Origin of the sequence: Streptomyces sp. Act143 (assembly GCF_003143935.1) — a bacterium.
Taxonomy (GTDB): domain Bacteria; phylum Actinomycetota; class Actinomycetes; order Streptomycetales; family Streptomycetaceae; genus Streptomyces.
On sequence record NZ_QFRX01000001.1, the window covers coordinates 4350708 to 4407702 of the forward strand.

Here is a 56995-nt window from a genome sequence, read left to right on the forward strand (position 1 = left end):
GTGGAGGCGAGGAAGTAGTTCGGCAGGTCCGGGTCCTCGACGAGCCTGCGGTAGGCGGCGTGGGCGGCGTCGGAGACGACGTCCATGGCGGCGTCCCAGCGGGCCAGGGCCTCGTCGGACTGGCGGGGGGCGGTGTGCAGGGCGGAGGCCTGGAGGGTGGCCGCGACGGTCAGCTCCAGGTTCTCGCGGGCCAGCGACGGCACCAGGTACTTGTCGCTGATGACCTCGCCCTGCTCGGTGACCTTGATCTCGCCCTCCAGGGTGCCCCAGGGCTGGGCGAGGATCGCGTCGTGGGAGGGGCCGCCGCCGCGGCCGACAGTGCCGCCGCGGCCGTGGAAGAGCCGCAGCCGCACGCCGTAGCGGTGCGCGACGTCACGCAGGCGGCGCTGGGCGCGGTGGATCTCCCACTGGCTGGTGGTGATGCCGCCGAACTTGGAGGAGTCGGAGTAGCCGAGCATGACCTCCTGGACGTCCCCGTTGAGCGCGACCAGGCGCCGGTAGGACGGGTCGGAGAGCATGTCCTCCAGGATCGTGTCGGCGGCCTTGAGCTCGTCGGTGGTCTCCAGGAGCGGCACGATGCCGATCTTGGCCCAGCCGGCGTGCAGGTCGATCAGGCCCGCCTCGCGTGCCAGCACGGTCGCGGCGAAGACGTCGTCGGCGCCCTGGCACATGGAGATGATGTACGACTCGATGACCTCGGGCCCGAAGACGTCGAGGGCGCGCTTGACGGTGTGGAAGACGCCGAGGGTCTTCTCGCCGGCGGCGTCCAGCGGGGCCGGGGTGGGGGCCAGGGGCCGGCGCGAGCGCAGCTCCTTGGCGAGGAGCTTGGTCCGGTAGTCGCGGGGCATGTCGGCGTAGCGCCAGGACTCCTCGCCGAGCCGGTCGAAGAGCTGGCCGAGGGCGTGGTGGTGGGCGTCGGCGTGTTCGCGGACGTCCATGGTGGCGAGCTGGAGGCCGAAGGCGGCGAGGGTGCGGATGGTGCGGTTCATCCGGCCCTCGGCGAAGAGGCCGCCGCGGTGTTCGCGCAGGGAGGTCTGGATGAGGGTGAGGTCCTGGAGCAGCTCGGACGTGCCCAGGTAGTCGCGGCCGTCCTCGTGCGGGGTGTTCTTCGCCAGCCGGAGCTTGGTGTTCTCCAGCTTCTGACGGATCGCGGTGGCCTTGAGCCGGTAGGGCTCCTCGGCGTTGAGGCGCTTGTAGCGGGGGCTGATCTCGGGGAGACGCTCCAGGTCGGTCTGGAGCGAGGCGAGCAGTTCCTCGGTGGCGCCGGTGTAGCGGATGGAGTTGGAGAGGAAGCCGCGCAGTTCGTCGATCATGTCGAGCGCGTCGTTGATGCCGTGCTCGTGCTGGAGGATCAGGACGTCCCAGGTGACCTGGGGGGTGACGTTGGGGTTGCCGTCGCGGTCGCCGCCGATCCAGGTGCCGAAGGTGAGCGGGCGGGTGTCCTTGGGGAGGGTGACGCCGACGCGCTCCAGTTCGGCGGTGAGGTCCTCCAGGACGTCGCCGACGGCGCCGGCGTGCAGTTCGTCGAGGTAGTAGATGGCGTTGCGGGACTCGTCGGTGACCTCGGGGCGTACGACGCGCAGCTCGTCGGTCTGCCAGACCAGGTCGATGTTCTCGGCCAGGCGGGTGTCGTAGCGGCGGCGGTCGGTCTCCAGGACCGGGGTCTCCAGCAGCTCGGCGATGCGGCGGAGCTTGTTGAGGACGGAGCGGCGGGCGGCCTCGGTGGGGTGTGCGGTGAAGACGGGACGCACGTTGAGGTTCTGCACGGTGGCGCGCAGGTGCTCGGGGTCGGCGTCCTTGAGGCGGTCGGCCGTACGGGCGAGGAGGCCGCCCTCGGCGGCGCGCTTGGCCCTGAGTTCGCGGCCTCGGTGCACCTGCTCGGTGACGTTGGCCAGGTGGAAGTAGGTGGAGAAGGCGCGCACCAGCTTGGCGGCGGTCTCCAGTTCTGTGCCCCGCAGCAGCTCGGCGGCGGCGTCACCGTCCTCGCGGGTGAGGCGGCGGACCTTCTCGACGAGTTCCAGCAGTTCGGGGCCCTCTTGTCGGACGAGGGTCTCGCCGAGGAGGTCACCGAGTCGCCTGATGTCGGCGCGCAGCTCACTGGAGGTCGTCGTCGTGGTCTGGTCGTCGGCACTGCTCACAGGTGCGGCTCCTTGCAGTGTTGAAGCTCGTCCGGGAGGGAACCCGGTTGCCGGTCGCGCGGCGGCTGCCGCATACGGGCCGGTCATCCGGGAAGAAATGAGAGCGGACCGCGCTGTCCGAACGACTCCAGGATAGGTGCCGGTGCGGACGCGCAGGCTCTCGGGCTCTTGCCGTCGGGCGACGCGCTGCCATACTTACGACGCCGTAGGTTACGGAACCGTAGGGAAGTCCCGCTCGGCTCCCTCGTGGTTACCGGTACCACGACTCTTCTCCAACCCTCGACCCCACAGGGGACGCCCCAATGACCACAAGCCCCGATGTGATCGAAGACGCCCCGAAGGGGACCGACGGCTCACCCATGCCCTCCGCCACCCTCGGCGGGGAGCAGAAGCGCGGGATCGAACAGATCACGCTGCTGCTCTTCATCATCGTCCCGTTCCTCGCGCTGCTGGCGGCGGTGCCGCTGGCGTGGGGATGGGGGGTGAGCTGGCTGGACCTCGGCCTGATGGTCTTCTTCTACTACCTCGGCTGCCACGGCATCACGATCGGCTTCCACCGCTACTTCACGCACGGCTCCTTCAAGGCCAGGCGTCCCTTGCGCATCGCGCTGGCGATCGCGGGGTCGATGGCGGTCGAGGGTCCCCTGGTCCGCTGGGTGGCCGACCACCGCAAGCACCACAAGTTCTCCGACGCCGAGGGCGACCCGCACTCCCCCTGGCGGTTCGGCGAGACGGTTCCGGCGCTGATGAAGGGCCTGTGGTGGGCGCACATCGGCTGGATGTTCGACGAGGAGCAGACGCCGCAGGAGAAGTACGCCCCGGATCTGATCAAGGACCCGGCGATCCGTGCGATCTCCCGGCACTTCATCTACTGGACGATGCTGTCCCTCGCCCTGCCGGCCGTGATCGGCGGTCTGGTGACGATGTCCTGGTGGGGCGCGTTCACCGGCTTCTTCTGGGGCTCGCTGGTGCGGGTCTGCCTGCTGCACCACGTCACCTGGTCGATCAACTCGATCTGTCACGCGGTGGGCAAGCGGCCGTTCAAGTCGCGGGACCGTTCGGGCAACGTGTGGTGGCTGGCGGTGCTGTCCTGCGGTGAGTCCTGGCACAACCTGCACCACGCCGACCCGACGTCCGCGCGGCACGGTGTGATGCGCGGCCAGGTCGACTCCTCGGCGCGGCTGATCCGCTGGTTCGAGCTGGCGGGCTGGGCGTACGACGTCCGCTGGCCGTCACGCTCGCGTATCGATTCGCGCCGCAACACCGGCGAAGACGGCTCCCGGCGCCGGAAGGACAGCGTCGAGGCGGCATGATTGACGCCGTGGCGACCGACTCCAGCAGCACCCCGGGCAATGAGAAGCAGCGCCGAACCCGTCGTACGCGGATGACGGGCGCCGAGCGCCGCGCGCAGCTGCTGGAGATCGGCCGCACCCTGTTCGCCGCGAAGGGCTTCGAGGGCACGTCGGTGGAGGAGATCGCGGCGAAGGCCGGGGTCTCCAAGCCGGTGGTGTACGAGCACTTCGGCGGCAAGGAGGGGCTGTACGCGGTGGTCGTCGACCGTGAGATGCGGCGGCTGCTGGACATGGTGACCGGCTCCCTGACGGCCGGCCATCCGCGTGAGCTGTGCGAGCAGGCCGCGTTCGCGCTGCTCGACTACATCGAGGAGTACACGGACGGTTTCCGCATCCTGGTCCGTGACTCCCCCATCCCGCAGTCGACGGGTTCCTTCGCCTCGCTGATCTCGGACATCGCCACCCAGGTGGAGGACATCCTGGGCCGGGAGTTCAAGAGCCGCGGCTTCGACCCCAAGCTGGCCCCGCTGTACGCGCAGGCGCTGGTCGGGATGGTCGCGCTGACCGGGCAGTGGTGGCTGGACGTGCGCCGCCCGAAGAAGGCGGAGGTGGCGGCGCACCTGGTGAACCTGGCGTGGCACGGCCTGGACGGCCTGGAGGCGAAGCCGCACCTGATAGGGCGCCGGAAGAACTGAGGCCCGGCGGTACCTGGCCCCGTCCTCAGTGCTTGAAGACGTCCTTCTCCTTCTCCTTCGCCTGGCGCGCGTCACCCTTCATCTGTTCGGCACGGCCCTTGGCGGTCATCCGCTCGTTGCCGACCGCTCGGCCCAGGGTCTCCTCGGCCTTGCCCTTGGCCTGTTCCTTCTTGGCCTTGGCCTTCTGGTCCTTCGACACGTCGCTCACTCCCGGTTTCGTCGGTCTCGTTGGTTTCCGGCTGCCGGGTGCACCGTGGCCCGGTGGCTCAAACACCCGGCTCCAGGAACTCCAGGCGGTTGCCGACGGGGTCGTAGGAGTAGAAGCGGCGGTGGCCCGGCAGGTCGGTGTCCCAGGTGACGGTGGCGCCGCGGGCTGCGAGGCGGGCGGCGCAGGTGTCGATGTCGATGACGCGCAGGCCCGGGTGGGCCTTGATCGCGGGGCGGAAGGCGGCTTCGATGCCGAGGTGGAGCTGGACGGTCCCGGCCTGGAACCAGCAGCCTCCGCGGGCCGCGAGCACCGGTGGCTTGGGGATCTCGGTCATGCCGAGGACACCGGTGTAGTAGGCCCGCAGCCGGTCCTCGGAGCCGGGCGGGGCGGCGAGCTGGACGTGGTCGACGGCGGTGATCACGGGCGTACTCCCTTGAGTGGCGCGGCGGGGTTCATGCTCAGCCCTCCTTGCGGGCGACCGCGAAGATGCGGCGGAACGGGAACGGGGTGCCGTGCGGCCCCGCCGGATAGGCATCCCGCAGAGCGGCGCGATAGGCGCTCAGGAACGTCTCGCGGGCGGCCGGGTCGTCGGCGAGGGCGGTGAGGACGGGCCGCAGTCCCGTGCCCTTCACCCAGTCGAGCACCGGGTCCTCGCCGGTGAGGAGGTGGATGTACGTCGTCTCCCAGACGTCGGCGGTGCAGCCGAGGGCGGTGAGGTGGACGAGGTAGGCCTCGGGGGTGAGGACGGCGTCGTCGTGGCGCAGGGCGACGGGGAGGCCGGCGGCCTCGGCGAGTTCGCGCATCAGGCGGTGGCTGGGGGCGTCGAAGTTGCCGGGCACCTGGAAGGCGAAGGTGCCGCCGGGCGCGAGGGCCCCGATCCACTCCGCGAAGCGCTCCACGTGCCCGGGGACCCATTGCAGCGTGGCGTTGCTGATGATGAGGTCGTACGTCCCCGTGGGCGCCCAGGTGCGGACGTCCGCGTGGGCGAAGTCGAGGCGACCGCCGCCCGGGGTGGGGCCGGCGTGCTCGGTGTGGGCCTTGTCGAGCATCTCGGGCGAGTTGTCGTAGCCGGTGATGCGGGCGGTGGGCCAGCGGTCGGCGAGGAGGGCGGTGACGTTGCCGGGCCCGCAGCCGAGGTCGGCGACCCGGGCCGGGGCCGACGGCGGGTCGGGGACGCGGGCGAGGAGGTCGGCGAAGGGGCGGGCGCGGTGGTCGGCGTGGCGGAGGTACTGGGCGGGGTCCCAAGTCGTCATGAGATCCACTGTCCCCCGCGATATCTCTCGACGTCAAGAGACTCGACATCAAGAGACTTCACATCGACACAACCACTACACTGATCGTCATGGAGGACGAGGTCGATCGACTGGTCGCTGCGTGGCGCCGGGAGCGCCCGGACCTCGACGTGGAACCGCTCGAGGTGCTCAGCCGGGTGAGCAGACTGGCCCGGCACCTGGATCGCGCACGCCGTCTTGCCTTCTCCGAGCACAGCCTGGAGCCGTGGGAGTTCGACGTCCTGACGGCGCTCAGGCGCGCGGGCACGCCGTATCAGCTCTCCCCGGGACAGCTGCTGACGCAGACCCTGGTGACGTCCGGGACGATGACCAACCGCATCGACCGGCTCGCGAAGAAGGGCCTGGTGGAGCGGCTGCCGGACCCCTCGGACCGGCGCGGCGTCCTGGTCCGGCTGACCGACGAGGGCCGGGACCGCGCGGACCAGGCCCTGGCCGGACTGCTCGACCAGGAGCGGGCGATCCTCGCGGAGCTCTCGCGCGCCCAGCGGGGCGAACTGGCGGGCCTGCTGCGCCAGTTGACCGCCCCGTTCGACAACATCCCCGGCTGAGGAAGCACGCCCTTCAGGCGGTGTGCGTCTCCTCCGCCCGGATGCGTCCGGACGGCTCCAGGTCCACCGGCCCGACACCGGCCCGGCGGGCGAGCGCGACGGCCGCGAGGGTGGAGTGCACGCCCAGCTTGCCGAGGACGTTCTGCATATGGGTGCGCACGGTGTGCGGGGACAGGAACAGCCGCTCGGCCACGGCCTTGCGCCCCAGCCCGGCGACCATGCAGCGCAGCACTTCCCGCTCCCGCGGCGTGAGCGACTCCACCAGCCGCTCGCTCTCGGTGCGGTGCTTGCGCGCGGCGGTCAGCTCCCGCAGCACCCCGGTGAGCAGGGCGGGCGGCAGATGGGTCTCGTCGCGCAGCACCCCGCGTATGACGGTCAGCAGCCGGGACAGCGAACAGTCCTTGGCCACCCAGCCGGACGCACCGGCCTGAAGGGCGAGCGCGGCGCGCCGCGGATCGTCCTTCTCGGCGAGTACGACGATCCGGACGCCGGGCTGTGCGGAACGCACCCCGGCCACCAGTGATATGCCGTCGACGAGACCGTCCTCGCCCGCCTCCTGGACGGGCACGGCGGGCCGGATGCCCTGGACGTTGCCGCCCAGGTCCGCGTCGACGAGCAGTACGTCGAAACGGCGCCCCTCGGCCGCCGCCCGATCCAGACTGCGCAGCGCGGCGGGACCGCTGCCGGCCGCGGAGACGTCGACGTCGGGCTCGGCCGCCAGAGCGGCGGCGAGCGACTCGGCGAAGATGCGGTGGTCGTCGACGACCAGGACTCGGATGCGAACCACGAAACCCCCTTCCCCAAGCTCCTGAAGAGCAGGGGATACCCCAGCGTCGGGAGACGGAAGACCAGGCGCAGGTACGACGCCCGAAGCGCGATGGCGCTGCGCACGGCCGCCGCCGTGCCCGAACTGCTACCCCCACTTCGGGTGTCGTACCCGACTGTCTCGCCCCCTGATGAGCACCGGCCCCCACCGGTGCTGTTCATCAGGGTACGGCCGGGGGGCAGGAGCGGAAGGTAATTTGCAGAACTGGCTGTCCAGCGCGTTTATGGTGAGCCGCATGTTTCGTATGGAGACAGAAGTCGACAGAGACCGGCGCGATCTGCTGCGAACCCGGCTGCGGGACACCAACACCGCGGCCTCCCCCGTGCTGCGCGCGCTGCGCGGAACCCCGGGTGAACGGGAACTTCCGCTCCACGTCTGGGTGTTGGACGCGTCGGGGGAACTCGCCGGCGGACTGGTGGGCCACACCTGGACGAGCTGGCTCCATGTGACGTACCTGTGGGTCGACGAGCGCCACCGGGGGGCGGGTCTGGGTTCGCGGTTGCTCACGGAAGCGGAGCGGGTCGCGCGCGAGGAGCGGGGGTGTTCGGCGTCCCGGGTGGAGACCTGGGACTTCCAGGCGCCGGACTTCTACCGGAAGCAGGGCTACGACGTGGTGTGCGTGATCCCTGACTATCCGCCGGGGATCACGGAGTTCACGCTGACCAAGCGGTGGGGCTAGCCCCGCGCTCCACGGGGAGCGCGGGGCCGGTGCGGGGTACTCAGGCGAGCCTGCGCGCCCCCGGCGACGGGACCGCCTCGAACACGCGCGGGGCCGTGAAGCCCGCCGTGGCGAAGGCCTCCTCGACCGCCTTGGTGACGGTGTCCACGTCGGCCACGTCCGCCAGGACGATCGCCGAGCCGCCGAAGCCGCCGCCGGTCATCCGGGAGCCCAGGGCGCCCGCCTTCATCGCCGTGTCGACGACGAGGTCCAGCTCGGGGCAGGAGATGCGGAAGTCGTCGCGCAGGGAGGCGTGCCCGGCCACCAGGACCGGGCCGATGCCGCGGGTGTCGCCCGCCTCCAGCAGGGCGACGACCTTCTCCACCCGCTCGTCCTCGGTGACGACGTGCCGGACCAGGCGGACCGCCTCCTCGTCGTCACCCAGGCGTTCGAGGGCCGCGTCCAGGTCGGCGTAGGGGATGTCCCGCAGCGCGTCCACGCCCAGCAGGGCCGCGCCCCGCTCGCAGCCGGCCCGGCGCTTGCCGTATTCGCCCTCGCTGTGGGAGTGCTTGACCTGGGTGTCGACGACCAGCAGCCGCATGCCCTCGGCCGCCAGGTCGAAGGGGATCTGCTTCTGCGACAGGTCGCGGGTGTCGAGGAACAGCGCGTGGCCGTCCTCGCAGCACGCCGACGCCGTCTGGTCCATGATGCCGGTGGGGGCACCGACGTAGACGTTCTCGGCGCGCTGGCACAGGCGGGCCAACTGCCAGCGCTGCAGGCCCAGTTCGTACAGGTCGTTGAGGGCCAGGGCCACCACGACCTCCAGCGCCGCCGAGGACGACAGGCCCGCGCCCGACGGGACGGTGGAGGTGAGGTGGACGTCGGCGCCGGTCACCGCGTGGCCGGCCTCCCGCAGCGCCCAGACGACGCCCGCCGGGTACGCCGTCCAGGCGCGGTCCGACTCCGGGGCGAGGTCGTCCAGGCGCAGCTCCACGACGCCGCCCTCGACGTCCGCCGAGTGCAGGCGCAGGACACCGTCCGTGCGCCGGGACACCGCGGCGACCGCGGTGTGCGGCAGCGCGAAGGGCATCACGAAGCCGTCGTTGTAGTCGGTGTGCTCACCGATGAGGTTGACGCGCCCCGGCGCCGACCAGACACCCTCGGGCTCGGCGCCGTAGAGCTCCACGAAACCGGCCCGCACCTGCTGTGCCTGCACTACTGCTCCCTAGAGATGTTCTGCGCGAACTCCCACGCGTCCGCGACGATCCCCGCGAGGTCCGCGCGGGTCGGGTTCCAGCCCAGCTTCTCGCGGGCCGTGGCGGCCGAGGCCACCAGGGTCGCCGGGTCGCCGCCGCGGCGGGGGGCCACGACCTCCGGGACCGGGTGGCCGGTGACCTGGCGGACGGTCTCGATGACCTGCCGGACGGAGAAGCCCTCGCCGTTGCCGAGGTTGCAGATCAGGTGCTCGCCGGGGGTGGCGGCCTCGACGGCGAGCAGATGGGCCTCGGCCAGGTCGGCGACGTGGATGTAGTCGCGGATGCAGGTGCCGTCCGGCGTCGGGTAGTCCTCGCCGAAGACGGAGATGGCGTCCCGCTTGCCCTGGGCGACCTGGAGGACCAGCGGGATGAGGTGCGACTCGGGGTCGTGCCGCTCGCCGTACGCGCCGTACGCGCCCGCGACGTTGAAGTAGCGCAGGGAGACCGCGCCCAGGCCGTGGGCCGCCGCCTCGCCGGTGATCATGTGGTCGACGGCGAGCTTGGAGGCGCCGTAGGGGTTGGTCGGCTTCGTCGGGGCGGTCTCGACGATCGGGACCTGCTCGGGCTCGCCGTAGGTGGCGGCCGTGGAGGAGAAGACGAGCTTGCGCACGCCCGCCTCGCGCATCGCGCCGAGCAGCGCCATGGTGCCGGCGACGTTGTTGTCCCAGTACTTCTCGGGCTTCACGACCGACTCGCCGACCTGGGAGAAGGCGGCGAAGTGCAGCACGCCGTCGAAGGAGGCGTCGAGCCACTTGGCGGCGTCGCGGATGTCGCCCTCGATGAAGGCCGCGCCCGCGGGGACACCCTCGCGGAAGCCGGTGGAGAGGTTGTCGAGGACGACGACCTCGTGGCCCGCCTCCAGCAGGTGCTGGGCGACCACGCTGCCGACGTAACCCGCGCCACCCGTCACCAGGTACTTACCGCTCATGAACTCGCTACCTCTCGCAGTCGCTCGGCCGCGGCCTCCGGCCGGATGTCGTTGATGAACACGCTCATGCCGGACTCGGAACCCGCGAGGAACTTCAGCTTGCCGGAGGTGCGGCGGATGGTGAAAAGCTCGAGGTGGAGCGCGAAGTCGTCACGGCTGACGCCTTCGAACTCCTCCAGCTGGCCGAACGGCGCCTGGTGCCAGGCGGCGATGTACGGCGTCGCCGGTTCGCCCTCGCCGAAGATCCGGTCGAAGCGCCTCAAGAGTTCCAGATAAACCTTGGGGAACTCTGAGCGCGCGTCCTCGTCGAGCCCGAGGAGGTCCGGGACCCGGCGCTTCGGGTACAGGTGGACCTCGTAGGGCCAGTGCGCGGCGTACGGCACGAACGCGACCCAGTGTTCACTCTCCAGGACGACCCGCTCACCGGCGAGTTCGGTCTCCAGCACACTGTCGAAGAGGTTCTCGCCGCCGGTGGCCTCCTTGTGCTGGGCCACCTGGCGCAGCATCAGGGCGGTGCGGGGCGTGGTGAACGGGTACGCGTAGATCTGCCCGTGCGGGTGTCCGAGGGTCACACCGATCTCGGCCCCGCGGTTCTCGAAGCAGAACACCTGCTCAACGGAGGGCAGATGCGACAGCTCCGACGTCCGGTCCGTCCACGCCTCCAGGACCAGACGCGCCTGCTCCTCCGTGAGGTCGGCGAAGGACGCGTTGTGGTCCGAGGTGAAGCAGACGACCTCGCAGCGCCCGGAGTCACCGGCCAGGGAGGGGAAACGATTCTCGAAGACGACGACGTCGTACGACGAGTCCGGGATCTCGCTGAGACGGTCGCCCTGGGACGGGCACAGGGGGCATTCGTCGGCCGGCGGGTGGTAGGTGCGGCCCTGCCGGTGCGAGGCGATGGCCACCGAGTCGCCGAGCAGCGGGTCGCGGCGGATCTCGGAGGTGGTGACGGTCCGCTCCAGCGGGCGGCGGTCGACCGCGTCCCGCACGGCGTCGTCACGCAGGTCGTAGTAGATGAGCTCGCGACCGTCGGCCAGCCGGGTCGAGGTCTTCTTCACCGCCGGACTCCTTCACTCAAACAGAACTAAACACAAGTAACCATAACTCGACAGGGACGTCAACATCACAATCAAACAAAGAGCATCAACAGAAGTGTTCAATTACTGAACGCGGAGGCGTAGGTTCCGCTCTGGATCAGTTCACGCAACGAAGCGAGTAATCCATGCAGACCCCCACACAAGCGACATACATGGCCGCCGAGCTACGTCTCCCCACGAACTGGCTCGACTACACGATCCTCGCCATCTACTTCGTCGTGGTCCTGGGCATCGGCTTCGCCGCCCGCAGATCGGTGAAGACCAGCCTCGACTTCTTCCTCTCGGGCCGCTCCCTGCCCGCCTGGATCACCGGCCTGGCCTTCATCTCGGCCAACCTGGCCGCCACCGAGATCCTGGGCATGGCCGCCAACAGCGCCCAGTACGGCGCGTACACCGTGCACTGGTACTGGATCGGCGCCATCCCCGCCATGGTCTTCCTGGGCCTGGTGATGATGCCCTTCTACTACGGCAGCAAGGTCCGCTCGGTCCCCGAGATGCTGCTGCTGCGCTTCGACAAATGGGCGCACCTGCTCAGTTCGGCCCTGTTCGCCTTCGCCGCGATCCTGATCGCCGGTGTGAACCTCTACGCGCTCGCGATCGTCGTCGAGGCGCTGCTGGGCTGGCCGCAGTGGGTGGCCATCGTGGTCGCCGGCGCGTTCGTGCTGGCGTACATCACCCTCGGCGGTCTGTCCTCCGCGATCTACAACGAGGTGCTGCAGTTCTTCGTGATCCTCGCGGCCCTCATCCCGATCGTGGTCCTCGGCCTGAAGAAGGTCGGCGGCTGAGACGGCCTGACCGACAAGCTCACCGCGCAGCACGGCGCCGACTTCACCACCGCCTGGGGCGGCACGGGCATCGGCAGCGCGAACCCGCTGGGCGCGAACTGGCTGACGATCGTGCTCGGCCTGGGCTTCGTGCTGAGCTTCGGCTACTGGACGACGAACTTCGCCGAGGTCCAGCGCGCCCTGTCGGCCAAGAACCTGTCCGCGGCCCAGCGCACCCCGCTGATCGCCGCGTTCCCGAAGATCTTCATCGTCTTCCTGGTGATGATCCCGGGCCTGACGGCCGCCGCCCTCATCCCCGGCTTCGGCACCGACAAGTCGGGCTACCAGTACAACGACGCCATCCCCTACCTGATGGAACAGCTGCTGCCGAACGGCGTGCTGGGCATCGCGGTCACCGGTCTGCTGGCGGCCTTCATGGCGGGCATGGCGGCCAACGTGTCGTCCTTCAACACGGTGTTCACCAACGACATCTGGGCGCGGTACGCGGTCAAGGGCCGTGAGGACGATTACTACGTGCGCTTCGGCCGCCTGATCACGGTGATCGGCGTGTGCGCGTCGGTGGGCACGGCGTTCCTCGCCTCCTCCTTCTCCAACATCATGAGCTACCTCCAGACGCTGTTCTCCTTCTTCAACGTGCCGATGTTCGTGGTCTTCATCGTCGGCATGTTCTGGAAGCGGGCGTCGGTGAAGTCGGGCTTCTGGGGTCTGCTGGCGGGCACGGTCGCGGCGATGCTCAACTACTTCTGGATCTACAAGCAGGGCATCATCGACATCCCCTCCGACCAGGGCGCCAACTTCGTCTCCGCGATCGTCGGCTTCGTCGCCGGCGCGGTGGTGATGGTCGCGGTGTCGCTGTTCACCAAGCCCAAGCCGGTCGAGGAACTCCAGGGCCTGGTCTACGGCACCCGCTCCCCCGGCATGTCCGAGGCCCCCGCCGAGGGCGACGACGCCTGGTACCGCAAGCCGGCCCTGCTGGGCTGGGGCGCGATCGTGCTGGCCGCCGCCTGCTACATCCCGTTCTCGTTCTGAGCGCGGAAGGATCGAGGAACCATGTCTGAGTACCACGGATACTCCGAGGACGACGTCCAGCGCGAAGTCACCGAGCTGCAGGCCAAGTCGGCCACCGCCGCCCGCATCTTCGACCTGCGCCGCATCATCGGCGGCCTGTTCGTCCTCTACGGCGTCATCGTCACGATCGCCGGCATCAACCCCTCCGACGCCACCCTCGACAAGGCCGAGGGCGTCAACATCAACCTCTGGACCGGCCTCGGGATGCTGCTCCTCGGCATCTTCTTCCTGGCCTGGCTGAAGCTGCGGCCGACGCCGCCGCCGGTGCCGGAGGCCGTCCCCGAGGACGCGCCCGGCGACAGGCCGGGCGCGTAGCCCTCGTTCCGGGCGGGGCCGGGGTCTTCTAGGACCCCGGCCCCGCACTCGTGTCGGAAGGCGGGTGCGGCACCGGACCGGCCCGTTCCAGCAGCCCCGTCCGGGCCGCCAGCGCCGCCGCCTCCAGCCTCGAACCGACCCCCAGCTTCATCAGCACCCGCTGGACATGGGTGCGGGCCGTGGACGGGGCGATGCCCATGCCCGCCGCTATCAGACGGGTGTCCTCGCCGTCGGCGACCCGGACCAGGACCTCGACCTCGCGCGGGGTGAGCATCTGCAGCAGACGCTGACCCTCGTCATCGGGCTGGGCCGCGGGATTGAGCAGTTCGCTGAAGGCTCCTTGCAGCAGCTGAGGTGCCACCGCCGCCTCGCCCGCCCGCGCCTTCATGATCGCCCGCTCGACGCCCTCGATGCGCTCGTCGTGCCGTACATAGCCCGAGGCACCCGCGGCGAAGGCCGCGGCGATGCCGCGCGGGTTCGGTACCGGGCCCAGGACGAGGACCGCCACCTGCGGGCGGTCCCGTTTGATCTTCACCACCGGGTCGAAGATGCCCGGCTCGGCCGGGGTCGCCGTGCCCAGCAGGCACACCTCCGGCGCCCGGCTGATCACCAGCTCCGCCGCCCCCGCGGCCGGTGCCGCCGCGGCGAGAACCCGGTGCCCCCGCAGTTTCAACGCCGAGGCCAGTGCCTCGGCCAGCAGTCGGTGGTCGTCGACCACCATGAGCCGCACTCCCATCGAGCAACCCCCCAGTCCCCCCCAATGGATCCGCACATGGATGCCCCACAATGGATGCCCACTGGTCCACACGGACAGGAGCCCCCTCCCGGCTCCCCCGCCCTTCATGCCCCCGGAAGCTACACGCTTGTTCGACGTTGCGCTCCCCCTACCGGTGAGAAGTGCCCCGGATCGACGGAATTTCCGTCATTCGAGATTGATGGGTGGTACGCGCACTGCCCCGTCCCTGAGCTGGGACGGGGCAGTGCGCAGGAAGCGGTTTCGTGATCACTTCGTGCCGAAGGCGACCGCCAGGTACTCCTTCTCACCCGTACTGCTGCCGAAATCGCTCGCGTAGACCTCGGACATGAACAGCCGGCCCTCGTGGTAGATGAGCTCCGAGGAATCGGGCAGCATGCTCGTCTCCACGTCGCGCACCGACTTGGTCGCCGGGTTCTCCAGGAGCTTGGTCTCCTTGAAGGTGCCGCCGTCGATGCTGACGATCTGGCCGCCCTTGTCGTACGGCGGGCGCTTGTACGCGATCAGGTTGCCGCCGTCCATGCGCAGCGGGCTGATGGTGTAGCCGTCGCCCGCGTCGGCGCGCTGGCCGGTCTGCTTCCCCGTGGCCAGGTCGAAGGCGACGATCTCGTTGGTCCGGTTGTAGTCGTTGCCGGTGCCCTGGTGCTCCTCCGTCGGCACGTACACCCGGTCGTTGCCGACGGCGATCTGGAAGCAGTACTCGGGCCGGTAGATGCCGTCGCACTTCGCCGCGTACTGGTCGCCCGGCAGGGAGATACGGGTGCGCAGCTTGCCGGTCTTGTTGTCGATGGAGAAGACGTCGGAGATACCGCTGGCGCCGGTGTCCTCGCCGACCTCGGCGGCGACGACCAGCGGGTCGGTGGAGACCACGCTGGCGTACTCGATGCCCGGCGACATCTTGTAATCCGAGATCACCTTCCCGGAGGCCGGGTCGATGGTCTGGATGTGCAGCTGGCGCTCGCCGTACTCACCGCACTTGCGGACCGCGACCAGCTTCGCGCCGCCGCCGTAGCCCGCGTCGTAGCAGGTGTCGGTCGGCTTCGGGGTCCACAGCGACTTGCCGGTGGAGATGTCCCAGGCGGCGCCGCCGTTGGTGGAGCCGGTGGCGACGGTGTTCGCGCTGACGGTGATGTTGTCCCAGGTGATCAGCCGGTCACCGGACTTGGCGGTCTTCGTCCACAGCTGCTTGCCCGCGTCCAGGTCGATCGCCGCGACCTGGCTGCAACCGGCCGTCGGATTCTCCTTGGTCGGCATCGCGGGCTCGTAGGCGATGGCCGTCAGATGCTTGTCGGTCATCTGGCGGCTGGCCTCGCAGACCGGGCCGGGCAGCTTGATCGTCCACAGCTTGGTGCCCTTGTCGGGGTCGTAGCCGACGACCTCGGCGATGCCGCTCTTGGCGTACACCTTGTCGGTCAGCCAGGAGCCGTTGACCGTGTAGGTGGTGTCGGCCTTGACCTCGGGCTGCGGCACCTGGAACAGGACGGAGGCGGCGGTGTTCGCCGGGACCTTCTCCTCGCCCTTGCTGCCGGTGCCGCCGGTGCCGCCCTTCTCGTCGCCGCCGCCACCGGTGCCGCCGCTGCTGTTCGCGGTGTCCTTCTTGCCGTCGCCCCCGGAGGAGTTGGCGTACCACACGCCGCCGCCGACGATCAGCGCGATCGCGACGACCGCCGCGACGATGATCGCCATCTGCGAGTTGATCTTCCGGCCGCCGGCCGCCGGCTGCCCGGCCTGCGGCTGGAGCGGCATGGTCGGCTGCTGGTAGCCGTAACCGGGCTGCTGGCCGTAGGAGTTCGGCTGCGGCTGCCCGTACACGCCGGGCTGCGGCTGGCCGTACGGGTTCGGCGCCGGGGCGGGCTGCTGGCCGTACGGCTGCTGCGGCTGGCCCGGGTAGCCGTAACCCTGGCCCGGCGGGGTCTGCGGGGGGCCCTGCGGGGGCGGGGGCGTCTGGGGGGCCTGGGGGGCCTGGGGTGCCTGGGGTGCCTGGGGGTAGCCGTATCCCGGCTGCGGCTGCGGGGCCGGGGGCGGCGGGGTCTGCGGCTGTGGTGCGCCGAAGCCGGGCTGCTGGGGCGGCTGGTCCTGGGGCGGGCCGAAGCCTCCCCCGGGCGGGGGCTGGTTCGGCGGGGGCGGCGGCTGGGTCATGACGGAGTACCTCGGGAAGCGGGGACGGAAGCGGGCCGGGCGAAGGGCAGGGCGCAGGGCGGAGAGAGCTACTTGCCGTAGGCGAGCATCAACTTCTCCTGTGCGTCGTCGTCGCCGCTCAGGCGGGTGGTGGAGAGGTAGAAGCGTCCGCCGACCCAGTCCAGGGCCTTGGAGTAGAAGCCGTTCTCGACCTTGGCCGCGGACGCCGGGTTCTGGAGCAGCTTCGCCGGCTTGTGGTCCGAGCCGGCCGTCGCGATGGACACGACCTGGCCGCCCCCGTCGTACGACGGCTCCACGTAGGCGATGAGCTTGCCGTTCTCGATCTTCAGCGGCAGCATCGACTCGTCCGCCGGGGACTTCACCCGCCACTTCTCCTTGCCGTTGGCGAGGTTGACCGCGACGATCTCGTTGGCGCCGCCCGACGCCTCGGTCGGCAGGTAGAGGGTGTTCGCGTCGGCGACCGTGCCGGTGCAGCCGGTCAGGTCGCGCGCGAAGATCGCCCAGTCGCAGGCGGGCGCGAAGTCCTCGTCGAAGGCGACCTGGGAGCGGAACTTGCCGTCCGAGGTGAACGTGGAGATGTTCCAGGCGTTCTTGTCCTCGTTCTTGCTGTAGATGACGAGCGGGTCGACGGAGTAGGCGCGCGTGACCCGCCAGCCCTTGTCGAACTTCTGGGTCCACCTGACCTTGCCGGTCGTCGGGTCCAGCCCCTGCACCTCGTCGTGCTCGTTCTTCCCGGAGGCGTCGCAGGAGGAGACGGCGATCAGCTGGGGACCGCCGGCGAAGGCGCTCGGGAAGCAGGCGTCGCCGTACTTCGCCTTGTCGAACAGCTTCTTGCCGTTCGTGACGTCGTAGGCGGTGCCGGACATCGAGCGGCCCACCATCAGGGTCTTGCCGGTGATGGTCAGCTCGATCTGGAGCGTGGAGTCGAACAGGTCACCGTCGGCGACCTCCCCGGTCCAGCCCTTGGCGCCGGTGTCGAGGTCGACCTCCTGGAGCTTGTTGCACTCCGCGCGGTCGCTGCTGCCGCTCATGTAGGCGACGATGATCTTGTTGGCGGCCGTCTTCTGCGGGGTGACCGCGCAGATCTTCTGGTCGAAGGTGATCGGGTCCCAGGCGGGGGCGCCGTCACCGACCTTGTAGCCGAAGAGCTGCTTGTACGCGGCCTTCACCGCGGTCTTGTCGGTGATCCACATGCCGGGGGCGTCGGCGCCGGAACCGGGCGCGTCCGGCCCGGACTTGTACCAGAGCACCTTGGCCTCACCCGGCTGGCGGCCCGCGTTGAGGTCCTCCTGGTCCTCGCCGCCGCCACCGTCGCCGTCACCGGGGTTGACCGGGTCGTCGGAGGCGGTCGGCTTGGCGCTGCCGCTCTCCTTGGCGACCGGCTTCTTCGGGTCGTCGCCACCGCTGCTGACCGCCCACACCGTGCCGCCGACGACGAGGAGCCCGGCGACGGCGGCGGCGATGACGAGGGCGGGCTTGCCCTTGAAGGGGTTGCGGGAGCCGGAGGGACCGGGCGGGGTGCCGGGGCCGCCGGGGTACTGCGGCTGCGGCGGGTAGCCGTACCCGGGCTGGCCGTAGGGGCCCGGCTGCTGCGGCTGGCCGTAGGGGCCGGGTTGGCCGTAAGGGCCCGGTTGCGCGTAGGGACCCGGCTGGGGCGGGCCGTACGGGCCGGGCTGGTCGGCCTGCTGGGGGTAGCCGTAACCGGGCTGCGGCGGACCCTGCGGGGGCGGCGTCTGCGGCGGCCCCGCGGGAGGCGGCGGCGCGCCGAAACCACCCTGCGGCGGCGGGTCCTGCGGTGCTCCGAAACCGGGCGGCTGACCGGGCGGCTGATTGGGCGGCTGAGTCATCAGCGGCTTCCCCCTCGTTCACTGATTTTTAGCCACGCCCTGAGGTACGTAACGGCTCAGAGTCGTACTCAGAAAGTTCTCAGACGGCTCTTTCTATCACTCGGGACTGACAGAAACCCGGGCCGATCACCCCCTGTACCCAAGGGAGGACCGGCCCGTGATGCCACTGTTATGCGCCTTCACGCCCTCTTCACGCGGCGCGCGCGCCGCCCGCAGGCGCCGGCCGGAGGTGCCTCACGCATCCTCGGCGAGTTCCAGCCAGCGCATCTCCAGCTCCTCGCGCTCGCCCGCCAAGGCACGCAGCTCGGCGTCGAGTTCGGCCACCTTCGCGAAGTCCGTGGCGTTCGCGGCGATCTGGTCGTGCAGCTTGGTCTCCTTCTCGGAGATCTTGTCGAGCTGCCGCTCGATCTTCTGGAGTTCCTTCTTGGCGGCGCGCTGGTCGGCCGCGCTCTTCTCCGGGACGGCCTTCTGGACGACGGGTGCGCTCGCTGCCGCCGCCTCCTCCATCTTGTGGCGGCGCTCGATGTACTCGTCGATACCGCGCGGCAGCATCCGCAGGGTGGCGTCGCCGAGGAGGGCGAAGACGCGGTCGGTGGTGCGCTCGACGAAGAAGCGGTCGTGGGAGATGACGATCATCGAGCCGGGCCAGCCGTCGAGGAGGTCCTCCAGCTGGGTCAGCGTCTCGATGTCGAGGTCGTTGGTGGGCTCGTCGAGGAAGAGGACGTTGGGCTCGTCCATCAGGAGACGGAGAAGCTGAAGCCTGCGCCGCTCACCACCCGACAGGTCGCCGACCGGCGTCCACTGCTTCTCCTTGGAGAAGCCGAACGTCTCGCACAGCTGCCCGGCGGTCATCTCGCGCCCCTTGCCGAGGTCGACGCGGTCACGCACCTGCTGGACGGCTTCCAGGACCCGCAGGTTCGGGTTGAGCTCGGCGACCTCCTGAGACAGGTAGGCGAGCTTGACCGTCTTGCCGACGACGACCCGGCCGCCGGCCGGCTGCGCCTCGCCCTCGGTGCGGGCGGCCTGCGCCATGGCCCGCAGCAGCGAGGTCTTGCCGGCGCCGTTGACGCCGACGAGGCCGATGCGGTCGCCGGGGCCGAGCTGCCAGGTGACGTGCTTGAGGAGGACCTTGGGCCCGGCCTGGACGGTCACGTCCTCCAGGTCGAAGACGGTCTTGCCGAGCCGCGAGGAGGCGAACTTCATCAGCTCGCTGGTGTCGCGCGGCGGCGGCACGTCCTTGATGAGCTCGTTGGCGGCCTCGACGCGGAAGCGCGGCTTCGACGTACGGGCGGGGGCGCCGCGGCGCAGCCAGGCCAGCTCCTTGCGGACCAGGTTCTGCCGCTTGGCCTCCTCCGTCGCCGCGATGCGCTCGCGCTCGGCGCGGGCGAAGACGTAGTCGGAGTAGCCGCCCTCGTACTCGTAGACGTCACCCTTCTGCACGTCCCACATGCGGGTGCAGACCTGGTCGAGGAACCAGCGGTCGTGGGTGACGCAGACGAGGGCGGAGCGGCGCTCGCGCAGGTGCTGGGCGAGCCAGGAGATGCCCTCGACGTCGAGGTGGTTGGTCGGCTCGTCGAGGACGATCAGGTCCTGTTCCTCGATGAGCAGCTTGGCGAGCGCGATACGGCGGCGCTCACCACCGGAGAGCGGGCCGATGACGGTGTCCAGCCCCTGCGGGAAGCCCGGCAGGTCGAGCCCGCCGAACAGCCCGGTGAGCACGTCCCGGATCTTGGCGTTGCCCGCCCACTCGTGGTCGGCCATGTCCCGGATGACCTCATGGCGGACGGTCGCCGTGGAGTCCAGGGAGTCGTGCTGGGTGAGGACGCCGAGGCGCAGTCCGCCGGAGTGCGTGACGCGGCCGGTGTCGGCCTCCTCCAGCTTGGCCAGCATCCGGATCAGGGTGGTCTTGCCGTCGCCGTTGCGGCCGACGACACCGATGCGATCGCCCTCGGAGACGCCGAGCGAGACACCGTCCAGCAGGGCACGGGTGCCGTACACCTTGCTGACGTTCTCGACATTGACCAGGTTGACGGCCATTTCTCTCCTGCCCAGGGGGATCGATCAGCCTCCCAGCCTAGACCGCGCCGTTCGGTGACCGATCCCCGCGCAGGTCAGCGCCCTGCCGCCGCCCTGACCTCGTCCAGGAGGTCGTACATCGTCTGTCCCGGGCAGTCGGTCTGGAGCCAGTCGCGGTGGCCGCTGACCGTCGTCGCGTCCTTGGTCACGCCGTTGACCGGGTTGGTGTACGTGATCCTCGCCTGCGGGTCGAGGCCCTTGAAGCGGGCGACGACCTTGACGAGTCGGGTCAGCGCGGCCTTCGCCGCGTCCGTCGGGCCCTGGTCGGTGAGGGTGCCGAGGAGTGCGATGCCGAGGTTGCCGGAGTTGTAGCCGGCGGTGTGGAAGGCGGTGACGACGTTGCCGTCCGGGTCGAAGGCGGGCACGCCGTCGTCGCCGGAGTAGCGGCCCTCGTAGACGACTCCGGCCTCGTCGATGAGGAAGTGGTAGCCGATGTCGCCCCAGTCGAGGGTGACCGCGTGGTACTCGTAGATCGCCCGGACCGTCGCGGCCGGGTCGGCGTCGCCGTTCGGGGTGTCCGTGTGGTGGACGGTGATCGCCTGCAACGGGTAGTACTTCTCCGGCGAGTTGACCACGCCGTCCTTGTACCGCTTCGACTCGTCCGCGCCCCACGCCGGCCGCGACAGACAGCGCACACCGCGCACGCGCGTGGGCTCCGAGGGCACCCGCACGGTGCGCTTCGGGCCGTCGGTGGTGTCGATCGCGAGCGAGCGCACGTCGGTCGTGCCGTCCGCCGCCTTCACCACGTACGACGTGACGTCACCGGCCGCGACCAGGGCCGTACCGCCGTCCTCGACGGTCGCGCAGCCGCCGCTCAGCGTCCGCCAGGCGCCGTCGGCGAGGCGGAGCGAGGCCGCGGGGCCGTTCCAGCGGACGCCGACATAGGAGGCGGCGAAGGCGGTGGTGACCGTACCGGCGCCGGTGGTGGCCTCGGAGCGGGTCGCCGGGAACTTCTCGGGGGTCGTGCCGGAGTCGGCCGTACCGGAGTCGGAGTCGCTGTCGGTCGCCGCGAAGACCACCGGGGTCAGGGCGGCCCCGGCGGCGACGGCTCCGGCGGCACCGAGCACGCCACGGCGTGACAGGGACCGCTTCCTGCGGTGGGACGGGGTGGTGGGGGGCTGTTCGGACACGGACGTGCCTTCCAAGGGGTCGTTCGACTGGGCGCCGGGCGGCGTCCGGCGGGCCGGACGACAGTGGCGCTCGAAGTGTCAAGTGACCCTAGAGGCCCCTGGTTTCGCGCACGTACTGCTTTCGCGGTCATCCATGTGGAGATAGCGCGAAGACGCGGTCACGCCGCGTCGTGGCCGAACCCCCGGGCCGCCGGGGGGTGTCGGCAGAACGTCAGTTTCCGGCCACGACGGTCGCGCCCGGCGCGGGCCCCGCCGCGACGCGCACAGAACGGCATGTGCCGGATGCGCGCAGCGCCTCCGCCACCTTCGCCGCGGATTCCGGATCGCGCGCGAGGAACGCCGTCGTCGGCCCCGACCCCGACACCAGCGCGGCGAGCGCACCGGCGGTGCGGCCCGCGGCGAGGGTGTCGGCGAGCTCCGGGAAGAGGGAGAGCGCGGCAGGCTGGAGGTCGTTGGAGACCGCGGCGGCGAGCGCGTCGGGGTCGCCCTCGGCGAGCGCGTCGAGCAGCGGCTCGGAGGCGACGGGCTCGGGCACGTCCTCGTGCGCGGTGAGCCGGTCGAACTCCCGGAAGACGGCCGGGGTGGACAGTCCGCGCTCGGCCATCGCGAAGACCCAGTGGAAGGTCCCGCCGACGTCGAGCGGGGTCAGCTTCTCCCCCCGCCCGATGCCGAGCGCCGCCCCGCCGACCAGACTGAACGGCACGTCGCTGCCCAACTCGGCGCAGATGTCGAGAAGTTCCTCACGGGAGGCGTTCGTGCCCCACAGCGCGTCGCAGGCCAGCAGGGCACCGGCGCCGTCGGCGCTGCCCCCGGCCATGCCGCCCGCGACCGGGATGTCCTTGGCGATGTGGAGGTGCACGGCGGGCTCGATGCCGCGCCGCTCGGCCAGGATCAGCGCGGCCCGCGCGGCGAGGTTCGTGCGGTCGAGGGGGACGAGCGCGGCGTCGGGACCCTCGCAGGTGACGCGGAGTTCGTCGGCGGGCGTGACCGTCACCTCGTCGTAGAGGCCGACGGCGAGGAAGACGTTGGCCAGGTCGTGGAACCCGTCGGGCCGGGCGGCGCCGACCGCGAGCTGGACGTTGACCTTGGCGGGAACGCGGACGGTGACGCTCACTGCTGCTCCTGCTCCTGCTCCTGGCCCTGGCTCTGGCCCTGCTCCTGGCCCTGGCTCTGGCCCTGCTCCCGACCCTGCTCCTGTTCCTGGCCCTGCTCCTGCTGAGCCTTGTTCTCCGCGATCCGCGCGAACTCCTCGACCGTCAGCGACTCCCCGCGCGCCTGCGGCGAGACCCCGGCGGCGACGAGGGCGGCCTCGGCGGCGGCCGCGGACCCGGCCCAGCCGGCGAGCGCGGCCCGCAGGGTCTTGCGGCGCTGCGCGAACGCGGCGTCCACGACGGCGAAGACCTCCCGCTTGGAGGCGCTGGTCCCGATCGGCTCGGCGCGCCGCACCAGCGACACCAGCCCGCTGTCGACGTTGGGCGCGGGCCAGAAGACATTGCGCCCGATGGAGCCGGCCCGCTTGACCTCGGCGTACCAGTTGGCCTTGACGGACGGCACGCCGTACACCCGGGAGCCGGGCCCGGCGGCGAGCCGGTCGGCGACCTCCGCCTGCACCATCACCAGCGTGCGCTCGATGCTCGGGAAGGTGTCGAGCATGTGCAGCAGGACGGGCACGGCGACGTTGTACGGCAGGTTCGCGACCAGCGCGGTCGGGGCCGGTCCCGGCAGCTCGGTGACGTGCATGGCGTCGGAGTGCACCAGCGCGAACCGCTCGGCCCGCTCGGGCATGCGCGCGGCGATGGTGGCGGGCAGCGCGGCGGCGAGCACGTCGTCGATCTCGACGGCCGTGACGCGCTCGGCGGCCTCCAGCAGCGCGAGCGTGAGCGACCCGAGCCCCGGCCCGACCTCCACGACCACGTCGTCCGGCCGTACGTCGGCGGTGCGGACGATCCGGCGGACCGTGTTCGCGTCGATGACGAAGTTCTGTCCGCGCTGCTTGGTCGGCCGCACACCGAGAACGTCCGCGAGCTCACGGATGTCGGCGGGGCCGAGGAGGGCGTCGGGGGTGGGGCTGCTGGTCACGGGACAAGGGTACGGGGGCGGCTCGCCCGGCTCGGACACCGCTGAGCCGGGTACGGCACCCCCGAGCCGGTCGCCGTGCCCGGCGCGGTGTCAGCCGTGCAGCCGCGTGCCGCAGTGCGGCCAGGGACTCGCGCCCCGCCGCACGTACAGCTTCTTCGCCCGGAACGTCTGTTCCGCCGCCGGGGCGTCCTGCGGCCGTCCGCTGCCGCCCAGGCTCTGCCAGGTCCGGGTGTCGAACTGGTACAGCCCGCCGTACGTCCCGGAGGGGTCCACCGCGTTCGGCCGGCCTCCGGACTCGCAGGCCGCCAGCCCCTGCCAGTTCAGCCCGTCCGCTCCCTGCACGGACGTCGGCAACGGCTTCGTGCCCACCTTCACCACCTGGTCGCGCGGCTCCCGCACCACCTCGGTCCTGATCCGGCGCGGCTTCTGCCGGACGCCGTTGACGGTGCGCAGGGAGTACGTGACCCGCCGCACCCCTTCCCGGCCGGCCTGCTCGACGACCTCCGTGCCCTTGAACAGGGAGGCGTCCTCGCTGCGCTCGACCCGGAACGGGATCGTCTCCTCGCGGACCTCCTTCGTGCCCGTGATCCGCAGCACGGTCACCGTCTGCCCGTCGCGCGGGAAGCTCTCCGGCGCGACCGACGTGGTGTCCTGCCCGCGCAGCGTGATCCCGGCCTCCTCGACGACCTCCCGGACGGTCGCCGCGTTGGTGCGCACGGTCCGCGACCGGCCGTCGGCCATGACGGTGACCGCGCGCTCGGTGCGCACGTCCAGCGTGAGCCCCTCGCGCCCGATGCGCTGGGAGCGCGCCATCGACAGGTACGCGCCCTCCGCGCGCACCCCCAGCTGCTTGAGCGCCCCTTCCACCGTGTGCGCCGTCGTCCACACCTCGTGCCGCTGCCCGTCGAGCGTGAGCCGCACGGGGCGGCCGTAGTGCACCGCGATCTCGTCGCCGCTGCTGAGCGCCGTGCCGGGGGCGGGAGCGACGACGTCGTGCGCCCCCACGTCGACGCCTTCCTCGGCGAGCAGCTCGGTCACGTCGTCGGCGAAGGTGTGCAGGGTGCGCGGCTTGCCGTCGACGGTCAGCTCGATCGCCTTGTCCTTGGCGACGAACGCGGTGGTGCCGCCGGCGAGGAACGCGACGACCAGTGCCTGCGGCAGCAGGCGGCGCATGGTGCCGTCCGTGCGCTCGGGTCCTCGCGCCTTGCGCCGGCGCGCGGCGCGACGGCTCTCCACGGCGCCCGAAGAGGGCGCGGGGACGGACGCGGGCACGGACGCGGGCACGGGCACAGGCGCTTCGGGAAGGTCGTAAGCGGGCCGGTAGGTGTCCGCGTACGCCACCGGCATCGGCGGTGCCGGCGCCCCCCGCACGCCGTACGCCAGCGTCTCCGCACTGTGCGGGTCGTAGGCCGCGCCGTACGGTTCGTACGTCTGGTACTGGGAGTTGCTCACGACGACACGCTCCAGGGTCCAGAGAGACCCAGAACCTAGCGGAGTGTCCGTCACTCTCCAAAGCGACGCGAGTACACAGAGTGGTGTTCAGTAGCCGAACGCGCGTGCCGTGTTGGCGGCGAGTGCCGTGGCCAGCGTGTCCTCGTCGATCCCCCGCACCGCGGCCATCGCGCGCACCGTGACCGGAATGAGATACGGCGCGTTGGGCCGTCCGCGGTACGGCACCGGCGTCAGGAAGGGCGCGTCGGTCTCCACCAGGAGCAGGTCCGCCGGGGCCACCGCCACCGCGTCCCGCAGGTTCTGGGCGTTCTTGAAGGTGACGTTGCCGGCGAAGGACATGAAGTAGCCCTCGCGCGCGCACACCTCCGCCATCTCCGCGTCTCCGGAGTAGCAGTGGAACACCGTCCGCTCCGGGGCGCCCTCCTCCTTCAGCACGCGCAGGACGTCCTCGTGGGCGTCGCGGTCGTGGATGACGAGGGTCTTGCCGTGCCGCTTGGCGATCTCGATGTGGGCGCGGAAGGAGCGCTCCTGCGCCTCCTTGCCCCCGGGGCCGGTGCGGAAGTGGTCGAGGCCGGTCTCGCCGACGCCCTTGACCTGGGGCAGCGCGGCCAGGCGGTCGATCTCGGCGAGCGCCTCGTCGAGCGCCTGCGCGCCCCCCGGCTGCCGCGCGCCCTGGCGGGACCAGCCGTCGGGGTCGCCGTGGACGATGCGCGGCGCCTCGTTGGGGTGCAGGGCGACGGTCGCGTGGACGCTGTCGAAGGCGGCGGCCGTCTCCGCGGCCCACTGCGAGCCCTTGATGTCGCAGCCGACCTGCACGACGGTGGTCACGCCCACCGACGCGGCCTTCGCGAGCGCCTCCTCCACCGTCCCGGACTGCATGTCGAGGTGGGTGTGGGAGTCGGCGACGGGCACCCGGAGGGGCTCCGGGAGCGGCGGCGCGGCGTTCTTGCCGGAGGCGTCGGAGGAGTTCGAAGGCATGCCCCGATCCTACGAAAGGGGCATGCCCTGCCGATCGGCGGAGCTCAGCTCGCCTTGCGGTGGTGGAAGGGGTGCAGGAGATCGGACAGGTGCCAGTGGTGGCGCTCCTTGCCCTGTGCGGGCACCTCCGGCACCTCCACGGGGCCGGCCGGCGGGGTGCGGTGCTGATGGCGGTGGACCGCGTCGAGCACCGACGAGACCTGTCCGGGCCGCATGATGCGCACGACGTGTCCGTCGCAGTTCTGGCACGTGGGACGGGACAGCGGTGACGGGACGACCCGGTGGTCGGCGACGTAGATGACGAAGTCGTGGCCGTCGGCGTCGGTGTGGTGCTCTATCTCGTACGACTGCTCCCAGCCGTGCCCGCAGCGCATGCAGGCGAAGGAGTACGACTCGTGGACGACGGCGGTGGCGCCACTGCGCAGTGCGGCGGTCTGCCCTGCGATCTCGCTCATGCCAGCTCCTCTGGTCCGCTGGACACCGGGACGGGTGCGTCCCTTCGACCAGTGGACGCTTCCGCGGCAGCGAATGCATCAGCCCTGTCGACTGTTGGAGCCGATTTGGACTTTCCTTGCCAAAACGGCCCTGCAGGCAGGGGCTGGGCTTTGCCTTCGACCCTCGCCCTTTACCCACCCGTGGGGCGCGCGCTCAGAGGAGAAGCGCCCTGCTCAGGCGCCCTGTGCGCCCCACCGCGGGCCGTCGGTCACGCGCCCGCGTTCTTCGCCGCCACCACCGCGTCGAAGACCTCCCGCTTGGGCAGCCCGGCCTCCACCGCGACCGCCGCGATCGCCTCCTTGCGGCGCTCACCGGCCTCCTCGCGCACGCGCACCCGGCGCACGAGCTCCTCGGCGCTCACGTCCTGCGCGCCCCTCTCGGGCGCCCCCTCCACGACGACGGTGATCTCCCCGCGCACACCCTCCGCGGCCCACGCCGCCAGCTCCCCCAGCGGACCGCGCTTGACCTCCTCGTACGTCTTGGTCAGCTCGCGGCAGACGGCGGCCCGCCGGTCCTCGCCGAAGACGGAGGCCATCGCGGCGAGGGTGTCGTCGAGCCGGTGCGGGGCCTCGAAGTAGACGAGGGTCCGGCGCTCCTCGGCGACCTCCCGCAGCCGCGACAGCCGCTCTCCGGCCTTCCTCGGCAGGAACCCCTCGAAGCAGAACCGGTCGACCGGCAGCCCGGACAGCGCGAGCGCCGTCAGCACGGCGGAGGGCCCCGGCACGGCGGTGACCCGGATGTCCTTCTCCACGCAGGCCGCGACCAGCCGGTAGCCGGGGTCCGACACCGACGGCATGCCGGCGTCCGTCACCAGCAGCACGCGCGCGCCGCCGACGAGTTCCTCGACCAGTTCGGGGGTGCGGGCCGCCTCGTTGCCCTCGAAGTACGACACGACACGCCCCTTGGGGGTGACGCCGAGCGCCTGGGTGAGACGGCGCAGCCGACGGGTGTCCTCGGCGGCGATCACGTCCGCACCGGCGAGTTCCTCGGCCAGCCGGGGCGGGGCGTCCGCGATGTCACCGATGGGGGTGCCTGCCAAAACAAGGGTTCCTGTCACGTTTCCATCCTCGCAGGGCCCATCCACGGGACTCCCACAGACGTGTTCCCTACGATGGCGCGGTGACCAGTACAGCGTCGTCCTTGGACTCCACGGACACCCGGCAGGACCAGTCGCCGCAGGACAAGCAGCCGTCCTGGCAGCAGCGGCTGCGCCGTTTCGGCTACGCGGCGGGGCCCAGAAGCGATGTCCGGGACCGGCTGGTGCCGCCGTACACGCGGCCCGACCCGCGCATGTGGGCGGCGCTCGGTCTGCCGAGGACGCTGACCGACCGGCTCGTGCGCTGGTCCGGCTGGGGCGGCCCGCTGCTCGTCACGCTGTTCGCGGGCGTGATCCGGTTCTGGCACCTGGGCAGCCCCAAGGCGGTGATATTCGACGAGACGTATTACGCCAAGGACGCGTGGGCGATCGTCCACCGCGGCTTCGAGGTCTCCTGGGACAAGAACGCCAACGACGTCATCCTCGACGTCGGCAGCAAGGTGACCATCCCGTCGGACGCCTCGTACGTCGTGCATCCGCCGGTCGGCAAGTACGTCATCGGGCTGGGCGAGCTGATGTTCGGCTTCGACCCGTTCGGCTGGCGGTTCATGACGGCGCTGCTGGGCACGCTGTCGGTCCTGATGCTGTGCCGGATCGGGCGCCGCATCTTCCGCTCGACGTTCCTCGGCTGTCTCGCGGGCGCGCTGATGGCGGTGGACGGGCTGGCCTTCGTGATGGCCCGTACCTCACTGCTCGACGGCGTGCTGATGTTCTTCGTGCTGGCCGCGTTCGGCTGTCTGGTCATCGACCGCGACAAGGCGCGGGAGAAACTCGCGGCGGCCCTCCCGGCCGACGCCGACGGCCTGGTCCGCCCGGACGCGCACACCGCCGAGAACACCCGCCTCGGACGGCGTCCCTGGCGCTGGCTGGCCGGTCTGATGCTGGGCCTGGCCATCGGCACCAAGTGGAACGGCCTGTACATCACGGCCGCGTTCTGTGTGATGGCCGTGCTCTGGGACATCGGTTCGCGCAAGGTCGCCGGCGCCCGCCACCCGTACGCGGCGGTCTTCAGGCGCGATCTGGGCCTGACCTTCCTGGCGACGGTCCCGGTGGCGATCGCCACGTACCTGGTCTCCTGGCTCGGCTGGATCCTCTCCCCCACCGACGGCACCGGCGGCTACTACCGCAACTGGGCCGTGACCGACGGCAGGAACAGCAACTGGTCCTGGCTGTTCCCGGACTGGTGGCGCAGCCTGTGGCACTACGAGCACCAGGTCTACGAGTTCCACGTGGGCCTGAGCTCCCCGCACACGTACCAGTCCAACCCGTGGAGCTGGATCGTCGACGGCCGCCCGGTGTCGTACTTCTACGAGTCCCCTGCCCCCGGCAAGGACGGCTGCCCGGTCGACGCGACCGAGAAGTGCGCGCGCGAGGTCCTCGCGATCGGCACCCCGCTGCTGTGGTGGGCGGCGGCCTTCGCGGTGCTGTACGTGCTCTGGCGCTGGTTCTTCCGCCGCGACTGGCGGGCGGGCGCCATCGCCTGCGGTGTCGCGGCCGGTTACCTGCCCTGGTTCATGTACCAGGAGCGGACGATCTTCTTCTTCTACGCCGTGGTCTTCCTGCCGTTCCTGTGCCTGGCCGTGGCGATGATGATCGGCGCGATCGTCGGACCGCCGGGAGCGAGTGACACCCGGCGGGTGGCGGGCGCGACGGGGGCGGGCGTGCTGGTGCTGCTGATCGCCTGGAACTTCATCTACTTCTGGCCCTTGTACACCGGAACGGCCATCCCGATCGACGACTGGCGTTCACGGATGTGGCTGGATACCTGGGTCTAGTTCAACAACTCGGCCACAAAGGGAAACTCCCCTCGCAGATGTCACTCGGCCCACTTACAGTGCGGAGGACTGAATAACGGGGAGGGGTTCAGTTCCATGAACAAGGGGGTCAAGGCCACCGTCATCGGCGGCGTGTTCGCCGTGATGGTGGGTGGGGCCGGGTACGGCGCGTTCAACATCGTGTCCGCGCTCAACGGCGACGGAGGTTCGGGCGGCTCCGAGGTGAAGACCGGGCCGCCCGGCACCGACGAGGTCCGGGAGACCTCGGAGAAGTTCTTCGCCGACTGGGAGAAGGGCTCGGCGGCGACCGCGGCCCAGTTCACCAACAACAACGCGGCCGCGCAGACCCTGCTCACCTCGTACGCCGAGGACGCGCACATCACCGACGTGAAGATCACGCCGGACACCGCGCGGGGCACCACCGTGCCCTTCACCGTGAAGGCGAAGGTGTCGTACGAGGGCACGGCCAAGCCCCTGTCCTACAAGAGCTCCCTGACCGTCGTGCGCGGCCTCACCACCGGCAAGGCGCTGGTGGACTGGAAGCCGTCCGTGGTCCACCCGCAGCTGCGCTCCGACCAGGACAGCCTCGTCACCGGCGCGGCCTCGACCCCGCCCATCGAGGCGGTGGACCGCGACGGCAAGGTGCTAGAGAAGGACAAGTACCCGTCCCTGGGCCCGATCCTGGACGCGCTGCGCGACAAGTACGGCGCCAAGGCGGGCGGCACACCCGGCGTCGAGCTGTACATCCGGCACGAAGGCGACGGCTCCCCCGACACCTCGCTGCTCACGCTCGCCGAGGGCAAGGCGGGCAAGCTGCCGACCACCATCAGCGCGAGCGCGCAGGCGGCGGCCGAGAAGGCGGTGACGCGGTACGCCAACTCCTCGGTGGTCGCCGTCAAGCCGAGCACCGGCGAGGTGCTCGCGGTCGCCAACCACCGGGACGACGGCTTCAACGCGGCCTTCGAGGGCAAGGTCGCCCCGGGCTCCACCTGGAAGATCGTCACCTCCGCGATGCTCATCGACAACGGCGTGACCTCGATGAACGGCCCGGCGCCCTGCCCGCCCGACGCCATCTGGCAGGGGCAGACCTTCCACAACCTCAAGAACCTGCCGCCCAACGAGAACGCGACGCTCGCCAACAGCTTCATGCGGTCCTGCAACACGGCCTTCATCAAGCTGATCGACGAGAAGCCGCTGACCGACGAGTCGATGACGGCCGAGGCGCAGAACAAGTTCGGGCTCGGCCGCGACAACTGGAAGACCGGCATCACCTCCCAGGACGGCAGCGTCCCGGCCGTCAGCGGCCCGGACCGGGCGGCGGCCGCCATCGGGCAGGGCCAGGTCACCATGAACCCGCTGAACATGGCGTCCGTGACGGCCACCGCCATCACCGGCGCCTTCCGCCAGCCGTACCTGGTCTCGCCCGACCTTGACGGCCGGGAGCTGGCCACCGCCGAGGGCCTGCGGTCGAGCACGGTCTACCAGCTGAAGCAGATGATGCGGCTGACGGCCACGCAGGGCACCGCGGCGGACGTCATGCGGGGCCTCGGCGGCGCCGACATCGGTGCGAAGACGGGCTCCGCGGAGGTCGACGGCAACGCCACCTCCAACAGCTGGTTCACCGGCTTCCGCGGCGATGTCGCCGCGGCGGCCATGACCGAGCAGGGCGGCCACGGTGTCGACGCGGCCGGGCCGATCGTGAAGGCCGTACTGGCGGCGGGGGACTGAACGGGAGACCGAACTCACCCCCACAGGACGGGACTCCAGGGTGGTCGCCGTCGTTGAGGTGATGGACGAGGGCAACGGGGACCCTGGGTATTTCGCGGAGGAACGAGGGCTGTGGGCAAGAGAAGGCGCGTCGCCGAGCGACGTAGGACGCATCGTCCCGCCGTGATCGGCGGGATGGTCGCCGTGGTCGTCGGCGGCGCCGGGTTCGCCGGCTATGTGCTGTACGGCGGCGGAGCGGCGGCCGAGGACCGCACGTCCGCGACGGCCGCCGAGGCCGACGCCAAGCCGGAGGTGAAGACGGGCCCGCTGTCCGCGACCGAGGTGGACACCGCGGCCCGGACGTTCCTGACGTCCTGGCAGCAGGGCAAGGTCACCGAGGCCGCGGCCGTCACCAGCGACACCGAGGCCGCCACCGCGCTGCTCACGGGCTACGCCAAGGACGCCCACCTCAAGGACGTCACCCTCACCCCCGGCACCCGCACCGGCGCCAAGGTGCCCTTCGCGGTGAAGGCGACGGTGTCGTACAAGGGGACCTCCAAGCCGCTGGCGTACGACAGTTCGCTCACCGTCGTCCGGAACACCGCCACCGGCAAGCCGCAGGTCGACTGGCACTCCGCGGTCGTCCACCCCGACCTGAAGGACGGCGACACCCTCGTCACCGGCGAGTCCGGGACCCCGCCCGTCAAGGCCGTCGACCGCGACGGCGGCGAGATCACCACCGCGAAGTACCCCTCGCTCGGGTCGGTGCTCGACGGGCTGCGCGAGAAGTACGGCAAGAAGGCCGGCGGCAAGGCGGGCGTCGAGCTCCAGGTCGTGCGCGGCAAGGAGTCCAAGAAGGACAAGCTGTCCGACAAGACCCTGCTGGAGCTGAGCAAGGGCACGCCGGGCACCGTGAAGACGACGCTCAGCCCGGCCCTCCAGGCGGCGGCCGAGGCGCAGGTCGCCAAGCGGGCGCAGTCGTCGGTCGTGGTGCTGCGGCCCTCGACCGGCGAGATCCTCGCCGTGGCCAACGCCAACAAGGGCTTCAACGTCGCCTTCCAGGGCTCGCTCGCGCCCGGCTCGACGATGAAGGTCGTCACGTCCTCGCTGCTGATCGAGAAGGGCCTGGCGTCGGCGGACAAGCCGCACCCGTGCCCGAAGTACTTCACCTACGGCGGCTGGAAGTTCCAGAACGACGACAAGTTCCAGATCAAGGGCGGCACCTTCAAGGCGAGCTTCGCCCGCTCCTGCAACACCGCCTTCATCAGCCAGGCGCCCAAGCTGGACAACGACTCCCTGACCAAGCAGGCCCAGCAGGTCTTCGGCCTGTCCATGAACAACTGGGCGGTCGGCGTGCCCACCTTCGACGGCTCGGTGCCGGTGCAGTCGCAGGCCCAGATGGCGGCCTCGCTGATCGGCCAGGGCGCGGTGCGGATGAACCCGCTGAACATGGCGTCGGTGTCGGCGACCGTGGAGTCGGGCGTCTTCCGGCAGCCGTACCTGGTCTCCCCGGACGTGGACGGCCGCACGCTGGCCAAGGCCTCCCGCACGATGTCCTCGGGCACGCTCTCCCAGCTGCGCGAGCTGATGGCGTACACGGCGGCCTACGGCACGGCGGCCGAGGCGATGCAGGGTGTCTACGGCAACGTCGGCGCGAAGACCGGCTCGGCGGAGGTCGACGGCCAGAAGAAGCCCAACGGCTGGTTCACCGCGTACCGCGGCGACCTGGCCGCCGCCGGTGTCGTCCAGGCGGGCGGGCACGGCGGTGACACCGCCGGGCCGATCGTGGCGGCGCTGCTGAAGAGGGGGAGCTAGCTGCCGACGGGGGTGGCCGTGTACGTCCGGCGCAGGAACCTCAGCAGGGCCTTGGACTCGAACTGCACCACAGAGACGCCCTGCCGGGAGTGGAACTCCACCACAGCCTGGACCCGCCCGCACGGCCACACCCGTACTCCCCCGGCCTCCACCGGCGCCCGCAGGCCCTGTTCGAGCAGGGCCCGCTCGAAGGTCCACTCGTGCGGCCCGGGCAGGCCGACGCGCACCGCGCGCGGGTCGGCGTCGGGGTCGTAGCGCAGGACGACGGGGACGGCCTCGGGCTCCGCGACCGTGATGTCGGCGTCGGTGACGATGTGGGCTCGCGCGTACTGTTCGACTACGGACATCGGCTCGGCCCCTTACGCTGAGTGACCTGTGCGGAAGCTGTGCGACCGCTTCCCTTCCAATGTCGCATATTTTCCCGGGCGCGCCCCCGGACGCCGGACATCGTCGGGCATCTCACACGCCGGGGCGCAGGGCGCGGGGCACAGCGGGTCCACAATCAGATCGCTCTTGCAAGTTGTTCGCATTAAGCCGCATCATCTAACGGTGCATGTGCCTGACGGATTCATCGACGCCCCCGTATCCGCCGCGACCGGAGCAGTCGCCGCGGCCGCCGTCGCCGTGAGCCTGCGCGGCGCCCGCCGCGAGCTCGACGAGCGGACCGCGCCGCTGGCGGGGCTGGTGGCGGCGTTCATCTTCGCCGTGCAGATGCTCAACTTCCCCGTCGCCGCGGGCACCAGCGGCCACCTGCTGGGCGGCGCCCTCGCCGCGATCCTCGTCGGCCCCTGCACCGGCGTGCTGTGCGTGTCCGTCGTGCTGCTCATGCAGGGCATCCTCTTCGCGGACGGCGGGCTGACCGCGCTCGGCGTGAACATCACGGACATGGCGGTGGTGACGACCGTCGTGGCGTACGCCGTGTTCCGCGCCCTGGTCAAGGTGCTGCCCCGCAAGCGGCGGTCCGTCACCGTCGCGTCCTTCGTCGCCGCGCTGCTCTCCGTCCCGGCCGCGGCCGTCGCCTTCACGCTCCTGTACTGGATCGGCGGCACCACCGACGTCTCCATCGGCAAGGTCACGACCGCGATGGTCGGCGTGCACGTCCTGATCGGCATCGGCGAGGCCGTGATCACCTCGCTGACGGTCGGCGCCGTCGTCGCGGTACGGCCGGATCTCGTGTACGGCGCCCGTGACCTGCGGCAGCGGCTCAAGCTGCGGGTGAACGGCGAACTCGTCGACGCCCCCGACCCGGTGGCCGTCCCCGTCGCCGCCCGCTCGCACCGCAAGGTGTGGCTGGCCGGGCTGGCGACCTCCCTCGTCCTCGCGGGCGGCGTCAGCTTCTACGCCTCCGCCAGCCCCGACGGTCTGGAGAAGGTCGCCGCCGACCAGGGCATCGACAAGAACACCGAGAAGCACGCCGCCGCCGACTCCCCGCTCGCCGACTACGGCGTCAAGGACGTCGACGACGCCCGGCTCTCCGGCGGCCTCGCGGGCGTGATCGGCGTGGGCGCCACGATCGTCGCGGGCAGCGGGGTGTTCTGGGCGGTACGCAGGCGGCGCACGGCCGCCGATGTCTCTGCCGTGAACGCGGGCGTCTGAGATGGGCGCCGGACACGCGCACAGGCTCTACCGGCACGGACACTCCCCCGTCCACGCCCTGCCGCCGCACACCAAGCTCGCCGCGGTGTTCTGCTTCGTGGTGGTCGTCGTCTCCACACCGCGCGAGGCGGTGTGGGCCTTCGGGCTGTACGCCGTCCTCCTGGGCGTCGTCGCGTACGTCGCGCGCGTGCCCGCCGGATTCCTGCTCAAGCGGCTGCTGATCGAGGTGCCGTTCGTCGCGTTCGCGGTGCTCATGCCCTTCGTGGCGGAGGGCGAGCGGGTCGAGGTGCTGGGCGTTTCGCTGAGCGTGAGCGGCCTGTGGGGCGCCTGGAACGTGCTCGCCAAGGGCACGCTCGGCGTCGCCGCGTCCGTGCTGCTGGCCTCGACGACGGAGCTGCGCGAACTCCTGCTGGGGCTCCAGCGGCTGAAGCTGCCGCCCCTGCTCGTGCAGATCGCCTCCTTCATGATCCGGTACGGCGACGTCATCACCGACGAGATGCGGCGCATGCGGATCGCGCGGGAGTCCCGCGGTTTCGAGGCACGGGGCGTGCGGCACTGGGGAGTGCTCGCGAAGTCCGCGGGCGCCCTCTTCATCAGGTCGTACGAGCGCGGCGAGCGCGTGCACCTCGCCATGGTGAGCCGGGGTTACGCCGGTTCGATGCCGGTCATCGACGAGGTGACCGCGTCCCGGGCGCAGTGGACGTACGCGTTCGCGCTGCCGGGTGCGGCTCTGCTCGTGTGTCTGCTGGGATGGATGCTGTGAGTGCTGTGCGTGGGCTGGACGCCGTGGATGGATCGGATGCCGTGACCGCTTCTCTGGAGGTCTCCGGCCTCGCCTTCGCCTACCCCGACGGCCATCAGGCGCTGTTCGGCGTGGACTTCTCGATCGCGCGCGGCGAACGGGTCGCGCTGCTCGGGCCGAACGGCGCCGGCAAGACGACCCTCGTGCTCCACCTCAACGGCATCCTGTCCGGCGGCACCGGCAGCGTGCGCGTCGCCGGGCTGCCCGTCAACAAGCAGCACATGGCGGAGATCAGGCGCCGGGTCGGGATCGTCTTCCAGGACCCGGACGACCAGCTGTTCATGCCGACGGTGCGCGAGGACGTCGCGTTCGGACCGGCGGCCGCCGGCGTGAAGGGCGCGGAGCTGGAAGCGCGCGTGGACCGTGCGCTGGCGCGCGTCGGCATGGCGGAGTTCAAGGACCGCCCGCCGCACCACCTCTCCTTCGGCCAGCGCCGCCGGGTCGCCGTCGCGACGGTGCTCGCCATGGAGCCGGAGATCCTCGTCCTCGACGAGCCGTCGTCCAACCTCGACCCCGCCTCCCGGCGCGAACTCGCCGACATCCTGCGCTCCCTGGACGTCACCGTCCTCATGGTCACGCACGACCTCCCGTACGCCCTGGAGCTGTGCCCGCGCTCCCTCGTCCTCAGCGAGGGCGTCATCGCGGCCGACGGCAAGACGTCCGAGCTGCTCTCCGACGACGCCCTCATGCGCGCCCACCGCCTGGAGCTGCCCTTCGGCTTCGACCCGCGTTCGGTGTCCGCCGCTTCGGACCGTCCGTGACAATGGGCGCGTGACGAACGAGGACTCCACTGCGCCCGACGGCTCACTGCTCCTCGACGAGCAGCTCTGTTTCGCGCTGTACGCCGCCCAGCGCGCGGTGACGGCCGCATACCGCCCGCTGCTGGAGGAGCTCGGCCTCACCTACCCGCAGTACCTGGTGCTGCTCGTGCTCTGGGAGCGGGGCGAGACGACGGTCAAGGAGCTGGCGGCGGCGCTGCGGCTCGACTACGGCACGGTGTCGCCGTTGCTCAAGCGGCTGGAGAGCGCGGGGGTGGTGCGCCGGGAGCGCGCGGCCCACGACGAGCGCTCGGTGCTCGTCGCGTGCACCGGGCGCGGAGAGGAACTGCGGGAGCGCGCGGCGCGCGTGCCGGGCGCGCTCCTGTCCGCGACGGGGCTCGACGCCGCGGGGGTCGCGAGGTTGCGCGAGGAGTTGTGGGAGCTCGCGGACAGGGCGCACGCGGCGGCCGAGCGCCCTTACTGACCTCCTGTTACCGCCGGTCGCAACCCCCTACTCCCCCAGGGTCGACCTACTGACCGGTACCTTGTGCACGATGTATTTGCGCACACTCTTTCTCTGGGGGGCCAGCCATGAGTGACACCAGGACGGACACCGACACCCGCCCGACGAAGATCATGTACGTCGCCGAGGCCACCGCCCACGGCGGCCGGGACGGCTATGTCACCAGCCAGGACGGCCGGATCGGGCTGAAGGTCGCGATGCCTCCGGCACTCGGCGGCGACGGCAACGGCACCAACCCGGAGCAGCTGTTCGCGGCGGGCTTCAGCTCCTGCTTCCACAACGCGCTGGTGCTGGTGGGCCGCCGTGCCGGCTTCGACCTGACCGGTTCCACGGTCGCCGCGAAGGTCGGTATCGGCCCCAACGCACACCAGGGCTACGGTCTGGCGGTCGCCCTCAGCGTCTCGCTCCCCGTGCTCGACCAGGACGTCGCGGCCCGGCTGGTGGACGCCGCCCACCAGGTGTGCCCGTACTCCAACGCGACCCGCGGGAACATCGACGTGACGATCCTGCTTGGGTGAGGTGGGGGCCGACAGCCGACAGGGGCCGGCCCCCCTGCCGAGCAGCACGAGGAGGAGTACGGCCGTGGACGTGAACGGAACGGTCGCCGAGGGCTTCGAGCCGGTCAGGGACGCGTTCGTCCGTAACTTCGAGCAGCTCGGGGACCGCGGCGCGGCCGTCGCCGTCTACCGGGAGGGCCGCAAGGTCGTCGACCTGTGGGCCGGTACGAAGGACGTCGACGGCACCGCACCGTGGCAGCGCGGCACCGCCCAGATCGTGCGCTCGGCGACCAAGGGTGTCGCCGCCGCCGTGCTCCTGATGCTGGCCGAGCGCGGACGCCTGGACCTGGACGCGCCGGTCGGCGATTACTGGCCCGAGTTCAAGGCCCACGGCAAGGAGCGGGTGCTGGTCCGGCACGTGCTGAACCACCGGGCCGGGCTGCCCGTCCTGGACCGGCCGATCACGCCCGAGGAGGCCCTGGACCCGCTGAAGGGACCGGAGGCCGTCGCCGCGCAGGCGCCCGTGTGGGAGCCCGGCACGGACCACGGGTACCACGCGCTCACGTACGGCTGGCTGCTGGACGAACTGGTGCGGCGCGTGACCGGGAGCGGCACCGGCGAGTGGATCGCGGCGGAGATCGCCGGGCCGCTCGGGGCGGACCTGTGGCTCGGCCTCCCGGAACCGGAAGCGCACCGGGTCGGACAGGTGGGCGGTGTCGAGGCACCGGAGGCCGCCGCCGCGCTGCGGATGCGCCCGAAACGTTCCGTCACGGACGCCTACCGGGACCCCGGCTCCCTCACCAACCGTGCCTTCGCCGCGATCACCCCCTTCCCGGACCAGAACGCCCCGGCCTACCGGGCGAGCGCCCTGCCCGCGACCAACGGCATCGCCACGGCCGACGGACTGGCCCGTTTCTACGCGGCGACGATCGGCGAGGTGGACGGCGTGCGGCTGCTGGCCCCGGCCACGGTGGAGCGCGCCCGCGCGGAGGAGTCGTCGGGGCCGGACCGCGTCCTGGTGGTCAACACCCGTTTCGGCCTCGGCTACATGCTGCACGGCAGTGCGTCGCCGTTCCTCGGCCCGGGTTCCTTCGGCCACCCCGGCCGCGGCGGCTCCCTCGGCTTCGCCGACCCCGAGTCCGGCATCGCCTTCGGCTATGTGACCAACGGCCTGCGCAAGACGGTCACGGCGGACCCGCGGGCGCAGGCGCTGGTGCGGGCGGTCCGGGCGGCCTTGTCCTAGCTTCCTGGTTTTTTGGCTTCCGGGATTCCGGGCTTCCTGGCTTCCTGCGTTCCGGGCCTACTGCGGTTTCGGCTTCCTGGCTTGCCTGGCTTCCTGCGTTCCGGGCCTACTGCGGTTTCGGCTTCCTGGCTTGCCTGGCTTCCCGGCTTCCTGCCTCAGACGTGGATCGGGTGGGACGTCCGCCCCGACGCCGCGTCGATCTCGCCGTGCGCCTTGGTCAGCAGTTGCATGGCGAGTTCGTTGAGCGCGCGGGCCCCGGCGATCTCCTCGCCGACCCGCGGCTGATGGGAGTCGGTGTGGTGGCGGCTGGCCTGGCCGTGGGCCCGTACCTCGCTGCCGTCGGGCAGCCGGACCATCGCCACCGCCCGCGTGTGCTCTTCGTCCTCCATGAACTCCAGCTCGACGTGCCATCCCACAGTGGTGTGCATCATGTCGATCACCTCCGGAAGAACTCCTTCCAGAGTGCTACCGGAGGGGCGGCCGCGACCAGTCGTCCGGACCGGTATCGGCAACGGCAACGGCAAGACGCCCTACTCGGGTTCCGCGTACTCCTCCGGCCGGCGCGCGGGCGCCGTCGGCTTGGTGCGTGCGGGACGGCTCATCGCGGCCACCCGCACGGCCAGCGCCTCCCGGAACACGACGACCTGCCGCACCAGCTCCCGCCGCTGCCGGCGCTGATACCGGTAGGCGATCTCCAGCGTGCCGAGCGCGAGCAGCACGCCGACGACGACCACCACCGCCAGCGTCACATACCGCCGGACCGTCCCCTCCCCCGCGTCGGCGAAGGCGCGCCCCGACGCGGCGGCCAGCGCGGTGATCAGCGCCAGCCACACCACGTAGGCCGCGAACTGCCAGGGATGGTCCTGCCGCAGCCAGGCCGTTCGCGTCCGCCGCGCCTCGGCCGCCACCCGGTCCACGGCCGCGGCGATGTCGCCGAGCTCCCAGTCCGCCTTCTCCCGCTGCTCGCGCGAGAGGGGGGCGGTCATCCGGTCGAGGCGCAGGTGGAGCCGGGCGACCGCGCGGCGCAGCACGGCACGGTGCACGCGGTCGGGCAGCCGGTGCGGCCAGCGGGCCCACAGGTCGTCGTCGCGCCGGCGGAGGCGGAGGTCGGCGACGGCCGCGCGGGCGACGGCGACGCTCAGGACCAGCAGCAGGACCAGGGCCTGCACCATGCCGAGGTCGCCGCGGAGCGCGCCGTAGACCCCGACCAGCACGAGCCCGAGCCCGATCGGCCAGGTCCGGCGGATGTACGTCCGGTGCCGGACCGCGTGCAGCTCCCGCTCCAGGTCGTCGACGGACCGCCGTCCGACCCGCACGGCGGCGACCGCGACCAGCGGCGCGCACAGCAGCAGGCAGCACATCAGGGCGGCGGTCAGGGTGTACGGCAGCACGTCGGTGCCGACCCAGTCGTCGTCCTGGGGCAGCAGGGGGACACCGACGAGGACCGCGGCGGCCACCACGGCGGTCAGCGCCCCGAGCCATCGCCCGCCCAACCGCGCCCCGCGCTCCTCGGGAGCCTCGACGGGCTGCCAGTCCGGGCGGACGCGGTCTTCCAGCGCGGCGATCACGACGGCGAGGTCGGCGCTCCAGTGCGCCTCGCGCAGCCGGGGCGCGTTGAGGCCGGCGAGCGCCCGGAGGGAGCCGGGCAGCTCCGCCGCGGTGGGCATCCGGGCGCCGTCGAGCAGCACCGGCAGGACGAACTTCCCACCCGCCAGCGCCCATTCGATCTCACGCCGAACCCAGTCCTCCGGATCGTCCAGCCGCCGGGCCCCCGAGGAATCCGGGTCACCCAGCCACCGGCCCCCGGAGGAATCCAGGCCCTCCATCCGCCGGCCCCCCGGAGAATCCAGCTCCGCCGACCCCCGCCCCCCGGAAGGGTGTCGTACGTCGGCCCACCCAGGGTGGATGACGGCGATCAGGGCGTCGCAGTCGCCGACCCGTTCCGCCAGCGCGTCCGCGAACCGCTGGCCCGGCAGCAGGGACGGACGGTCCAGGAACACCTGGCCCCGGCCGAAGTGCCGCGCGAGCTCCTCGTCGAGGTCGTCGACGACGCCCGAGTGCTCGCCCCTGCGGTAGTTGATGAAGACGCCGCCCATGGGGCTCAGACTAGCCAGTGAGCGGTCCGTCACCCGGCGTGCAACATGAGCCCGATCCCGGCCACCAGCAAGCCGGCCGCCACGATCCGCGGCGCCCCGAACCGCTCCTTGAAGAACACCGCGCCGATGGCGGCACCGACGATGATCGACGACTCCCGCAGGGCGGCGATCGGCGCCAGTTCGGCCTTGGTCTGCGCCCACAGCACGAGCCCGTACGCGGCGACGGACAGCGCGGCCCCGAGCAGCCCGACCGCCGCGAACGGCCGGAGCGTGGCGACCAGTTGCCCGCGCCAGCGGTAGAGGGCGTACGCGGGTACGAACACGCCCTCCAGGGCCATCAGCCAGGCGATGTACCCGAGGGACGACCCGGAGGCCCGCACCCCGAGCCCGTCGACGACGGTGTACGCGGCGATGGACAGCCCGGTCGCCAGCGCGGCTCCGATCGCCGCCCAGTTGGGCCGATGGCCCCGCAGCCCCCACAGCGCGACGCCGGTGAGTCCCGCGCAGGACACCGCGATCCCGGCGGCGGCCCATCCGTCGGGCACCTCGTGCGCGAAGAGCGCGGCGAGCACCGTGACGACCAGGGGCGCGCTGCCGCGGGCGATCGGGTACGCCTGCCCGAAGTCCCCCAGCCGGAAGGACCTCATCAGCAGCACGTAGTACACGACGTGGATCAGGGCGGAGGCGAGGAGGTACGGCCACGCCCCCGCCGCCGGTATCGCCACGAACGGCACCATGGCCAGCCCGATCAGCATCCCGCCGCCGGCGATCAGCGTGAATCCGACCAGCTTGTCGGTGATCTTGTGCGCGATCGCGTTCCAGCCGGCGTGCGTGACCGCGGCGAGCAGCACGGCCGCGGTGACGGCCGGCGTCACGAGGAGCGCTCGCGCACGTCCACGAGAGTGGCACCGGCCTGCGCGACGAGCTCCTCGGGCGCGATGGGGAACACGGCGTGCGGATTCCCGGCGGCGGCCCACACGACGTCGTGGTCGAGCAGCGAACGGTCCGCGAGCACCCGGGTCTTGGTGCGGTGCCCGAAGGGCGGTACCCCTCCGATGGCGTACCCGGTGGTCTCCCGTACGACGTCCGCCTTGGCCCGCGTCACCTTCTCGACGCCGAGCTCCTTGCTGACCAGCTCGACGTCGACCCGGGAGGCCCCGTCCATGAGCACCAGCACCGGCACGCCGTCCGCCGCGAAGATCAGCGACTTGCAGATCTGGCTGAGCTCGCAGCCGATGGCCGCGGCGGCCTCGGCGGCGGTGCGGGTGGCGTCCGGGAAGCGGCGGACGCGCGCGTGCAGCTCGTCCAGCCCCTTCTCCCGCAGGGCTTCGGCGAACAGGGGGTGGGCTCCGGAGTCGGCGGTGCCTGCCGGGCTGTCGGTCGTCGTCATGCACGGCACGCTAGCGGTGCGTGCAGCGCGCGGGCGACAGGTTAAGCCGGGGCCTGAAACGTCACGTCCTTCGTCTCCGTCACCGCCGCCGTGCGCCCCGGTGCCGACTGGAACCGCCAGTACAGGTTCGTGTGGGCGATGACCTGGTCCGGCGGCGGGGCGCCCCACTTGCTGTTGTCGTCCGTGGTGTGGGCGTCGGCGACGAGCGTGACGTCGTAGCCGCGGACGAACGCGCCGTGGATGGTGGAGCGGATGCAGGCGTCGGTCGACGCCCCGGTCACCACCAGGTGACCCGCCCCGGCCTCGGCGAGGACGCCCTCCAGCTCGGTCCCCTCGAAGGAGTCGCCGAAGTTCTTGTGGACGAGGGCCTCGGTGTCCCGGCGTATCAGCTCCGGCGCGTACTCCCAGGCGTCGCTGCCCTTGACCAGGTGCTCGTCGGAGTGCTGGACCCAGACCACCGGGGCACCCTCCTCGCGCGCCCGGTCGACGAGCGCGGCGATGTTGGCGACGACCGAGTCGCGCTGGTGCGCCTCGGCCACGACGCCCTTCTGGACGTCGATCACGAGCAGGGCCGTGCGGGGTCGTGCGGCAAGTGTGGTCATGCCCGCCACGTTAGCCCCGGGCACTGACAGTCGCCCCGGCCTCGGCTGCAATCCCGGCCTCGGTCGCGGCCCCGGCCCCGGCCTCGGTCGCGGCCCCGGTCGCGACCCCGGACTCGCCCGCCGCCTTCCCGCGCTGCCCGGCGGCGATGCCGTCCGCCGCCCCCAGCGACGCCAGCCGCGTCATCGCCGCGCAGATGATCCCCCTCACCCCGTCCGTCGTGACCTACAGCGCTGCGGCGGCGCCGCTGAACAGGAACCACAGCGGCAGGTCGGCGACGAACTGCCTGGCGGCGGCGACGGAAGTGGACACGGGAGTCTCCTTTGCAGGTGGAGGGACTTCCGGTGCTCCTCCAGACTCCCGTCCCGCCTGTCACGCCATGAGGGAGCGAACAGCCGAAGCCGCGGTGCAGTGGGCTGCACCGCGGCTTCGGTCCGGGTTCAGGGGCGGTACGTCAGGCCCGTACCAGCTCCCGCTCCTCGTCCGGATCGACGTCCTTCGGGGCGTCCTGGGCGCGCAGGCCCTCGCCCTCGACGTCCACGTTCGGCAGGGCGCGGTCCAGCCACTTCGGCAGCCACCAGGCCCTCTTGCCGAGCAGGGCGAGCACCGCAGGGACGATCGCCATGCGCACGATGAACGCGTCGAAGAAGACCGCGATGGCGAGGCCGAAGCCGATCATCTTGATCATGGACTCGCTGGAGGTGATGAAGCCGCCGAAGACGGCCATCATGATCACCGCGGCGGCGACCACGACCCGGGCGCTGTGCTTGAACCCGGTCACCACGGCCTGGCTCGGGGACTCGCCGTGGACGTAGGCCTCTCGCATCCGGGTCACGAGGAAGACCTCGTAGTCCATCGCGAGGCCGAAGACCACGCCGACCATGAAGATCGGCATCATCGACATGATCGGGCCGGTCTCCTCCACGCCGATCAGACCGCCCAGCCAGCCCCACTGGAAGACCGCGACGACGGCGCCGAGCGCGGCGAGCACGGAGAGCAGGAAGCCGAGGGCCGCCTTCAGCGGGACGAGGATCGAGCGGAAGACCACGATCAGCAGCAGGAAGGCCAGTCCCACCACCAGCGCCAGGTACGGGATCAGCGCGTCGGTGAGCTTCTGCGAGAAGTCGATGTTCATGGCCGTGGTGCCGGTGACCAGGACGTCGGTGTCGGTGCCGGCCCTGACGTCCGCGCCGGCGTCCCGGATGGCGTGCACCAGGTCCTCGGTCTGGGTCGAGGAGGGCTTGGAGTCGGGGATCACGGTGATGGTGAAGGTGTCCCCGGCCTTGTTGAACGTCGCGGGCGTCACCGTCACGACGTCGTCCAGGCCCTTGATCCGGTCGGTCACCTCGGTGGCCGCGGCCTGCGGGTCGGCGCTGTCCTGGGCGTCGCCGACGACCATCAGCGGACCGTTGAAGCCGGGGCCGAAGCCCTCGGAGAGCAGGTCGTAGGCGCGGCGCTGGGTGGTGGACGTCGGCTGCGAGCCGTCGTCGGGCAGGCCCAGCTCCAGCGAGGTGGCGGGCAGCGCGACCGCGCCCAGGCCGATCACGCCGACCAGCAGCACGGCGGCCGGGCGGCGGATGACGAAGCTCGCCCAGCGGGTGCCCAGGTTGGGCTTCCCGGCGGCCTCGACCGCGGACGTCGCGGCGTTCCCGGCGGCCCGGCCCGCGGACGTCGCGGCGTTCCCGGCGGCCCGGCCCGCGGACTTCTTGCGCTTCTCGCCCGCCGGGCGGATCTTGTTGCCGGCGTAGCCGAGCAGCGCCGGGATCATGGTCAGCGCGATGAGGACGGCGATCACGACCGTGCCCGCCGCGGCGAGGCCCATCTTGCTCAGCATCGGCACGCCGACCACCGACAGTCCGGCCAGCGCGATGACCACGGTGAGGCCGGCGAAGACCACTGCCGAGCCCGCGGTACCGGTGGCCCGGCCCGCCGCTTCCTCGCGGTCGCGGCCCTCGGCCAGCTCGCCGCGGTAGCGGGAGACGATGAACAGGGCGTAGTCGATGCCGACCGCGAGGCCGATCATCAGCGCGAGCGTGGAGGTGGTGTCGCCGAGGTCGAGCGTCTTGGCGAGGGCGGTGATGGTGGAGACGCCGATCCCGACGCCGATGATGGCCGTCAGCAGCGGCAGCCCGGCCGCGACCAGCGAGCCGAGGGTGATGACCAGCACGACGGCGGCGATGGCGAGACCGACGACCTCACCGACCGCGCCCGGTTCGGCGCCGGCCTGCAACGCGTCACCGCCGACCTCGACGGTCAGCCCCGAGTCCCGGGCCTGGTCCCCGGCGGCCTCCAGGGCGTCCCGGGTGGAGTCCTTCAGCTCCATGGAGGGGGCGTCGTACGACACCGAGATGTAGGCGACCGTGCCGTCCTTGCTCACGGCGTCGGTCTGGTAGGGGTCGGTGACGGAGACGACCTCGGAGCCGTCGCCCAGCGCCGTCACGGTCTTCTCGACGGTCGCCTTGTTGGCGGCGTCGGTCATCTTCTCGCCCGCGGGCGCCTTGAAGACCAGGCGTCCGGTGGCGCCGTCGGCGCTGGCCCCGGGGAAGCGCTGTTCCAGCAGGTCGAAGGCCTTCTGCGCCTCCGTGCCGGGGATCGAGAAGGACGAGGAGCCGGCGGCGGGCGCGCTGGCCGCGCCGACGCCCGCGAGCGTCAGCAGGGCGACCCATATCAGGGCGACGAAATGCCGTCGCCGGAAGGCGAGCCGGCCGAGTTTGTACAGGAAAGTGGCCACGTGGGCGTACTCCCGGTCAGGTCGTGGGGTGGTTCAGGGACAGGGGTGATCAGCCCGGCGGGGAGGCAGGGGTGACCGTCCCGACGACTTGAGCGGTGACGTCAGGTGAGGGGGCGGGGAGGAAAGAGGAAAAAGGGGGGGAGCGAAAGAGGGGCGGGGGTTAACGGATGCCGAGGGCTGGGAGGACCACGGCGTCGATGTACGAGATGAGGAAGTCCTGCGTGGGCGGCTTCTCGTCGAGCAGCGTGCGGGCGGCGAACCCGCCGAGCATCATGTGCATCATGTAGTCGATGGCCGGGTTGTCCGCACGGACCTCACCCCGGTCGATCGCCCGCTGCACCACACGACGGAACTCCGCCATCTCCGGCTCGATGAGATGTTCCTTGAACGCCCTCAGCAGATCCGGGTTGCTGTGGACCGCCATGGCCAGACCCCGCATCAGCGCGGAGTTCTGCTCCATCTCGCAGTCGTCCGAGCGCAGCGTGAGGGCGTGCAGGTCACCCTTGAGCGACCCGGTGTCGATCCCTTCGAGCGCCATACCGCCCGGCTTGTTGTGCCGTACGGCCTTCGCGACCAGCTCGGCCTTGCCGCCCCACTGGCGGTAGAGCGTCGCCTTGCTGGACCGGGTCCGGGCGGCCACGGCGTCCATGGTGAGGGCGTCGTAGCCGACTTCTCGGAGCAGGTCGAGCACGGCCCCGTACAACTCGGCCTCGCGCTCGGGCGTGATCCGACTGCGACGCGCCGTCGCGACCTCAGTCATGTTTCTCACCCTTCCCACTCCGGCTACCGGTGCCGAACGACACGGTTTCGTACGTGAGTACACGACGAATGTAGCGCACCACCGCAGCGAAACGAAACTGTTTCGTTCGTGTTGCGCGTCACGCTCCGCAGGGAGTGGGCCGATTTTTCATAAGTTGCTCCGGTCCATCCCGCGGAAAAGCATGGGGAGGTGAGCTATCTGCGCCTGCCGCATCTGAGCGGTGACCTGTTGTGCTTCGTGGCCGAGGACGACCTGTGGCTGGCCCCCCTGGACGGAGCGGACCGCGCCTGGCGGCTCACCGTCGACCGCACCAAGGTGGGCCACCCGCGCTTCTGCCCCGACGGCCGCCGCATCGCGTACACGAGCTGGCGCAGCCTCGTCCCCGAGATCCATGTGGTGGACGTGGCAGGCGGCCCCGGCCGGCAGCTCACCTACTGGGGATCGCCGGACACCCAGGTGTGCGGCTGGACCCCCGCCGAGGGCGAGCGCGACGCCCAGATCCTCGCCGTCGCCTCCCACGGCGAGCCCTTCTCCTACTTCACATGGGCCTACAAGGTCCCCACCGACGGCAACCCCGGCCGCAAGCTCCCCTGGGGCCCGGTCTCCGACCTCCAGGTCGCCGACCTCGACGGCGAGCGCAGGACGCTGCTGCTCACCGGCACCCCACCGCACGAACCGGCCGCCTGGAAGCGCTACCGCGGCGGCGCCACCGGCCGCCTGTGGCTGCACGGCCACCGCCTCCTGGAGGACCTCGACGGCCATCTGCACTCGCCCATGTTCGTCGGCGGCCGGATCGCCTTCCTCTCCGACCACGAGGGCGTCGGCAACCTCTACTCGTGTGCGTACGACGGCACCGACCTGCGCCGCCACACCGACCACGACGCCTTCTACGCCCGGCACGCGGCGAGCGACGGCACCCGGGTGGTGTACCAGTGCGCGGGCGACCTGTGGATCGTCGACGACCTGTCCCCGGCCGCCACGCCCCGCAGGCTCGACGTCCGGCTGAGCGGCCCGCGCGCGGGACGTCGCCCGTACCAGGTCCCGGCCGCCCAGCACGTGGACGGCGTCTCGGTCGACGAGACGGGCCGCGCGAGTGCCGTCGTCGTCCGCGGCAGCCTGTACTGGCTGACCCACCGCGACGGCCCGGCCCGCACCATCACCGACACCCCGGGGGTACGGGTCCGGCTCCCGGAGATGCTCGGCTCCGGCGGCCAGGTCGCCTACGTCACCGACGCGGAGGGCGAGGACGCGATCGAGATCGCCTACCTGCCGCGCGCGACCGGCGACCGCGCCCCGCGGCGGCTGGCCTCCGGCGCACTGGGCCGGGTCCTGGAGCTGGTCTCCGACCCGCAGGGCGAGCGCCTGGCCATCGCCTCCCACGACGGCCGACTCCTCCTCATCGACGCGACGGAGGACTCGGGCGGCGAGGTCACCGAGCTGATCCGGTCCGTCAACGGGCCGGTCCGCGACCTCGCCTTCTCCCCGGACGGCGCCTGGCTGACGTGGTCGCACCCGGGCATCGGCCGCTCGCTGCGCCAGATCAAGATGGCCCGCATCGCCCCGAAGGGGGGCGCGGACCGGCTGATGATCGTCGACGTCACCAACGGCCGCTTCGAGGACGAGAACCCGGTCTTCACCAGGGACGGCCGCTACCTCGCCTTCCTCTCCTGGCGGGGCTTCGACCCGGTGTACGACGTCCACACCGGCGACCTCTCCTTCCCGCTGGGCTGCCGCCCCTACCTGGTCCCGCTGTCCTCCGCGACCCCCTCCCCCTTCGCCCTGAACCCGGAAGGGCGCCCGGCGGCCGGCGGCCTGGACCCGGCGGAGGACGAGCCCGGCGACGGCAGCACGGTCACGGTCGAGGTGGAGGGGCTGGAGAGCCGGGTGACCCCGTTCCCGGTCAGCGCCTCCAAGTACTCCGCGCTGCACCCGGTGGCGGGCGGCGGACTCGTCTGGCTGCGCTGGCCGATCTCGGGCGCCCTGGGCGAGACCTTCGCCAACCCGGACGACACCAGCGGCCGCCCCACCCTGGAGTACTTCAACATCACCAAGGCGAAGAAGTCCGAACTCGTCGACGACCTCGACTGGTTCGCGGTCAGCGGCGACGGCACGCGGCTGGTGGTCGTCGACGAGGGCGACCTGCGCGCGGTGCCCGCCACCGAGTCCGGCGACAGCGACTCCACCGTCTGGATCGACGCCCGCCGCATCCTGCACGAGGCCGACCCGGGCGCCGAGTGGCGGCAGTCGTACGAGGAGGCGGGCCGGATCATCCGCGCCTACTTCTGGGACCCCGGGATGTGCGGCATCGACTGGGACGCGGTCCTCGACCAGTACCGCCCGCTGGTCGAACGGGTCGCCACCCCGGACGAGTTCGCCGACCTGCTCCGCGAGGTCCTCGGCGAACTCGGCACCTCCCACGCCTACGTCACCGCCGCCCGCCGCAACGAGGGCCCGCCCCACTACCAGCGCCGGCAGGGCCTGCTGGGCGCCAACTTCGTGCGCAGGGACGACGGCTGGATGGTCAAGCGCATCCTCCCCGGAGACTCCTCCGACTCCAAGGCCCGCTCCCCGCTGGCCGGCACCGGCATCCGCGAGGGCGCGGTCCTCACCCACGTCGACGGCCGCCCGGTGGACCCGGTCACGGGCCCCTTCCCGCTGCTCGCCGGGGCGGGCGGTACGACGGTGGAGCTGACGTTCACCCCGGCGGAGGGCGAGGGCCGCTCCCGCCGGGTGGCCGTGGTCCCGCTCCTCGACGAACGCCCCCTGCGCTACCAGGACTGGGTGGCCAAACGCCGGGAGGTGGTACGGGAGTTGAGCGGCGGACGCTGCGGCTATCTGCACATCCCCGACATGGGCGGCTCGGGCTGGGCCCAGTTCAACAGGGACCTGCGCATGGAGGTCTCCCGGCCCGCCCTGATCGTGGACGTGCGCGGCAACGCCGGCGGCCACATCAGCGAACTGGTGGTGGAGAAGCTGACCCGCACGATCCTCGGCTGGGACCTGACGAGGAACGCCCAGCCGGTGTCGTACGCCTCCAACGCCCCGCGCGGCCCGGTGGTCGCCCTCGCGGACGAGGCGACCTCCTCCGACGGCGACATGATCACGGCCGCCTTCAAGCTGCTCAAGCTCGGCCCGGTGGTCGGCCAGCGCACCTGGGGCGGCGTCGTCGGCATGACCGGACGGCACCAACTGGGCGACGGCACGGTGATCACGGTGCCGATGAACGCGGCGTGGTTCGACGCGTACGGCTGGAGCGTGGAGAACCGGGGCGTGACCCCGGACCTGGAGGTCCTGCGCACCCCGCTGGACTGGGCGGAGGGACGGCACGCGCAGCTGGACGACGCGGTGCGGCTGGCGGTGGACCTGTTGACGACGACGCCCCCGGCAGCCCCGCCGGACCACAGCGACGTACCGGACAGGTCGAGACCGAAACTGCCGCCGAGGTCCTGAGCCACGGGGCCCGCAACGCCGCAGGCTGGGCACGGGAAACTGCGCGCCCAGCCGCCACCGGCCGTCACCCGGCAGTACCCCCGACGGCGCAACGCACCTCAGAACAGCAACGCGAACATGGGGCGCCCTCAACCTCAGGGCACCCCATGTTCAACGGCCGAAGCCGAGCGCAGCGACTACGCGTCGTAGTCCTGGTCGAGACGGTCGTGCTCCTCCTGCTGGAGGCGCTCCATCTCCTCGTCCCGCTGCTGACCACGCTGCTGGCCGCGCTGCTGGGCCTGCTCCCTGGCCTGCTGGGCCTTCTGCTTGGCCTGCTCCTGCCACTGCTCGGACTTGTCCTGGTCCTTCATACCCATGTGGGTTCACTCCCGTAGTGGGTGGGGGAAGAGCCCCGAGCCGGGGCCTCGACCAGATTCACACGACCGGACACAGTGCGCATTTCGATCAGTTACGGCGCGTAGCGCGCGCCTCCTCATCAGCCGCCCCACCTGCGCCGACGAGTCCGACCCGCATGCCCTCCAACCGGTCCCCGAACCGCCGCACCTCCCGCTGCCCGACCGTCCCGATGAGGCCCGGCAGCCAGCCGCGTACGCCCTGCATGCCGCGCAGCCACCACTGTCCGTAGACGTGGCTGGAGCGCCGCTCGATGCCGGCCACGATCCGGTCGACCGCCGGACCCAGCGGATACGTCTTGTTGGACGGCCACGGCAGCCGCTGCCGCAACTCCCGCATGACGTCGTCCTGATCGGCCCCGCGCACCATGTCCGTGTCGGTCCACGACAGATACCCGACCCCGACCCGCACGCCCTTGTACCCGACCTCGGCCCGCAGGCTGTGCGCGTACGCCTCCACGCCCGACTTGGACGCGCAGTACGCGGTCATCATCGGCGCCGGGGTGATGGCCGCCAGCGAGGCGATCTGCAGCAGGTACCCCCGGCTCTCCGTCAGCACCGGCAGGAAGGCGCGCGCGGTCACGGCCGACCCGATGAGGTTGACCTCGATGACCCGCCGCCACGCCTCCGGGTCGGACTCCACGAAGGGTCCGCCGGTGGCCACACCGGCGTTGGCGACGACGATGTCGACCTTCCCGAACCGCTCCTTGACCTCCGCCGCGACCCGCGCCATCGCCTCGTGGTCCGTGACGTCGGCGTGCCAGTGGCCGCTGTCACTGTGCAGCCGCTCGGAGACCTGCTTGAGGGCGTCGGGCTCCAGGCCGACCAGCGCCACCTTCACCCCGCGCGCCGACAGCTTCCGCGCCAGCAGCTCCCCGACACCGCGCGCGGCGCCCGTGACGACGGCGACCTGTCCTTCGAGTCCCACCCGGCTCATGCGCCCTCCTCCACCTTCTCCGCGGTCTTCTCCTCGACCGTCACATACGTCGTCACCAGTTCCCGGATGCGCCCGCTGACCAGCTCCGGCGCCTCGACCGGCGTCATGTGCCCGAGCCCCGGCAGCTCGGTGGTGCCCACGCAGTCCGGCAGCGCGGCGGCCAGCGTCCGCGCGTGCACCGGTGGCGTCAGCCGGTCGGCGGTCCCGACGACGACGGCCGTCGGCACCCGCAACTCCCTTACACCGTGGTCGAGATCGAGCAGGTCGAGCACCTGCGACCAGGCGTGCCGTACCTTGCGCGGGCAGGCGTGCACGATCCGCGCGCACGCCTCCACCATGTGCGGGGCCGAACCCGGCCCCATCGTCGCGTACCTGAGAATCCGCCGGGCGAGCGGAGTGACCGGCCCGAGCGGCGCCCGTGACCCGAGCACCTGCTTCGTCAGCCAGGTCCGCAGCCGCCCGGGGCGCAGGGGCAGGACGGTGGACTCGGCGACCAGCTGCGACGCCCCCGTGCTGCACAGCAGGACGGCGACCGCGTGCTCCCGGAAGCCGGGCCGCGCCGCGGCGGCCATCACCGTCATCCCGCCCATGGAGTGCCCGGCGATCACGGCCTTCTCCCCCGGTGCGAGGGTCGCCGCCAGCACGGCTTCCAGGTCGTCGGCGAGCGCGTCCGCACTGCACGCCGGGCTCGCCGGACTGCGTCCGTGGCCGCGCTGGTCGTAGGCGACGACCCGGTGGTCGACGGCGAGGTCCCGGATCTGCGCCGCCCAGAAGGCGGTCGAGCAGGTCCAGCCATGGGCGAGGACGACGGCGGGGGCACCCTCGGGGCCGTGGACCTCGACGTGGAGACGGGCCCCGTCGGCGGAGACGGCGGTCAGTTCACGGGCGGGGGCGGGCGGGGCGTAGGGCCCGGACACGACGGACATCAGCCGGCTCACGCGGACACCTCGTCCTTCTCGTCTTCCTTGCGCTTCCCGGCCTTCGCGGCCTGCGCGGCCTGCGCGGCCTGTTCCGCCGCCCCGGCCTGCGCCGCGGCCCGCTCCTCGGCCGCCTTCGGGGCGCGGATCACCTCGTACTCCGTGATGTCCACGCGCCGCGTCGCCCGCCGGAACTCGCTCGTCGTCCCGGGCCAGATGGTGGTGTTGCGGCCGTTCGCGTCGAGGTACCAGCTGGTGCAGCCGCCGGTGTTCCACACCGTGCGCTTCATCCGCTCCTGCACCCGCCGGTTCCAGGCGCCCACGGCGCTCGGCCGGGCGTCGAGGGCGGCGCGTCCGCCGAGGACGTCCAACTGCCGTACGAAGTCGGCCATGTAGTTGAGCTGGGACTCGATCATCAGGATCATCGAGGAGTTCCCGAGCCCGGTGTTGGGGCCGATGATGGTCATCCAGTTCGGGAACCCGGTGGCGGAGGCGCCGCGCAGGGCCTCCATGCCGCCCTTCCACACCTCGGCGAGGGTCCTGCCCTCCGCGCCCACGACCCGCTCGGCGATGGGCATGTCGGTGACGTGGAAGCCGGTGCCGAAGACGATGGCGTCCACCTCGGTCTCGGTGCCGTCGGCGGCGACGAGGGTGGAGCCGCGCACGGCCTGCAGACCGCTGGCGACGACATCCACGTTGGGCCGGGCGAGCGCCGGGTAGTACTCGCTGCTCAGCAGGATGCGCTTGCAGCCGATGCGGTAGTCGGGGGTGAGCTTGGCGCGCAGGGCCGGGTCCTTGATGGCGCGCCCCATGTTCCGCTTCGCCAACTGCTCGACGAACCCGAGCTGGTCGGGGTGCTTGGTGAACGCGGAGACCTGCAGCTCCCTGATGCCCCAGAGCAGTCCGCGCCGGGCCTGCCCGGTGAACGGCAGCGCCCGGTGCAGGGCGCGTTCGGCGCCGGTGATGGCGCGGTCCATGCGGGGCATGACCCAGGGCGGGGTGCGCTGGAAGAGGGTGAGCCGGTCGACCTGCGGCTGGATGGCGGGCACGATCTGGATCGCGGAGGCCCCGGTCCCGACCATGGCGACACGCTTGCCGCGCAGGTCGTAGTCGTGGTCCCAGCGGGCGGAGTGGAAGACCTTGCCCGGGAAGGAGTCGAGCCCGGGGATCTCGGGGATCTTGGGGTCGGACAGCGGCCCGGTGGCGGAGACGACGACGTCGGCGCGGAGCCGTCCGCCGCCGCTGATCTCGATGTCCCAGCAGAGCCGCTCCGCGTCCCAGGTCATCCGCAGCACTTCGGAGTCGAGGCGGATGTGCGGCCGCAGGTGGAAGACGTCGGCGACGTGCTCCAGATAGGCCCGGATGTGCTCCTGCCCGGAGAAGGTGCGCGGCCAGTCGGGGTTGGGTGCGAAGGAGAACGAATAGAGATGGGAGGGCACGTCGCAGGCGCATCCGGGGTAGCTGTTGTCCCGCCAGGTGCCGCCGACGCTGCTCGCCCGTTCCAGCACGACGAAGTCGGTGACACCCTCCCGCCGCAGCCGTACGGCGGCCCCGAGTCCGCCGAACCCGGACCCGATCACCGCCACCCGCACATGTTCGCGCCCGCCCTCGTGCTCGTGCCCGCCCTCGTGCTCGCCCTCGTGTTCGGTCATGCCGAAGCCTCCACGCCTTTCGGACTCCGCCAGTGAACACTGGCGCAATGGGAGGGTAGAGCAGCTCCGTACCGATGGGTAGGGGGTGAGGGAAGGAAAGTTACCGGCGGTACAACATAGGCTGCGGGCGTGACAGGGGCTGACGGACGACGCGAGTACCGCATGGAAGAGCTGGCCGGACTGGCCGGCATCACGGTGCGCACCCTGCGCTTCTACCGCGAGCGCAAACTGATTCCGCCGCCCCGCCGCGAGGGCCGTATCGCCTGGTACGACGACCACCACCTGGCCCGCCTGCGCACGATCGCGGCCCTCCTGGAACGCGGCCACACCCTCACCGGCATCGCGGAACTCGCCGAGGCCCTGGACCACGGCCGCGACGTGGCGGACCTGCTGGGTGTGGACCCGCCCTCGGAGGAGGAACCGGTCCACCTCACCCCGGAGGAACTCGCCGCCCGCTTCGAGGGCCAGGTCACCCCCGAGAACCTCGCCGCCGCCCTCGACCTCGGCTACCTCGGCACCGACGGCGGCGAGATCGTCCACATCAGCCGCCGCCTGCTCGACGTCTCCTCCGCCCTGGTCGCGGAGGGCATCCCCCTCGCGGAGGTCCTGGCCGCCGGCAAACGCGTCCGCGACCACGTCGACGAACTGGCGGAGATGTTCACCGACCTGGTCCTCCGCCACGCCACGGAGAACGACCTGGAACGCCTGCGCCCGCTCGCGCGGAGCGTGGTGGAGGCGGAGCTGTCGCTGGCACTGGACCGGCGGTTGCGCAAGCAGAGCGGCGGCCGGGGGCCGGAGTCCTAGGGCCTGTGTGATGTCGTGATCAGCCAGGGGGTTCGGGCCCCGGCGGGGCCCGTTCCGTTCTAGAGGTCGTAGACCACGGTCACCGGCGCATGGTCCGACCAGCGCTCGGCATGCGTGGCCGCCCGCTCCACGAACCCCTTGACCGCCTTAGCGGCCAGGCCGGGAGTCGAGACGTGGTAGTCGATGCGCCAACCCGTGTCGTTGTCGAAGGCCCGCCCCCGGTACGACCACCACGAGTACGGCCCCTCGACCTCGGGGTGCAGCGCCCGCACCACGTCGACGTACCCGCCGTCCCCCGCGTCCAGGACCCGCGTCAGCCACTCCCGCTCCTCCGGCAGGAAGCCGGAGCTCTTCTGGTTGGCGCGCCAGTTCTTCAGGTCGGCCGGCTGGTGGGCGATGTTCCAGTCGCCGCAGACGACGACCTCGCGGCCGTCGGCGGCGGCACGCTCGCGCAGGCCCTTGAGGTACGCCAGGAACTCGCCCATGAAGCGGACCTTCTCGTCCTGACGCTCGGTGCCGACCTCCCCGGAGGGGAGGTACAGGGAGGCGACCGTCACACCGGGCAGGTCGACCTCGACGTACCGCCCGCTGGTGTCGAACTCGCTCGACCCGAAGCCGACCTGAACGCGGTCGGGCTCGCGGCGGGTGTAGAGGGAGACACCGGCGCGCCCCTTGGCGGCCGCGGGCGCGTGCACGACGTGCCAGCCCTCGGGCGCGCGGACCTCCTCGGGCAGCTGCTGCGGCTCGGCGCGCACCTCCTGCAGGCAGAGCACGTCGGCGGAGGTGCCGGCGAGCCACTCCACGAAGCCCTTCTTCGCGGCGGCGCGGAGTCCGTTCACATTCGCACTGGTCACTGTGAGCACCAGGGCACCCTACCCGCACCTTGGACCGAGTCCTGTTCTGGACCACCTTGGCTTACCGTTTCCGACATGCATGTCATCCGTCGCGTCTCCTTCGACCACCCCGACGCCATCAAGCTCAATGACCAGGTCCAGGCCGAGTACGCCGTCCGCTACGGCGACGACGGCGATGCCACTCCCCTGGCCCCGTCCGACTTCGAGCCGCCGAACGGCGTCTACCTCATCGCGTACGACGAGTTCGGCAGCCCGGTCGCCACGGGCGGCTGGCGCACGCAGGACGCCAATGACGAGGGGTACCGCGACGGGGATGCCGAGCTGAAGCGGATGTACGTCATAGAGCAGGCGCGGGGCAACGGTCTCGCCCGGCGCATCCTCGCCGCGCTGGAGGAGGACGCGCGGGCGGCGGGCCGGGTCCGCATGGTGCTGGAGACGGGGATCAAGCAGCCGGAGGCCATCGCGCTGTACGCCTCCAGTGGGTACGAGCCGTGCGAGAAGTTCGGGTACTACCGCCACTACGAGTCGAGCCGCTGCTACGCGAAGGCGCTCTGAGCGTGCGGGCGTGCGGGCGTGCGGGCGTGGGGGCGTGGGGGGCGTGGGGGCGTGGGGGGCGTGCGGGGCGTGCGGGGCGTGCGGGGCATTGAGGCGCGTCTCCAAGCGCGTCGTTACGGCGTTACGGCGTTACGGCGTTCCGGCGTTCCGGCGTTCCGGCGTTCCGGTGAAGCTCAGCGCGGCGTTCCGGCGTTCCGGTGAAGCTCAGCCTCTGAGGTAGGCCAGCACCGCCAGCACCCGCCGGTGCGTGTCCTCGGCAGGCGGCAGGTCGAGCTTGGTGAGGATCGAGCCGATGTGCTTGCCGACGGCCGCCTCGGACACCACCAGCGCCTTGGCTATGGCGCCGTTGGACCTGCCCTCGGCCATGAGCGCCAGCACCTCCCGCTCGCGCGGGCTGAGCCGGGCGAGCGGATCGCGCCGGCGGCGCAGCAGCTGCCGTACGACCTCGGGGTCCACGACCGTGCCCCCGGCCGCCACTCGTCGCAGCGCGTCCACGAACTCCTCGACCTGCCCCACCCGGTCCTTGAGGAGATAGCCGACCCCGGTGCCGTCCCCGGAGTCGAGGAGCTCGGCGGCGTACGCCCGCTGCACGTACTGGCTGAGGACCAGCACCGGCAGTCCGGGCCGCTCCTGGCGCAGTTTCACCGCCGCGTGCAGCCCTTCCTCCTGGAAGCCGGGCGGCATGCGGACGTCCGTCACGACCACGTCGGGTGCGTGCTCGGCGACGGCGGCGAGGAGGGCGTCCGCGTCACCGACGGCGGCCACCACCTCGTGCCCGAACCGGGTGAGCAGACCGACGAGTCCGTCGCGCAGCAGCACGCTGTCCTCGGCGAGGACTATCCGCAGGTCTCGGTCGGCCGGCAAGGGATCTCCACTCGCAGCAGGGTCGGTCCGCCCGGCGGGCTGGACAGGAAGAGCATGCCATCGAGCACTGACACCCGGTCGGCGAGACCGGTCAGCCCGGTGCCGCCGGCGCTGTCCGCGCCCCCGCGCCCGTCGTCCCGGATCTCGAGCGTCAACCGCTCCTTGGCGTGACCGCCGCTGACGACGGCCCCGCTCGCCCCGCTGTGCTTGGCGACGTTGGCGAGGGCCTCGCAGACGACGAAGTACGCGGCGGACTCGACGGGTTGCGGCAGCCGCCGGGGCAGGTCGAGGCGGACGTCGACCGGGATCGCGCTGCGGTCGGCCGCGTCGGCGACGGCGGCTTCGAGACCGTAGTCGGCGAGGACCTTGGGGTGGATGCCGTGGATGAGTTCACGCAGTTCCGCGAGGGCCTTCTCGGCCTCGCCGTGGGCCGTGGCGAGCTGGTCGGCGAGGGGGCCCGGCGGGACGTCCAGACGGGCGAGGCCGAGGCGCATGGTGAGGGCGACAAGCCGTTGTTGTGCGCCGTCGTGCAGATCGCGCTCGATCCGGCGCCTTTCCGCCTCGAAGGCGTCCACCAGCCGCACGCGCGAGCGCACGAGTTCAGCCACCCGCGCACTGTCTTCCACACGCGCCCCAAGGAGCGCCTTCGCCACCTCCGCGCGCGCCCCGGCGGCCGCACCCAGCACGTACGCCCCCGCCAGGAGCAACACGCCCCCGGCCAGCGCGGCCCCGGTCGCGGCCGGCCAGGTGTCGACCGTCCACAGCTTGACCACCTTCGCCTCACCGTCGGCGGCGACCAGCAGCGGCGTCGCGATCAGGAACAGCGGCACGCCGGCCGCGAAGGTGACGACGAGCGCGTCCAGCGGCCACAGCACGAGCGCCAGCAGCAGGGCGTACGCCAACTCCCGCCAGGTCTCCCGCTCCTTGAGCCGTACGGCGAGCCAGCGCGCGAGCCCCGGCGCGTCCGGCACCCGATGGCGCCCCGCGGGCACGTCCCCCACCCCGGCCGCCCGCACCCGCCACCGCTCCACCGCGGTCACCGGAATCCCGGACAGCGCGGTGAGCACGAGCAATGGCAGCCCGACGAGGACGACGGCCGTCGCCGCCCCCACGACGGCCCCGGCG

Annotated in this window: 51 protein-coding genes and 2 pseudogenes (2 of these 53 only partly in view); 18 read left to right on the forward strand and 35 right to left on the reverse strand. The window is 71.5% G+C overall.

The window, feature by feature from the left end; all coding sequences use genetic code 11:
• A protein-coding gene (gene ppc / locus DI272_RS19550; RefSeq protein ID WP_109496613.1) for a phosphoenolpyruvate carboxylase crosses the window boundary here: on the reverse strand, positions 1-2138 show its 5' portion. It extends 598 nt beyond the left edge of the window; only the first 2138 of its 2736 coding nucleotides appear in the window; the start codon lies at positions 2136-2138; its stop codon lies beyond the left edge, outside the window.
• A gap of 302 nt (positions 2139-2440) precedes the next feature.
• On the opposite strand from ppc, the gene DI272_RS19555 reads away from it, so the two are divergent.
• Entirely contained in the window at positions 2441-3451 is a 1011-nt protein-coding gene (locus DI272_RS19555; protein ID WP_109496614.1) for a fatty acid desaturase, read from the forward strand.
• Complete coding sequence (locus DI272_RS19560; RefSeq protein ID WP_109496615.1) at positions 3448-4125, forward strand: TetR/AcrR family transcriptional regulator; 678 nt, start codon at positions 3448-3450, stop codon at positions 4123-4125. The genes DI272_RS19555 and DI272_RS19560 overlap by 4 nt, the downstream gene beginning before the upstream one ends.
• A 25-nt stretch (positions 4126-4150) precedes the next feature.
• Here the strand turns inward: DI272_RS19560 and DI272_RS19565 are convergent, their stop codons facing one another.
• From DI272_RS19565 to DI272_RS19575, 3 genes are all read right to left on the reverse strand, one after another.
• On the reverse strand, positions 4151-4324 hold the full coding sequence (locus tag DI272_RS19565; RefSeq protein ID WP_109500925.1) for a CsbD family protein: 174 nt from the start codon (positions 4322-4324) through the stop codon (positions 4151-4153).
• Between the two features lie 67 nt (positions 4325-4391).
• Positions 4392-4754: a VOC family protein gene (locus DI272_RS19570; protein ID WP_109496616.1), complete on the reverse strand. Its 363-nt coding sequence runs from the start codon at positions 4752-4754 to the stop codon at positions 4392-4394.
• 37 nt (positions 4755-4791) lie between these two features.
• Complete coding sequence (locus DI272_RS19575; RefSeq protein WP_109496617.1) at positions 4792-5586, reverse strand: trans-aconitate 2-methyltransferase; 795 nt, start codon at positions 5584-5586, stop codon at positions 4792-4794.
• Between the two features lie 89 nt (positions 5587-5675).
• Between DI272_RS19575 and tamR the strand changes: the two genes are divergently transcribed.
• On the forward strand, positions 5676-6173 hold the full coding sequence (gene tamR / locus DI272_RS19580; protein WP_059196100.1) for a MarR family transcriptional regulator TamR: 498 nt from the start codon (positions 5676-5678) through the stop codon (positions 6171-6173).
• On the opposite strand, the pseudogene DI272_RS19585 reads toward tamR, so the two are convergent.
• Positions 6135-6960, reverse strand: a pseudogene (locus DI272_RS19585) (LuxR C-terminal-related transcriptional regulator); the annotation flags it as partial. The gene tamR and the pseudogene DI272_RS19585 sit on opposite strands and share 39 nt — an antisense overlap.
• A 262-nt stretch (positions 6961-7222) precedes the next feature.
• Between DI272_RS19585 and DI272_RS19590 the strand changes: the two are divergent.
• On the forward strand, positions 7223-7678 hold the full coding sequence (locus DI272_RS19590; protein ID WP_109500926.1) for a GNAT family N-acetyltransferase: 456 nt from the start codon (positions 7223-7225) through the stop codon (positions 7676-7678).
• 40 nt (positions 7679-7718) lie between these two features.
• Here DI272_RS19590 and galK read toward each other — a convergent pair whose 3' ends face one another.
• Genes galK through galT form a run of 3 tightly spaced genes read right to left on the reverse strand, consistent with a single transcriptional unit; the run spans position 7719 to position 10899 of the window.
• Positions 7719-8873, reverse strand: a complete 1155-nt coding sequence (gene galK, locus DI272_RS19595) for a galactokinase (protein WP_109496619.1) — start codon at positions 8871-8873, stop codon at positions 7719-7721.
• Positions 8873-9841: a UDP-glucose 4-epimerase GalE gene (gene galE / locus DI272_RS19600; protein WP_109496620.1), complete on the reverse strand. Its 969-nt coding sequence runs from the start codon at positions 9839-9841 to the stop codon at positions 8873-8875. Before galE ends, galK begins: the two co-directional genes overlap by 1 nt.
• Complete coding sequence (galT, locus tag DI272_RS19605) at positions 9838-10899, reverse strand: galactose-1-phosphate uridylyltransferase (protein ID WP_109496621.1); 1062 nt, start codon at positions 10897-10899, stop codon at positions 9838-9840. Before galT ends, galE begins: the two co-directional genes overlap by 4 nt.
• A gap of 164 nt (positions 10900-11063) precedes the next feature.
• Here galT and DI272_RS19610 point away from each other — a divergent pair.
• A pseudogene (locus DI272_RS19610) lies at positions 11064-12752 on the forward strand (sodium:solute symporter family protein).
• 21 nt (positions 12753-12773) lie between these two features.
• Positions 12774-13106, forward strand: a complete 333-nt coding sequence (locus DI272_RS19615; protein WP_109496622.1) for a hypothetical protein — start codon at positions 12774-12776, stop codon at positions 13104-13106.
• Positions 13107-13134: 28 nt separating this feature from the next.
• Here DI272_RS19615 and DI272_RS19620 read toward each other — a convergent pair whose 3' ends face one another.
• From DI272_RS19620 to rsmI, 11 genes are all read right to left on the reverse strand, one after another.
• Positions 13135-13842, reverse strand: coding sequence for a response regulator transcription factor (locus DI272_RS19620; protein WP_109496623.1), 708 nt, complete (start codon positions 13840-13842; stop codon positions 13135-13137).
• A 267-nt stretch (positions 13843-14109) separates the two neighbouring features.
• On the reverse strand, positions 14110-15999 hold the full coding sequence (locus tag DI272_RS19625) for a PQQ-binding-like beta-propeller repeat protein (protein ID WP_109496624.1): 1890 nt from the start codon (positions 15997-15999) through the stop codon (positions 14110-14112).
• A 68-nt stretch (positions 16000-16067) separates the two neighbouring features.
• Complete coding sequence (locus tag DI272_RS19630; protein ID WP_109496625.1) at positions 16068-17846, reverse strand: PQQ-binding-like beta-propeller repeat protein; 1779 nt, start codon at positions 17844-17846, stop codon at positions 16068-16070.
• A gap of 234 nt (positions 17847-18080) precedes the next feature.
• Positions 18081-19883, reverse strand: coding sequence for an ABC-F family ATP-binding cassette domain-containing protein (locus DI272_RS19635; protein WP_109496626.1), 1803 nt, complete (start codon positions 19881-19883; stop codon positions 18081-18083).
• Between the two features lie 74 nt (positions 19884-19957).
• Entirely contained in the window at positions 19958-21052 is a 1095-nt protein-coding gene (locus DI272_RS19640) for a peptidoglycan recognition family protein (RefSeq protein ID WP_309221663.1), read from the reverse strand.
• Between the two features lie 211 nt (positions 21053-21263).
• A complete protein-coding gene (locus DI272_RS19645; protein WP_109496628.1) occupies positions 21264-22166 on the reverse strand; it encodes a 4-(cytidine 5'-diphospho)-2-C-methyl-D-erythritol kinase in 903 nt (300 codons plus the stop codon).
• Positions 22163-23131 carry a 16S rRNA (adenine(1518)-N(6)/adenine(1519)-N(6))-dimethyltransferase RsmA gene (rsmA, locus tag DI272_RS19650; protein WP_258314608.1) on the reverse strand — a complete coding sequence of 323 codons (969 nt, stop codon included), beginning with the start codon at positions 23129-23131 and terminating at the stop codon, positions 22163-22165. Before rsmA ends, DI272_RS19645 begins: the two co-directional genes overlap by 4 nt.
• A 90-nt stretch (positions 23132-23221) precedes the next feature.
• The gene (locus DI272_RS19655) at positions 23222-24583 is read right to left on the reverse strand and encodes a resuscitation-promoting factor (protein WP_109496629.1); all 1362 of its coding nucleotides are present in this window, start codon (positions 24581-24583) and stop codon (positions 23222-23224) included.
• 87 nt (positions 24584-24670) lie between these two features.
• Complete coding sequence (locus DI272_RS19660) at positions 24671-25561, reverse strand: TatD family hydrolase (RefSeq protein WP_109496630.1); 891 nt, start codon at positions 25559-25561, stop codon at positions 24671-24673.
• A 44-nt stretch (positions 25562-25605) separates the two neighbouring features.
• Positions 25606-26016, reverse strand: a complete 411-nt coding sequence (locus tag DI272_RS19665) for a hypothetical protein (protein WP_109496631.1) — start codon at positions 26014-26016, stop codon at positions 25606-25608.
• A gap of 248 nt (positions 26017-26264) precedes the next feature.
• A complete protein-coding gene (gene rsmI, locus DI272_RS19670) occupies positions 26265-27113 on the reverse strand; it encodes a 16S rRNA (cytidine(1402)-2'-O)-methyltransferase (protein ID WP_109496632.1) in 849 nt (282 codons plus the stop codon).
• Between the two features lie 62 nt (positions 27114-27175).
• Between rsmI and DI272_RS19675 the strand changes: the two genes are divergently transcribed.
• The 3 genes from DI272_RS19675 (at position 27176) to DI272_RS19685 (ending at position 32449) form a co-directional block, all read left to right on the forward strand.
• Positions 27176-28927, forward strand: a complete 1752-nt coding sequence (locus DI272_RS19675) for a dolichyl-phosphate-mannose--protein mannosyltransferase (protein WP_109496633.1) — start codon at positions 27176-27178, stop codon at positions 28925-28927.
• A gap of 96 nt (positions 28928-29023) precedes the next feature.
• The gene (locus DI272_RS19680; RefSeq protein ID WP_109496634.1) at positions 29024-30655 is read left to right on the forward strand and encodes a penicillin-binding transpeptidase domain-containing protein; all 1632 of its coding nucleotides are present in this window, start codon (positions 29024-29026) and stop codon (positions 30653-30655) included.
• 111 nt (positions 30656-30766) lie between these two features.
• Entirely contained in the window at positions 30767-32449 is a 1683-nt protein-coding gene (locus DI272_RS19685) for a penicillin-binding transpeptidase domain-containing protein (RefSeq protein WP_109496635.1), read from the forward strand.
• On the opposite strand, the gene DI272_RS19690 is transcribed toward DI272_RS19685, so the two are convergent.
• Positions 32446-32796, reverse strand: a complete 351-nt coding sequence (locus tag DI272_RS19690; protein ID WP_109496636.1) for an SsgA family sporulation/cell division regulator — start codon at positions 32794-32796, stop codon at positions 32446-32448. The two genes, DI272_RS19685 and DI272_RS19690, sit on opposite strands and share 4 nt — an antisense overlap.
• A gap of 202 nt (positions 32797-32998) precedes the next feature.
• Between DI272_RS19690 and DI272_RS19695 the strand changes: the two genes are divergently transcribed.
• The 6 genes from DI272_RS19695 (at position 32999) to DI272_RS19720 (ending at position 37868) form a co-directional block, all read left to right on the forward strand.
• Positions 32999-34045 (forward strand): energy-coupling factor ABC transporter permease, encoded by a 1047-nt coding sequence (locus DI272_RS19695; RefSeq protein ID WP_109496637.1) that lies wholly within the window; start codon positions 32999-33001, stop codon positions 34043-34045.
• 1 nt (position 34046) lies between these two features.
• Positions 34047-34808, forward strand: a complete 762-nt coding sequence (gene cbiQ, locus DI272_RS19700; protein WP_109496638.1) for a cobalt ECF transporter T component CbiQ — start codon at positions 34047-34049, stop codon at positions 34806-34808.
• The gene (locus tag DI272_RS19705) at positions 34796-35608 is read left to right on the forward strand and encodes an energy-coupling factor ABC transporter ATP-binding protein (RefSeq protein WP_109496639.1); all 813 of its coding nucleotides are present in this window, start codon (positions 34796-34798) and stop codon (positions 35606-35608) included. The genes cbiQ and DI272_RS19705 overlap by 13 nt, the downstream gene beginning before the upstream one ends.
• Positions 35609-35618: 10 nt before the next feature.
• Positions 35619-36089 (forward strand): MarR family winged helix-turn-helix transcriptional regulator, encoded by a 471-nt coding sequence (locus DI272_RS19710; protein ID WP_109496640.1) that lies wholly within the window; start codon positions 35619-35621, stop codon positions 36087-36089.
• Positions 36090-36196: 107 nt separating this feature from the next.
• Complete coding sequence (locus DI272_RS19715; RefSeq protein WP_109496641.1) at positions 36197-36646, forward strand: organic hydroperoxide resistance protein; 450 nt, start codon at positions 36197-36199, stop codon at positions 36644-36646.
• Positions 36647-36710: 64 nt separating this feature from the next.
• Complete coding sequence (locus tag DI272_RS19720) at positions 36711-37868, forward strand: serine hydrolase domain-containing protein (protein WP_109496642.1); 1158 nt, start codon at positions 36711-36713, stop codon at positions 37866-37868.
• A gap of 155 nt (positions 37869-38023) precedes the next feature.
• On the opposite strand, the gene DI272_RS19725 is transcribed toward DI272_RS19720, so the two are convergent.
• The 8 genes from DI272_RS19725 to DI272_RS19760 form a co-directional block, all read right to left on the reverse strand.
• Positions 38024-38299 carry a DUF1876 domain-containing protein gene (locus tag DI272_RS19725; RefSeq protein ID WP_109500927.1) on the reverse strand — a complete coding sequence of 92 codons (276 nt, stop codon included), beginning with the start codon at positions 38297-38299 and terminating at the stop codon, positions 38024-38026.
• Between the two features lie 99 nt (positions 38300-38398).
• Positions 38399-39964 carry a TIR domain-containing protein gene (locus tag DI272_RS44205; protein ID WP_146238366.1) on the reverse strand — a complete coding sequence of 522 codons (1566 nt, stop codon included), beginning with the start codon at positions 39962-39964 and terminating at the stop codon, positions 38399-38401.
• A 29-nt stretch (positions 39965-39993) separates the two neighbouring features.
• On the reverse strand, positions 39994-40839 hold the full coding sequence (locus tag DI272_RS19735; protein ID WP_109496643.1) for an EamA family transporter: 846 nt from the start codon (positions 40837-40839) through the stop codon (positions 39994-39996).
• Positions 40836-41354, reverse strand: a complete 519-nt coding sequence (locus DI272_RS19740) for a YbaK/EbsC family protein (RefSeq protein ID WP_109496644.1) — start codon at positions 41352-41354, stop codon at positions 40836-40838. The genes DI272_RS19735 and DI272_RS19740 overlap by 4 nt, the downstream gene beginning before the upstream one ends.
• A 41-nt stretch (positions 41355-41395) precedes the next feature.
• Positions 41396-41956 (reverse strand): isochorismatase family protein, encoded by a 561-nt coding sequence (locus DI272_RS19745; RefSeq protein WP_109500928.1) that lies wholly within the window; start codon positions 41954-41956, stop codon positions 41396-41398.
• Positions 41957-41966: 10 nt separating this feature from the next.
• Positions 41967-42164, reverse strand: a complete 198-nt coding sequence (locus DI272_RS19750; protein ID WP_109496645.1) for a hypothetical protein — start codon at positions 42162-42164, stop codon at positions 41967-41969.
• Between the two features lie 244 nt (positions 42165-42408).
• Complete coding sequence (locus tag DI272_RS19755; protein WP_109496646.1) at positions 42409-44685, reverse strand: MMPL family transporter; 2277 nt, start codon at positions 44683-44685, stop codon at positions 42409-42411.
• 160 nt (positions 44686-44845) lie between these two features.
• A complete protein-coding gene (locus tag DI272_RS19760) occupies positions 44846-45445 on the reverse strand; it encodes a TetR/AcrR family transcriptional regulator (protein WP_109496647.1) in 600 nt (199 codons plus the stop codon).
• A gap of 189 nt (positions 45446-45634) precedes the next feature.
• Here DI272_RS19760 and DI272_RS19765 point away from each other — a divergent pair, with 189 nt between their 5' ends.
• A complete protein-coding gene (locus DI272_RS19765; RefSeq protein WP_109496648.1) occupies positions 45635-48895 on the forward strand; it encodes a S41 family peptidase in 3261 nt (1086 codons plus the stop codon).
• 176 nt (positions 48896-49071) lie between these two features.
• Here the strand turns inward: DI272_RS19765 and DI272_RS19770 are convergent, their stop codons facing one another.
• The 4 genes from DI272_RS19770 to DI272_RS19785 all read right to left on the reverse strand — a co-directional run bounded on the left by DI272_RS19770 (position 49072) and on the right by DI272_RS19785 (position 52793).
• On the reverse strand, positions 49072-49251 hold the full coding sequence (locus DI272_RS19770) for a hypothetical protein (protein ID WP_109496649.1): 180 nt from the start codon (positions 49249-49251) through the stop codon (positions 49072-49074).
• An 88-nt stretch (positions 49252-49339) separates the two neighbouring features.
• On the reverse strand, positions 49340-50224 hold the full coding sequence (locus DI272_RS19775; RefSeq protein WP_109496650.1) for an SDR family oxidoreductase: 885 nt from the start codon (positions 50222-50224) through the stop codon (positions 49340-49342).
• A complete protein-coding gene (locus tag DI272_RS19780) occupies positions 50221-51162 on the reverse strand; it encodes an alpha/beta fold hydrolase (RefSeq protein ID WP_109496651.1) in 942 nt (313 codons plus the stop codon). The genes DI272_RS19775 and DI272_RS19780 overlap by 4 nt, the downstream gene beginning before the upstream one ends.
• Positions 51159-52793, reverse strand: coding sequence for an NAD(P)/FAD-dependent oxidoreductase (locus DI272_RS19785; RefSeq protein ID WP_258314609.1), 1635 nt, complete (start codon positions 52791-52793; stop codon positions 51159-51161). Before DI272_RS19785 ends, DI272_RS19780 begins: the two co-directional genes overlap by 4 nt.
• Positions 52794-52955: 162 nt before the next feature.
• Here DI272_RS19785 and DI272_RS19790 point away from each other — a divergent pair, with 162 nt between their 5' ends.
• Positions 52956-53597: a MerR family transcriptional regulator gene (locus DI272_RS19790; RefSeq protein ID WP_109496652.1), complete on the forward strand. Its 642-nt coding sequence runs from the start codon at positions 52956-52958 to the stop codon at positions 53595-53597.
• A gap of 59 nt (positions 53598-53656) precedes the next feature.
• Here DI272_RS19790 and DI272_RS19795 read toward each other — a convergent pair whose 3' ends face one another.
• Positions 53657-54460 (reverse strand): exodeoxyribonuclease III, encoded by an 804-nt coding sequence (locus tag DI272_RS19795; RefSeq protein ID WP_109496653.1) that lies wholly within the window; start codon positions 54458-54460, stop codon positions 53657-53659.
• 66 nt (positions 54461-54526) lie between these two features.
• Here DI272_RS19795 and DI272_RS19800 point away from each other — a divergent pair, with 66 nt between their 5' ends.
• Positions 54527-55006 carry a GNAT family N-acetyltransferase gene (locus DI272_RS19800; RefSeq protein ID WP_109496654.1) on the forward strand — a complete coding sequence of 160 codons (480 nt, stop codon included), beginning with the start codon at positions 54527-54529 and terminating at the stop codon, positions 55004-55006.
• Between the two features lie 204 nt (positions 55007-55210).
• On the opposite strand, the gene DI272_RS19810 is transcribed toward DI272_RS19800, so the two are convergent.
• Together DI272_RS19810 and DI272_RS19815 are read right to left on the reverse strand one after the other, a co-directional pair.
• On the reverse strand, positions 55211-55870 hold the full coding sequence (locus DI272_RS19810) for a response regulator transcription factor (RefSeq protein WP_181387251.1): 660 nt from the start codon (positions 55868-55870) through the stop codon (positions 55211-55213).
• A protein-coding gene (locus DI272_RS19815; RefSeq protein ID WP_109500930.1) for a sensor domain-containing protein crosses the window boundary here: on the reverse strand, positions 55843-56995 show its 3' portion. It continues 119 nt past the right edge of the window; the window shows 1153 of its 1272 coding nt (coding positions 120-1272); its start codon lies off the right edge, out of view — the gene reads right to left on this strand; it ends in the stop codon at positions 55843-55845. The genes DI272_RS19810 and DI272_RS19815 overlap by 28 nt, the downstream gene beginning before the upstream one ends.

What these genes read in the sequence shown, in the direction of transcription:
- DI272_RS19555 (WP_109496614.1), top strand. Translation starts at nt 2,441, where the DNA reads ATGACCACAAGCCCCGATGTGATCGAAGACGCCCCGAAGGGGACCGAC.
- DI272_RS19560 (WP_109496615.1), top strand. Translation starts at nt 3,448, where the DNA reads ATGATTGACGCCGTGGCGACCGACTCCAGCAGCACCCCGGGCAATGAG.
- DI272_RS19575 (WP_109496617.1), bottom strand. Translation starts at nt 5,586, where the DNA reads ATGACGACTTGGGACCCCGCCCAGTACCTCCGCCACGCCGACCACCGC.
- tamR (WP_059196100.1), top strand. Translation starts at nt 5,676, where the DNA reads ATGGAGGACGAGGTCGATCGACTGGTCGCTGCGTGGCGCCGGGAGCGC.
- DI272_RS19590 (WP_109500926.1), top strand. Translation starts at nt 7,223, where the DNA reads ATGGTGAGCCGCATGTTTCGTATGGAGACAGAAGTCGACAGAGACCGG.
- galE (WP_109496620.1), bottom strand. Translation starts at nt 9,841, where the DNA reads ATGAGCGGTAAGTACCTGGTGACGGGTGGCGCGGGTTACGTCGGCAGC.
- DI272_RS19615 (WP_109496622.1), top strand. Translation starts at nt 12,774, where the DNA reads ATGTCTGAGTACCACGGATACTCCGAGGACGACGTCCAGCGCGAAGTC.
- DI272_RS19620 (WP_109496623.1), bottom strand. Translation starts at nt 13,842, where the DNA reads ATGGGAGTGCGGCTCATGGTGGTCGACGACCACCGACTGCTGGCCGAG.
- DI272_RS19625 (WP_109496624.1), bottom strand. Translation starts at nt 15,999, where the DNA reads ATGACCCAGCCGCCGCCCCCGCCGAACCAGCCCCCGCCCGGGGGAGGC.
- DI272_RS19630 (WP_109496625.1), bottom strand. Translation starts at nt 17,846, where the DNA reads ATGACTCAGCCGCCCAATCAGCCGCCCGGTCAGCCGCCCGGTTTCGGA.
- DI272_RS19635 (WP_109496626.1), bottom strand. Translation starts at nt 19,883, where the DNA reads ATGGCCGTCAACCTGGTCAATGTCGAGAACGTCAGCAAGGTGTACGGC.
- DI272_RS19660 (WP_109496630.1), bottom strand. Translation starts at nt 25,561, where the DNA reads ATGCCTTCGAACTCCTCCGACGCCTCCGGCAAGAACGCCGCGCCGCCG.
- DI272_RS19665 (WP_109496631.1), bottom strand. Translation starts at nt 26,016, where the DNA reads ATGAGCGAGATCGCAGGGCAGACCGCCGCACTGCGCAGTGGCGCCACC.
- DI272_RS19680 (WP_109496634.1), top strand. Translation starts at nt 29,024, where the DNA reads ATGAACAAGGGGGTCAAGGCCACCGTCATCGGCGGCGTGTTCGCCGTG.
- DI272_RS19690 (WP_109496636.1), bottom strand. Translation starts at nt 32,796, where the DNA reads ATGTCCGTAGTCGAACAGTACGCGCGAGCCCACATCGTCACCGACGCC.
- cbiQ (WP_109496638.1), top strand. Translation starts at nt 34,047, where the DNA reads ATGGGCGCCGGACACGCGCACAGGCTCTACCGGCACGGACACTCCCCC.
- DI272_RS19705 (WP_109496639.1), top strand. Translation starts at nt 34,796, where the DNA reads ATGGATGCTGTGAGTGCTGTGCGTGGGCTGGACGCCGTGGATGGATCG.
- DI272_RS19715 (WP_109496641.1), top strand. Translation starts at nt 36,197, where the DNA reads ATGAGTGACACCAGGACGGACACCGACACCCGCCCGACGAAGATCATG.
- DI272_RS19725 (WP_109500927.1), bottom strand. Translation starts at nt 38,299, where the DNA reads ATGATGCACACCACTGTGGGATGGCACGTCGAGCTGGAGTTCATGGAG.
- DI272_RS44205 (WP_146238366.1), bottom strand. Translation starts at nt 39,964, where the DNA reads ATGGGCGGCGTCTTCATCAACTACCGCAGGGGCGAGCACTCGGGCGTC.
- DI272_RS19740 (WP_109496644.1), bottom strand. Translation starts at nt 41,354, where the DNA reads ATGACGACGACCGACAGCCCGGCAGGCACCGCCGACTCCGGAGCCCAC.
- DI272_RS19745 (WP_109500928.1), bottom strand. Translation starts at nt 41,956, where the DNA reads ATGACCACACTTGCCGCACGACCCCGCACGGCCCTGCTCGTGATCGAC.
- DI272_RS19760 (WP_109496647.1), bottom strand. Translation starts at nt 45,445, where the DNA reads ATGACTGAGGTCGCGACGGCGCGTCGCAGTCGGATCACGCCCGAGCGC.
- DI272_RS19770 (WP_109496649.1), bottom strand. Translation starts at nt 49,251, where the DNA reads ATGGGTATGAAGGACCAGGACAAGTCCGAGCAGTGGCAGGAGCAGGCC.
- DI272_RS19775 (WP_109496650.1), bottom strand. Translation starts at nt 50,224, where the DNA reads ATGAGCCGGGTGGGACTCGAAGGACAGGTCGCCGTCGTCACGGGCGCC.
- DI272_RS19785 (WP_258314609.1), bottom strand. Translation starts at nt 52,793, where the DNA reads ATGACCGAACACGAGGGCGAGCACGAGGGCGGGCACGAGCACGAGGGC.
- DI272_RS19790 (WP_109496652.1), top strand. Translation starts at nt 52,956, where the DNA reads ATGGAAGAGCTGGCCGGACTGGCCGGCATCACGGTGCGCACCCTGCGC.
- DI272_RS19800 (WP_109496654.1), top strand. Translation starts at nt 54,527, where the DNA reads ATGCATGTCATCCGTCGCGTCTCCTTCGACCACCCCGACGCCATCAAG.